Source organism: Streptomyces sp. NPDC088732 (genome assembly GCF_044751205.1).
Taxonomy (GTDB): Bacteria; Actinomycetota; Actinomycetes; order Streptomycetales; family Streptomycetaceae; genus Actinacidiphila.
Map to the genome: position 1 here is coordinate 56,461 of NZ_JBIVLI010000030.1, position 47,561 is coordinate 104,021.

Sequence of the window (47,561 nt, forward strand, 5' to 3'; positions counted from 1 at the left end):
ATGCGTGCCGCCTGCTCGACGGCGGCGGACGGCGCGGCCCCCTGGGCCGGTGCGCGCACCGGCTCGGTGATGCGGGCACCGGTGGGCGCGGCGAGCACGTCGGACGGCAGCACGACGGCCGCGGCTCCGCGGGGCTCGGTCACCGCGGCACGCAGGGCATTGGCGACGGCCTCCGCGACGTTGTCCGGGTCGTCCACCTCGCCGGTGTACTTGGTGAAGGGTTTCAGGGCCGCGGCGGCGTCCATGGACTGGTGGCTGCGCTTGAGACGGTCGGCGCGGGGCACCGCGCCGCACAGCGCGACCACCGGGTCCTGCTCGGTGTTGGCGGTGAGCAGCCCGGTCGCGCTGTTGGACGTGCCAGGGCCGGAGGTCACCACGATCGCCCCCGGCACGCCCGTCAGCCGGCCGACCGCCGCGGCCATGAAGGCCGCGTTCTGCTCGTGCCGGCACACCACCAGCTGGGGGCCGCCGTCCACCAGCGCGTCGTAGATCGCGTCGATCTTGGCGCCGGGCACGCCGAAGACATGGGTGACGCCGTACGCCGAGAGCACCTCGACCGCGCTTTGGGCGGCGCGTACGTCGGATGCGGTCATCGGAAACCCCTTTCGCCGTGGGTTCGGTGGGGAACATGAGGCGCGGCCCGCGCCGGCGGTCAGCCGCCCTCGGCCTGCCGGATCCGGTCGGACAGTCCGGAGGGGTTGAGGTCGGACGAGAGGAACTGCTCCGTCGTCGGCAGGCTGAGGTGGAGCTCCGATCGCTCACCGAGGGCGATCGTCCCCTGGTCCAACCGGAAGTCCAGGCAGTGGCCGCCGCGGGTGTGCGCGTCGTCCAGGAAGTGCAGGTGGTAGCCGGCCACCGAGATGCCCTGCTCGTACTCGGGGGTGCGATAACCGGCCAGGGTCCCCCGCAGGCCGGTGAAGGCGGTCTCGGCCTGCCCTTCCGCGGCCTGCGTGAGCGGTGGGTAGGGCGGCTCCTGCCGGCGCACGGTACGGGTGCGGACCTCGCCGAAGAGCCCGGTGATCCGGATCGCGTAGATCAGGTTCGGGCTGCGCGCGGTGCGGTCGACGAGCGCGGTCACCTCGGCACGGGTCAGGGGCGCGGCCACCTCCTCGGTGGTGTCGGCCCCGAACCAGGTCAGGGCCGCGAACGGGGAGAGTTCGCCGTCCCCGGCCACTTCCACGCGGCCGCCGGCGCGCAGGTGGTAGCAGACACCGTCCAGGACGAGCATCTCGCCGTCCAGGTGGTTGAAGGTACCCAGGCCGAAGTCGCCGTGGCGGAGCAGTTCCGCCACCGACACGTCACCGTCGTACACGCCGTCGATCAGCGCACCCATGGTGGAGCTCTGGTACACCTCCCGCGCGTGCTCGGGGTCGTGCCCGGCGCCGCGGCCGCCGTGCCGGTGGGCCAGGACGGTGCGGACGAACCTGCGGAAGCGGTCCTGTGCGTTCTCCACGGCAGCCATCGCTCGTCCTCCGTCGCGCCTGGCGGGCCCTCTACACATGCTCTCGCCGTGGTCGGGGCTCGCAACCGGAGTGGCCGCCCGCGGCCCGCCCCCCGGTGGCCCCGCGTCCTCCTGGGCTTCCCTTCCCGGCCTCCCCGCGGTGGCCCGATCCGGGCATGGCGGGACAACCGGGAACACCGCCCGCATCCACCCGGAGGCGCCGCTGACCTGGAAGGTTGCGGTGACGATGTGAAGATGTGCAACTGCCCGAACCGCGTGGTTATTTAATGATCCACTGCTGCTAGGGTGAGCGGGTTTCCAGAAGGCTGATGGCGCGTCATGCGCGCGGGGGACAGTCTCCAGGGCCCCATCGCGGAGGAGCGGCTCTTGGCTCGGCTTGACGGCACACGCCCTGTCGCGGTGTTCGCCATCGGCCCGACGCCGCGGCCCGGATCGTCGCTTCCGTCGTGATGCGACTTGAAGAGAGCCTCATGACATCGATTTGGGATGATCCACTTCTGTGGATCTCGATAGTTGTATTTTGTGCCGCTGTCCTGATCATCCTGCGTGCGCGCAGGACCAACATGATCCTGCGCGGCAACAACGCCCGGCTCCAGGGTGAGCGCAACGCGCTGCAGCAGGAGCGGGACCACGTCCGCGCGGCCCATGCCGAGCAGCGGGAACAGCACGCCGCCGAAGTGGCGGAGGTGCGCAAGGACGCGGAGGAGGACACCAAGACCGTTCTGAAGTCGGCGATGCGCACACTCCAGGTGCTCGCCGACGAGCAGCAGGTCGTCATCGACCGGGTGCAGAAGAAGTACGGCGACGACCCCCAGATCCTCGCCGACCTGATGGCGATCGACCACGCCAACAGCCAGTTCGGCCGCCGTGCCCAGGGCATCGCCGTGCTCTGCGGCGGCTGGCTCGGCCGCCGTGAGGCCGTCGCCTCGGTGTACGACGTGGCGCGCAGCGCCCAGGGCCGCATCCGGCGGTTCGACCGGGTGCAGATCCACGCGCAGGTGCACTTCACGGTCGCCAGCCGGGCCGTCGAGCCGGTGGCGGTGGTGCTCGCCGAGCTGCTGGCCAACGCCACCAACTACAGTGCGCCCGACACCCCGGTCGAGATCAACATCCGCTCCGTGCCCAAGGGCGTCTGCGTCATCGTCGACGACGCCGGCCTCGGCATGAGCCAGGAGGAGAAGGACCGCGCCGCGGCCCTGCTCTCTCCGTCCGCACCGGTGGGGATCACCACGCTCGGCAACCCCCCGAAGTTCGGTTTCGCCGTCGCGGGCATGCTCGCGGCCCGCTACGGGTTCGAGGTGTCCGTCGACTCCGTCTCCCCGTACGGCGGCGTGCGGGCGGTAATCCTTCTGCCGGAGGACCTTCTGAGCAACGAAGTCCCTGCACCGCAGCCCGAGGCCGTTCACGACCGCGCGCACGCCCACCCGCACGACAACGCGGAGCCGGCGCCCCCCAAGCGCCTGGCGCCCGTGAGCGCTCCCGTCGCCATGGCGGCCACGGGCACCACGGCGGGCGGCCTGCCCAAGCGCCGTCGCCAGCGGGTGACGGTGCTGCCGCAGCCCGCGGCCTCCGACGCCGAAGGCACGGCCGCACCGGTGGGCGAGCCGTCCAGCGGCACGCGGGCCTCGCGCATCGGGGCGTTCCAGCGCGGCACCCTGTCCGGTCGGGACACGACGAACACGGAAGGACTCCAGGACCAATGAACCCCGATCTGTCGTGGGTGCTGAACGACGTACTCCAGGTGCGCGGCGCCCGGCACGCGATCCTCGTCTCGGCAGACGGTCTGCTGCTGGAGAAGTCCAGCGAGATCGGCCGTGACGACGCGGAGACCAACGCGGCGGCGATGAGTTCGATGCAGTCGCTGTCCCGGGCCGTCGCCCCGTTCACCGGTGGCGGCGGCAGTCCGTGGCGGCAGACGCTGCTGGAGTACGAGCACGGCTGGATCTTCCTGATCGCCGCGGGCGACGGCGCGTACCTCGCGGCCTCGGCGGCTCCGGACGTGGACATGGAGGCCATGAGCTTCCGGATGCAGCAGCAGGTCGGCGCGCTGGGCAAGGCGATGACCACGCCGCCCCGCCAGAACGCCGGTGCCGAGGCATGACGTCGTCCGGCAAGGAAGAACCGGTCTCGAGCGACTTCGTCCGCTCGTACGTCATCACCGGCGGCCGCCAACTCCCGGCCGCGGACAAGCTGTCCCTGCTCACCCTGGTCACCATCGCCCCCGACCGGGAGCTGCCCCTGGGGGCGGGTCCCGAGGTGCGCGCCATCTGGGAGCTGTGCTCCGGGGGGTATCTGTCGGTGGCCGAGGTCGCCGCCCACCTGGAACTCCCGGTGGGCGTCGCGAGGTTGCTGCTGACCGATTTAACCGAGCATGGGCACCTGCTGCGCCGTGAAGCCCCGCCCCCCGCCCAGGCCGTCGACAAGAGAATCCTCGAAGAGGTGTTGCATGGACTCCAAAGGCGCTTTGCCTGACAACGCATATGTGTCGGAGGGGGTGACCACCGCCGCGAAGATCCTCGTGGTGGGTCACTTCGCCGTGGGCAAGACGACGTTGATCGGCACGCTCTCGGAGATCGCCCCGCTGCGCACCGAAGAGAAGATGACGCAGGCGTCGCTCCACGTGGACGACCTGGCGGGCGCGCCGGACAAGCGGACCACCACGGTCGCGCTGGACTTCGGGCGTCTGACGCTGAGCGAGGAGCTGGTGCTCTACCTCTTCGGCACCCCCGGTCAGCAGCGCTTCATGCAGCTGTGGGAGGACATGTCCCGGGGCGCTCTCGGGGCACTGCTGCTGGTCGACCCCGCCCGGCTCGCCGAGTCGTTCCCCGTCATCGATCTCGTCGAGAAGTACGGCCTGGAGTACGCCATCGCCGTCAACAACTTCGACACCGAGCACCGCTACCAGGAGGACGAGATCAGGGAAGCGCTCGACCTCTTCCCGCACACCCCCGTCGTGTACTGCGACGCCCGTGACGAGGCCTCCTCGGCACAGGCGTTGATCTCCCTCGTCAAGCACCTGCTCACCCACGCCGCCTGACCGCCGGAGCTCTTCCCCGCCCGCCAGGGCGGGAGGACTCCGGCCCCCTCAAGGAACCCCCATGGAATCTGAGCACCCCACCCCCGTCCCCGGCGCCCCTTCCAGATGCCCGATGCACGGCCACGACTTCGCGGCCGACCCCGGGCGGATCTACGACCAGTTGCGCGAGTTCGGCCCCGCCGCGCCCGTGGAGCTGTCCCCCGGTGTCGACGCCACCTTGGTGACCGAGCACCACACCGCGCGCCGTGTCCTGCAGAACCCGACCCTGTTCGCGCGCGACTCGCGCCGCTGGAACGCGCTCAACGAGGGCCGCATAGCGCTGGACAACCCGGTCCTGCCGATGATGGCCTACCGGCCCAACTGCCTCTTCACCGACGGCACGGTGCACCTGCGACTGCGCAAGGCGGTCACCGAGAGCCTGGACCGGCTCAACGTCAGCCGGCTGTCCCGCGACGTGGAGCAGATAGCCGACTACCTGATCAGCCAGTTCAGCGAGCGCGGCCGCGCCGACCTGCTGAACGACTACGCCAAGCTGCTGCCGCTGCTGCTGTTCAACAAGCTCTTCGGCTGCCCCGCCGACATCGGCGACCGACTGACCACCTCGATGGCCGCCATCTTCGACGGCGAGGACGCCCTGCGGGCCAACGAGGAGCTCACCGCCTGCCTGATGGAGCTCATCGCCCTCAAGCGGCGCACGCCCGGCGACGACATCACCTCCTGGCTGATCGTGCACCCCGCGGGCCTGAACGACGAGGAGCTGAAGGACCAGCTCGTCATGCTCATGGGCGCCGGCGTGGAGCCCGAGCGCAACCTCATCGGCAACACCCTGCTCCTGCTGCTGTCCGAGGACTCCTCGGGCCGCCACTCGGGCATGCTGATCGAGGAGGCCATGGACGACGTGCTGTGGAACAACCCCCCGATCGCCAACTACGCCACGCACTTCCCGCTCCAGGACGTGGACCTCGACGGCGTGGAGGTGGCGGCCGGCACCCCGCTGGTCATCAGCTTCGCGGCCGCCAACAGCGACCCGGCGCTCACCGCGGAGCGCGAGACGCTGAGCAAGGGCGCCCACCTGGCCTGGGGCGCGGGACCGCACGCCTGCCCGGCGAAGTCCCCGGCCCAGCTGATCGCCCTGACGGCGGTGGAGAAGATCCTCAACACCCTCCACGACCTGACGCTGGCCGAGGACCCCGAGAAGCTGCAGTGGCGCCCGGGGCCCTTCCACCGGGCCCTGGTGACGCTGCCGGTGAGCTTCAGCCCCATTCCGGCCACCCGGTTCGCCGAGCCGCTGCCGCGCGCCCAGGTGCCGGCGGCGACCGGTCCCGCGGTGACGGAGGCACAGCCGACGCAAGGGGGCCGTCCGCAGGTGAAGAAGGGGTTCTGGAGCACCTTCCTGGACCTCTTCCGGGTCTGACGAGCGGCATGTGACAGGAGCAACACCCAAGGACCGCATGGCCGCTGGAGAGGGAGGGGTAGGTTCCGCCGGTCCGGACGCCCAGCCTGAGGAGCTCTGCGTGACCGCAGTCGGTGACATAAGTGGCACAGTCATTGACCGTCGAGCCGTCATATCCGTCCTTCGGCGCCTTCGCACCGCACAGGGGCAGGCCGATCCCTTCCCCCTCTACGAGGAACTGCAGTCCATGGGTGATGTCGTGCCCGCCCCCTGGGGCGGGTACTTCATCACCGGATACGACACCTGTGACCAGGTCCTGCGCGGCAGGAACTGGATCGTCCCCGACTTCGCCTGGCAGGAGCGGCAGCGGGACACCGAACGGTGGCACGCCCCGGCCACGCAGGAGATGAGCCGGACGCTGTCCCGGCTGAACGCGCCCGCCCACACCTGCCAGCGCCGCAGCCTCGGCAATCCCTTCGACCGCAATACCGTCGCCGCCATGGAGCCGGAGGTCGAGGGGCATGTCGCCCGGCTCCTCGACACACTGGAGGACCGGCTGCTCGCCGACGGCGTCGCCGATTTCGTCGGCACCGTCAGCGAGCAGTTGCCGGTCGTCACGGTCGGCCGCTGGCTGGACATCCCGGCCACGGACCACGCCCGTATCCTCGATTTCACGCACCGTCAGGTGCATGCGCAGGAACTGCTGCCCACCAAGTCGGAGTTGGCCATCTCGGAAGAGGCCACGGCCGACATGCGGGCCTTCTTCACCGACCTGGTGGCCGGCCGCCGCGCCCGGCCTGGCAACGATGTCCTGTCCGGCTGGATTCGTCACTGGGACGAGCAACTGCCGGGCGATCGCGAGGCCGCCGACCGGATGATCTACCAGTTGGTCATGTTCCTCACGATCGCCTCCCTGGAGACCACGGCCACCTTGCTGTCGGTCGCCGTGTGGCTGCTGCTGGACGAGCCGGCTCGCTGGGAGTGGCTGCGACGGCACCCCGAGCACGTCGACGACGCCATCGAGGAGGCCCTGCGCTACGACCCGCCCATCCACCTCAACAGCCGTGTCGCCGCCGACGACACGGTCCTCGCGGGTGTCCCGATCGCCAAGGACACGATGGTGCACGTGATGTACGGGGCGGCCAACCACGACCCGCGGCGGAACGCCGATCCGCACGCCTACGACATCCTGCGCAAGGGCACGCATCTCACCTTCGGCGGCGGCGCCCACTACTGCCTGGGGGCCGCGCTGGCACGACTTGAGGCCCGTACGTTGCTGACCGCTTTGCTGAAACGATTCCCCGCACTCCGCCTCGCCTCCGCGCCCACCTACGCGCCCCGCATGGTCTTCCGCCGTGTGACCTCGATGAAAGTGACCGCATGAACGCCCCGCAGTCCCTCCCCCACCCGGCCGGCGGCGCGCCCCGGCCCCTCACCACGCTCAGGACCGGCCGGCGGGGCCCGGTCCTGGACATCGAGCTGCACGACCCCGGCCAGGGCAACGCCGTCACCGAGACCATGCTGGACGAGCTGCTCGCGGTCCTCACCACCGCGGAACCGGGGGTGCGGGTCATCGTGCTGTCCGGCGCCGGCGACGACTTCTGCCTGGGCGGCGACCGTACCGAGTACGCCGGCTTCCTCGACCACGACCCCACCGGCGGCGGCATCCGCGCGTCGGCCACCAAGGGCCGCCTCGTCTGCGAGGCACTCAGCGGCAACTCCGCGGTCACCATCGCCAAGGTCCACGGCAAGGCCATCGGCGCGGGGCTCGGCCTGGCCCTCGCCTGCGACCTGCGCGTGGGCTCCGACACCGCTTCCTTCCGCCTCCCCGAACTCGCCCTCGGCCTCCCCACCGCCTGGGGCGGCCTCCTCCCCCGGCTCCTGAACGAGGTCGGCGCCGCGCGCGTGCGCGAACTCGTCCTCACCGGAAGGTCCTTCGACGCCCACGAGGCGCTGTCCCTGTCCGTCCTGCAGAAGGTCGTCCCCGAGAACCGGCTCGACGACGCCGTCGCCGCGTGGGCGCGGCCCGTCGTCCGGCGCCCCGAGGGCGCGCTGCGCGTGACCAAGACCCTGCTCAACTCCTACACGGCCCCGACCCGCCTCGCCGACGCCTCGGCCCTGGACGCGGAGCTCATGGCCGCCGTCCTGGCCGTCACGCACTACGCGCGCAACGAAGGCACGGTCCACCACATGTAAGTCCGGGGCCCGCCGCGCCGGCGGGCCCGCTGCCGGCGGCACCGCGACGCGCACGCCCGGCCCGGCCCCCGCCGGGCGGCGCGTCACGGTACCGCCGATATTCATGTGCGGGGCACGGCCGGTCCACGGCGCGCCACGCGATACTCCTGCACCGCACCCGTGTCCTGGCATCCTGCTGGACGTCGCGACCCGCGCCGCGCGCCGTGGGGTTCCGCCCGGAGCCGCCCGGATTCCCACCGAACCGAAGGACTCGCCCATGCCCGCGGTCACGCCCGAGCCGCACCAGACCACCGCGCTGATCGTCAACCGGCGCGGCCAGTACCTGCTCCACCTGCGGGACGCCAACAAGCCGATCAGCGACCCCGGCACCTGGTCGCTGCCCGGCGGCGCCAGGGAGGGCGACGAGACGCCGGAGGAGGCGATCGCGCGGGAGCTGCTGGAGGAGACGGGCCTCACCATCGACGGCCTCACCCGGTTCGGGGTCGTCGAGCGCCCCGGCCCCGACGGCCGCCCCCGGCCGCACGTCCAGATCTTCCTGGGGCAGTGGGACGGCGACCCCTCCCGCCTGGAGGTGGGCGAAGGCATCATGTTCGCGTTCTTCGACGTCGCCACGATGGCCCATCTGACGATGGCGCCGTGGGCGGCCCGGGTGATCGAGCGCCACCAGGCCGCCGGGGCCGCCGTGCCGCCGCCCGGCGGGGCGCCGGCCGGCCGGGGCGTTCCGAACGTCGTCGGCGCCCACCTGTACCTCGAACGCGACGGCCAGGTCCTGCTCGGCCTGCGCCACCCGGACTCGGCCTTCGCGCCGCTGCAGTACCACTTCCTGGCAGGCCACTGCGAGCAGGAGTCCGCCGTCGCGTGCCTGGTGCGCGAGGCCCGCGAGGAGGCGGGCCTGGTGATCGAGCCCGGGGACGTGGAGTTCGTCCACGCCGTGCACATGCTCTGGGCCCCCGGCACCCGGCCGCGCCTGCAACTGGTCTTCCGCGCCCGGCAGTGGAAGGGCGAGCCGCAACTCCTCGAACCCGACAAGTGCGTCAGCTGGGACTGGTGGCCCGTGGACCGCCTTCCGGAGCGCACCGTCGCCTACACCCGCGCCGCCGTCGACGCCGTCCGGCGCGGCCGGCCCTACACCGAGATGGGCTGGTCGTGACGGGCGTCCGGGCCCGCGGCGGGCCGGCTCAGAAGCGGACGTAGACGTTCTTCTGCTGGGTGTACTCGGCCAGTTCCTCGATGCCCTCCTCACGTCCGACGCCGGAGTTCTTGACCCCGCCGAACGCGGTGCCGGGGAGGTGGGAGGAGCTGGCGTTGACCCAGACGTAGCCCGTGCGCAGGTCGCGGGCCGCGGCCAGGGCGGTGTGCAGGTCCTGGGTCCACACGCTGGCGGTGAGTCCGTAGGGCAGGGCGTTGGCCTCGCCGACGGCCTCCTCGTAGCTGTCGAAGGGGGCCGCCACGAGGACCGGCCCGAAGATCTCGTCCGTGAAGAGGGGACCGCCCGGTCCGCCGGGTGCGGAGAAGAGGGTGGGGCGGACGTAGTAACCGGGGCGGTCGGGGAAGGTGCCGCCGGCGACGAGGTCGAGGGCCGGGTCGGCGAGGCCGGCCCGGACGTAGGAGGAGACCTTGCTGTAGTGGGCCGCCGAGACCAGCGGACCGATGTCGGTGCCGGTCTCGGAGGGGTCGCCGATCCGCAGGTCGTCCATGCGCCGCCCCACCTCCCCGACCACGCGCTCGTACAGCGACTGGTGGACGAACAGCCGGGAGGTGGAGCCGCAGCTCTGGCCCTGCCACTTGAAGTTCATCCCGGCCATCACGCCGTCGATCGCGGCGCGCACGTCCGCGTCGCGGAAGACGATGATCGGGTTCTTCCCGCCGAGTTCGAGGGTGACCGTCTTGACGGCGGCGCTCGCCGCGCGCGCCTGGACGCGCCGTCCCGTGGCGGACGAGCCCGTGAAGGCGATGCGCGGGACGTCGGGGTGGGTCACGAGCCGTTCGCCCGCCACGGACCCGAGCCCCGGCACGATGTTGAGCACCCCCGGCGGCACGATGCGCGCGGCGATCTCGCCCAGCCGCAGCGCCGACAGGGAGGTCACCTCGGCGGGCTTCAGGACCACGGCGTTGCCGGCCAGCAGCGGCGCGGCGACGCGGGCCGCCGCGAACATCAGCGGGTGGTTCCAGGGGACGATCCGCCCGACCACGCCGTAGGGGTCGCGCAGCGTGAAGTCGAACGCGTCGGGGTCGGCCATGGGGACGGTCTCGCCGCGCAGTTGCAGGGCCAGGCCCGCGAAGTAGCGCAACTGGGCCACGGCCACGCGGAAGTCGTCCCGCATCACGCCGATGGGGCTGCCGTTGTCGATCGTGTCGATCCAGGCCAGTTCCTCGCCGTGCGCCTCCACGGCGTCGGCCAGCACGTTCAGCACGGCGGCCCGGTCGGTGATCGACGTCGCGGCCCACGCCGGCGCCGCGTCGCGGGCCGCGTCGACCGCGGCGTCCACATCCGCGCAGCCCCCGAGGGGCATGCGCGCCACCACCGTCTCGTCCGCCGGGTTGATCACATCGAGAGTGCCCCCCGAGACCGCGTCGGTCAGTTCCCCGCCGATCAGCATGTGCCAGGGACGGTCCACGATCTCGCGCGTGCGGGGCCGCGCGGCGAGGGTGCCCTGCGGATGAGTCAACCACGAAGTACGCATACATCCCATGTTTGCACCATTAGGGGATATATGCGCTAATATTTTGGATTCGTTCCAGACAACCCTGCCGCCGTGGCGGGCGCACGGGCCCCGGTGCACGGCATCGCCCCTGGTGAGCGGGGTGCGCACCGGCGGCCCCGGCGCGGGCGCCCGCCTCCTCAGGCGCTGTAGAAGTTGCGCTGCCAGCGGTGCCGGGCCAGTACGCCGAGCTGTCCGGAGTCCAGGGCACGGCCGTCGCTCACGGCGGCGTTCCGCTCGACGTTGCGCACGGAGCGCATGCCGGGGATCACCGTGGAGACCGCCGGGGAGCTCAGGACGAAGCGCAGCGCCGTCTCGGCGAGCTCGTCGCGGCCGATGCCGAGGTCGGCGACGATGGCGTCGACGTGCCGCTCTACCTCGGCGGGCCGGTCGCCGCGGAAGTAGCGGTTGCGGAAGTCGCCCTCCGGGAAGGTGGTCCCGGCCGTGACACCGCCGGTCAGTCCGCCCTCGTCGAGCGCCACCCGGACGATCACGCCGACGCCGTGCTCCTGGCACGCCGGGAAGAGGGCGTCCGCCGGGGCCTGGTCGAAGATGTTGTAGATGACCTGCACGGTGTCGACCACGCCGCTGCGCACGAGCGCGAGCGCGTTGGCGGGCTCGTGGTCGTTGACGGAGACGCCGAAGAGGCGGATCTTCCCCTCCCGCTTCAGATCGGCGACCGTCTCCAGCCAGTCCCCGCGGCCCACCCACTCGTCGCTCCACACATGGAACTGGAGGACGTCGAAGTGGTCGAGGCCGCTCGCCCGCAGGCTGGTCTCCAGGCTCTCCCGGATGTGTGCCCCCGGGAACGCCTCCGCGGGGTCGACGCCGTCCGGCGCGGGCCACAGGCGGTTCATCGGCGGGACCTTCGTGGCCACGAGGATGTCGTCGCCCGCACCGGCCCGCCGGCGGACGAACCGCCCGACGATGCGCTCGCTCTCGCCGTAGCCGCGGGCGGTGTCGATGAAGTTCACCCCGAGGTCGACGGCCCGGTCCAGCGCCCGCACGGACTCGCCCTCGGTCGCACCCACCCAGGCCGACTCCCCGATGCCCCAGGCTCCGTAGCCGATCTCGGACACCCGAAGCCCGCTGCGTCCCAGGTCCCTCGTACGCACAGTCGTCCTCCCGCGGATGCCGCCGTGGCGGCGTGATCGATCCCCGTCGGCACGACGATAGGCGATCACGCGCGGGGCGGGCGGAGCGGTCCACGGCGGACCCGCGGACCGCCAGGCGGACCGGGGACGACGGAATTTCCGGAACACTGCCATCGGCTTGATCGCCCTGACAAGATGAACCGGCGGCAGCTTCCCGCCAGGTGTCGTGAGAACGACACATGTTCACGCTTCCGGCGCACGGAGAAGGATCATGCTCGAATCGATCGGCCTGAGCCGGCAGGACGAAGCGGTCTACGAGATCCTCATCCGCCGGACCCGGGCCACCGCCGCCGACCTCGCCCACGACGGCCATCTCTCCGTCGCGGTCGCCCGGCGCTCGGTGCAGTCGCTGGTGGCGCTCGGCCTCGCGATCCGCGCCCCCGGCCGTCCCGTCACCTACGTGGTCGTCGCCCCGGACACCGGGCTGGAGGCGGTGCTGCGGGACCGGGAACGCTCGCTGAGCGAGGTGCGCGCGCAGGTCGCGGGCCTGATGGACGTCTACCGCGCCGCCACCCGCTTCGTGAACCCCGACGACCTCGTGGAGGTCGTCTCCGGGCGCGAGGACGTCAACCGCCGCTGGGCGCACATGCAGCAGAGCACCCGCACCCAGGTACGCGGCTTCGACCGGCCCCCGTACGCGGCGGTCGAGGCGCACACCGAGCCGAACCGGGACGAGCTGGCGCTGCTGGACCGCGGCGTGGCCTACCGCGTCATCTACGACAGCACCGTGCTGTCGCTCCCCGGCTGGCTCGACGACGTCACCGTCGGCATACGCCACGGCGAACAGGCGCGCATCGCCCCCGGCCTGCCCATGAAACTGGCCGTGTCGGACGACCGGCTGGCCATCATCCCCCTGCTGCGCCCCGGCGACAACGCCGTGACCGCCTCCTACCTCATCCACCCCTCGCCCCTGCTGGACGCCCTGATCGCCCTTTTCGAGGCGCTGTGGGACCGCAGTGTCCACGTCCGGGCGCACGAGGGGGTCACGACGGAGGACGGCCAGGAGGAGCTGTCGCCGCAGGAGGCACGGCTGCTGACGCTGCTGGCGGCGGGCGCCACGGACAAGGCGGCCGGGCGGGCGATGGGGTGGAGCGAGCGGACCGTGCAGCGGCACGTCACCAAGCTCATGCAGCGCTTCGGCGCGCAGACCCGCTTCCAGATCGCCATGGAGGCCACGCGCCGCGGCTGGATCTGACGATCCGTCAGTACCGGCGGTCCGTGCAGGCCGAACATCTGGTGTCACGTGCCCCCAGATGGGTGTAGCCTCGGGGGGCATTGCGGTGCACCACCTGACAGACCGCGCAAATCGCCGCCGGAGAGGGCTGGATCCGCCCCCGCGGCGGCCTCCAAGGCGCAGCGCCCCCTGCCGCGCAGCGGGTCGCTCGTACGTCCGTCGCGCCGTCGCGACGCGCCGGACCACCATCGCGCACGCGCCCCCGGCGCCGGCGCCGCGGAACGCCCGCGGCCACGGCGCGGGATCGATCAGGGGACGGCCCTCCCGGTCGCCGCCCCGGAAGAAGTGCTTTGCCATGACGTCCTTTGCCATGCCCGTGAACGAGAACCGCCTGTTCGTCGGCGGCCGGTGGACCGCACCGTCCGGCCACCGCACCATCACCGTCGCCTCGGCCAGCACCGGCGACCGCCTGGGGGCCGTGCCCGAAGCCGGCCCTGCCGACGTCGACCGCGCCGTCCGCGCGGCCCGCACCGCCTTCGACGCCCCGGACGGCTGGCCCACCTGGGAACCCGAGCGCCGGGCGGCCGCCATGGTCCGGCTCGCGGACGAGCTCGCCTCCCGGAGCGAGGTGACGGCGATCAGCGTCAGCGCGCAGAACGGCATGCCGATCTCCGTCGCCCGCGCCTACGAGGGGTCGGTGCCGGCCGCCCTCCTGCGCTACTACGCCGCCCTGGCCACCGCCGCTCCCGCCGAGGAGTTCCGGTCCGGCCTGCCCCGGGGCACAACCGAGGTCCGCCGGGAACCGGTGGGCGTGGTCGCCGCCGTCATGGCCTGGAACTTCCCGCAGACCGTGGGGTTCTTCAAGATCGCACCGGCGCTGGCGGCGGGCTGCACGCTGGTCCTGAAGCCGGCCCCGGAGACCGTCCTGGACTCGGTGCTGCTGGCCCAGGCCGTCGAGGCGGCGGGCCTGCCCGAAGGGGTCGTCAGCATCCTTCCCGCCGGGCGCGAGACCGGCGCCTACCTGGTCGCGCACCCGGGCGTCGACAAGGTCGCCTTCACCGGTTCGACCGCGTCCGGGCGCCGCGTCGCCGCCGCCTGCGCGGCACTGCTGCGGCCGGTGACCCTGGAGCTCGGGGGCAAGTCCGCGGCCGTCGTCCTGGACGACGCCGACCTCGGACAGGACACCGGGGAGCGCTTCGCCGCCAGCCTGCTCAACAACGGCCAGACCTGCTTCGCGAGCACGCGGATCCTCGCGCCCCGCAGCCGCTACGCCGAGGTCGTGGACGTCTACACCACGATGGCGCGCGACGCGCGGGTGGGCGACGCGCTCGACCCCGCCACGCAGATCGGCCCCCTCGTCAGCTCCCGGCAGCGGGAGCGGGTGGAGGGCTGGATCGGCAAGGGGCGGGCCGACGGCGCCCGGCTCACCACCGGCGGGGGCCGGCCGCCCGGCCTCGACCGGGGCTGGTTCGTCGAGCCGACGGTCTTCGCCGACGTCGACAACTCCTCGGTGATCGCCCAGGAGGAGATCTTCGGCCCGGTCCTGACGATCACCCCCTACGAAGACGAGGACGACGCCGTACGCCTCGCCAACGACTCCGCGTACGGGCTCGCCGGCACCGTGTGGACCACCGACCTGGAGCGCGGCGCCCGCGTGGCCCGCCGGATCCGCACGGGCACGATCGGCCTCAACGGGTACCAGCCCGACATCGCCTCGCCCTACGGCGGCGAGAAGAACAGCGGACTCGGCCGCGAACTGGGCCCCGAGGGGCTTCAGGCCTACCAGCGGCTGCAGTCCGTCTACCATCCCTGACCTCGCCGGCACCGGCGAGCAGCGCTGCCGAACGGATTCGGCGCGGGCATCGTGTCCTCCTGTGCAAGCCGTACGACGAGGAGGCCCGTCCGATGTCCACACCGCCCACACCGCCCACACCGCCCGGCGCCGCGGCCGGCACCGTCCTGTCCCTGAACGAGGACCCGGCCGCCGTGCTGGAGGCCGCCACCTGGGCCATGGCCGCGATGGTCGGCACCCTGCACGACGCGCTCACCACGCCGCTCGCCGAGGTGCTGGCCGCCGACCCGCACCGCACCGCCGTCCTGGAGCAGGCCGGGCTGGTACGCCGGGAGGGCGACGCGCTCGTCCCGCACCCGTCCCTCGTCCCGCCGGACGGTCCGACGGCCCGCAGCGCCGTGGAGGCCCGCCTCAGCTCGCTGCGGCAGGCGGTGGCCGCGGCGGCGGGCGAGACCTCCGGCGGCTGGGCGGCGCTGGACGACCGGGTGCTGCTCAACCAGGGGCGCGCGTCGGCCGCGGTCGGCCGCGCGCTCGGCAGCCGGATCGTGCCCCAACTGCCCGGCCTGGGCGACCGCCTGGCCGGCGACGGCGGCCGCATCCTGGACGTCGGCACAGGGGTCGCCGCACTGGCCCTCGCGCTGGCGGAGGCCTTCCCCCGCGCCCAGGTCACCGGTATCGACGTCCTGGAACGCGCGCTGGACCTGGCGCGCGGGGAACTGGCCGGGGCGCCGCAGGAGACCGCGAGCCGGGTCACCCTGCTGCTCCGCGACGTCGCCGACACCTCCGAGCAGACCGCGTACGACCTGGTCTGGCTGCCCGCGCCCTTCCTCTCGGAGGCGGTCCTGGACACCGCCCTCCCCCGGCTGACCGACGCGCTCGTGCCCGGCGGCTGGCTCGTGGCGGGCGCCGGCTCGCCGGCGCCCGACGGGCTGCGGGGGGCGGTCGGCCGCTGGAACGCCGCGCGCAACGGCGGTTCCGCGTACGACGCCGACCAGATGGCGGCCGTCCTGACCGCCCAGGGCCTGGAGGACGTCCGGCGCTTCCCGACCGTCCCCGGCGGCCCGGTGCTCGTGGCGGGCCGCCGCCCGCAGTAGCCGCTGGGCGTACCCCCAGGTGCGGTGCATCGCAAGGCGGAGAGTCGTCCCGTGACAACTCCCCCAGGCCGGAGGCTGGGGGAGCGTCGCGGGATGGGGGCGCCTCCCCACGTGGCTGGGCAAGGCCATGTGACGACGGCACGGTCTAAGGTGACCGGCATGACGGCCCAGGGCGAGGCGGCGGACGGCGAGGAGCCACTGACGGGCGGGGTCATGAACGCGGGCGCCGTGTTCCGCCGCGGTGCCGTGGTGGAACGCCCGGCCCCGCGCACCGCGCGGGCCCTGCACGCCCACCTCCGCGCACTCGTGGACCGCGGTTTCGACGCGGCCCCGAAGCCCGTCCGGCTCACCGGCGACGGCCGCGAGCAGCTGACCTGGATCCCCGGTGACGTCGCCCTGCCGCCGTTCCCCGGCTGGGCGACGACCGGGACCGCGCTGCGTTCCGTGGGCGGCCTCCTGCGGCGCCTGCACGACGCGAGCGCGGGCATCCCCGTCGACTCCGGCGCCGAGTGGCCCCGGGACCTTGCCGACCCGGAAGGGGGGACGATGCTGTGCCACAACGACGTGTGCCCGGAGAACGTCGTCTTCCGGGACGGCCGTGCCGCGGCCCTGATCGACTTCGACCTGGCCGCCCCCGGCAGGCCCCTGTGGGATCTCGCCATGGCCGCCCGCTACTGGGTGCCGATGCTCGATCCCGAGTCCGCGGCGGCCCACTACCCCGCCGGACTGGACGCCCCGGGCCGGCTGCGCGTCCTCGCCGACGGCTACGGCCTCACGGCACAGGAGCGCGCCGCACTTCCCGCTCTGGTCGAGGCGGCCACCGCCGTCTGCCGGGCCTTCTCCGTCGGCCGCGCGAACGACGGAGACCCCGGTTTCGTACGGCTGCTGGCGGAGCGCGGTGGCACGCGGCGCTGGGACCGTGTGCAGGACTGGCTCGTGGGCCACCGCGGGACGTTCACGGCCGCCCTGCTCGCCTGACCGGCCGCGGCCGGGAACGCTACCCCGTGGTGCCGAACGTGATCCGGTAGTAGCAGGCCCCCTTGCACGACATGGTCGCCGAGTCGTCGAAGGCGTAGGAGTAGGCGTAGGGGGCGGCCTTCTTGAAGACGCGGGTGTAGTCGACCGGCCACTTCGAGGGCACGCAGTTGGTGCGGCCCGCCCACGTCCCGCGGCAGCAGTAGACGTCGCCGCCGAAGGCCGCGCAGGGCGGCTTGCAGCCGATGACCTGGCCGCCTGCCTTGGCCTGCATGGCGCTCGGGCAGTCCACGGGGCTGGTGCACGTACCGCGGTAGCAGCCGGAGGCGCTGACCGGGTCGGTGCTGGTGGTGTGCGAGATGTTGATGTACATCGGCAGGTTGGAGCCGTCGACCATGCTCACGTCGTAGAAGTCCAGGCCGGCGTACGCGTCGAAAGTGAACTCACCGAGCGTGGTGGGCGGGTTGGGGCCGTTGCACACGGTGGTGCAGTCACCGGTGCGGCAGGCGCTCGCGGCGGTCGTGGCGCAGCCCGTGCGGCCCCAGATCCGTCCGCCCCACTTGTTCCCCACGGTCAGCGTGGTGCTCTGCCCGGGGGCGAGCCTGCGGCCGTCGGGGTAGGCCGGGGAGTCGGTGACGACGGCCCAGACCGTCTCCTGCGTCCGGTTGACCACGGTGATCGACCTGCTGCCGGCCGGGACCGCCGCCCGGGACGTGCCTGCCCGGGGCGGGGTCTTGGCGGTGGGGGTGGGCCGGGTGCTGCCCTTGGCGGAGGGGCTGGGCGAGCCGGAGGGCCGGTGGCTCGCCGAGGGGGAGGCCGGGGGCGACGCGGCCGGACCCGTCCCTCCGGCGGTCGCCCCCGGGGAGGGGGCGGCGGCCGCCGCCACGTCCCGTACCGCCGCCCGCGTCGCAGGGGCGTCGCCCGTGCCGAACTGGGTGAGGGCCCCGTAGACGGCGAGAACCGTCACCGCGACCGCTGCGGCCCCGAACACCCACCTCCGCCCCTGCGGGGACTTCGCGCCGTGCCGACCGCGTCGTGCCATCCTTGTGCCCTCCTCGTCCTCACCTGGTGCGTGCGCACGTATCGGGGACCGCGTCCGGGGGCGTCCGACAACACAAATCCGTGCGGGGATCCCGCGGGATTTGCGTTGTCCTGGCCGCGGCCGGCCGTCTCCTGTACGTGCAGGCATTTCCGTCCGCCCCGCGCACGGGCCGGACGGGTCAGGGCAGCGAGACCAAGTGCCGCGCCACGGGGCGCCGGTACGAAGGGAAGAGTGGAGTCACATGCGCAAGACCCACCGGAGCGGACCCGGCGCCGGGGTGGTGACGGCGGCACGCGCGGGCGACCCGCGGGCACTGGACCAGCTGGTGGCCGAGTGCCTGCCGCTCGTCTACAACATCGTCGGCCGGGCGCTGAACGGCCACGCCGACGTGGACGACGTCGTACAGGAGACGCTGTTGCGCATGGTGCGGGGGCTGACGGAACTGCGGGACCCGGGGGCGTTCCGCTCGTGGCTGGTGGCGATCACGATCCGGCAGGTCCGTGATCACGCGCGGCTGCGCGCGACCGCCCGGGACCGCAGCGCGGACCTGGCGGCCGCCGAGCAGATACCCGACCCCGGCCTCGACTTCGCCGGGCTGACGATTCTGCGGCTGGGCCTGACCGAGCAGCGCCGCGAGGTCGCCGAGGCCACCCGGTGGCTGGACGAGGACGACCGGGAGCTGCTGTCCCTGTGGTGGCTGGAGGAGAGCGGCGAGCTGGACCGGCCCGAACTCGCCTCCGCACTGGGCCTGTCGGACCGGCATGCCGCGGTGCGGGTGCAGCGCATGAAGAAGCAGATGGAGGCCGCCCGCGTGGTGGTGCGGGCCCTGAACGCCGTGCCCCGGTGCGCCGAGCTCCAGGCGCCCGCCGACAACTGGGACGGCGTACCGAGCCCGCTGTGGCGCAAGCGCTTCGCGCGGCACGTGCGCGGGTGCCCGGTGTGCGGCGGGATGGAGGAGGGCCTGTTCCCCATGGACCGCCTGCTGAGCGGGCTGCCGCTGCTGGCGGTGCCCCCGGCGCTGGACCCGGCGCGGGTGGTCGCGGCGGTCGCGCGCGAGGCGGGGACGCCCGCCGCGGCCCCCGCCGGCCCGGGGTCCTCCGGTGGTCCGGGGAGCCCCGCGGGACACCGGGCGGCAGGCCGCGCTCGGCACTCGCACCGGGCCGCGCGGCCCGCGTCGCGCGTGTTCAGCACGCCCGTCGTCTCGGGGGCCGCGGTCGCGGCCGTGGTCACGGTGGCGCTGGTCGCCGCCGGGCTCACGGCGAACTCGTCGGACACCCCGCAGAAGGCCGCGGCGCCCGCCCGCTCCGCCCCCGTCGGCACGCCCACCGCCTCACCGCGGCCCTCCGCGCACTCCGCGAGCCCGTCGCCGTCCGTCAGCGCCTCGAAGTCGCCGGCGAAGAAGAAGGCGACGCCCAAGCCCACGCACAAGGCACCCGCCGCCCCGCCCGCGGTGAACGTCGCCTCGACGTCCAAGAAGGGCGTCGGGGTGTGGACCTTCCCCGGGGTGAGCAAGGCGCTGGCCGCGTCCGGCGCGAGCTGGTTCTACACCTGGTCGACACAGCACTCGGAGGTGACGAGCCCGCCCTCGGCCGGATTCGTCCCGATGATCTGGGGGCGCGACTCCGTCACGCCGCAGAACCTGTCCCAGGCGAAGTCCCAGGGCCCGTACCTGCTGGGCTTCAACGAGCCGGACATGGCCCAGCAGTCCAACATGACGGTGGAGCAGGCCCTTTCGCTGTGGCCGCAGCTCATGGACGCGGGCAAGGTGCTCGGCAGCCCCGCGGTCGCCTATGGCGGCGACACCCCCGGCGGCTGGCTGGACCGCTTCATGTCGGGGGCGAAGGCGAAGGGCTACCGCGTCGACTTCATCACCCTGCACTGGTACGGCGGCGACTTCCGCACTCCCGAGGCGGTCGGGCAGCTGACGTCCTATCTGAACGCGGTGCACCAGCGGTACAACAAGCCCATCTGGCTCACCGAGTACGCCCTGATCGACTTCTCCCACGGCACCCGCTTCCCCACCCCCGACCAGCAGGCGGCCTTCGTGACGGCCTCCACCAAGGCACTGGAGGGCCTGCCCTGGCTCCAGCGCTACGCGTGGTTCGGGCTCGGGGCCGACGCCGCCAAGCCGAGCAGCGGCCTGTTCACCGATGGCACGACGGCCACGGCCGCGGGCCGTGCTTTCCAGGCGGCGCACTCATAACACCCCGGACGGTCGGCTGATTCACAGCGGTATTTAATTTCCCGGCCGCTTGGCCCTGCTCTTCCCCGTCTTCCCCCTATCGGAAGCCGGGACATGTCGGGAATGCCGTTCCGGAAATGCGTGCTTGCGCCACCGGATCGGCCTCGGATAACTTGTCGACGCATCAACAGGCGGAGTTCAGGCCGGAGATGATCTCTCCGGCCGCTCCGGCACGGCCGGAAACCTTCGTCGCGCGAAACCGTCAGTATTCGGGCAGGGAATTCTTGCGAAAAGAAACCCCTGCCCCCTTTCATGTCGAGGAGTTCTCGTGCGCAGCCTGAGGTCGGCGAAAAACATTCCCGCTGGAACGGCGTCCCGCACCCGGCGCCCCGGCCGTCTCCGTCTGGGGGCCGTCGCGACCGCCCTGGGCGCGATGGCGGTCCTTGCCTTCCCCGCCGAGGCCAACGCCTCCGTCCTCCAGCTCCTGCCGCAGAACGCGGACGGCCTGGAGCAGTCCTTCTCCCCGGCCTACGACTACGACGGGGACGGCTGCTACGCCACGGCCGCCATCGGTGCGGACGGCACCCTCAACCCCGGCCTGAAGCTGGGCGGGGACGTCAACGGGCACTGCCACGACTACGCCCAGCTGGCCAACGCCAACACGTACTCGCGCGAGAAGTGCAACAACGACTGGTGCGCCGTCGTGTACGCCAGCTACTTCGAGAAGGACCAGGCCACGCTCGGCCCCGCGGCCATCGGCCACACCCACGACTGGGAGCACGTCGTGGTCTGGATCCACAACAACCAGGTCGAGTACGTCGCGGCGTCGCAGCACTCCGGCTACCAGATCGCCGCCCGCTCCGCGATCCGCTTCGACGGCACCCACCCCAAGATCGTGTACCACAAGGACGGCGCCTCGACGCACTGCTTCCGCTTCGCCAACACCAACGACGAGCCCGCGGAGAACGCCACCGGCGGCTGGTTCTTCCCCCGTCTCGTCGGCTGGGCGGGCTACCCGGCGGGCTACCGCGACAAGCTCATGAACGCGGACTTCGGCGCGGCCACGATCAAGATCAACGACGCCCGTTTCAACTCCACCCTCGCCAACGCGAAGCCGTCCGGCATCCCCTTCGACCCCAACGCCTGATCCGCCGTCGCGTGCGGTGCCCCGCCCGGGGCGCCGCACGCGAGCCCGATCGGCGGCCCCTCTCATTCGCAGAGGTGCTTGGGCTCCGTCGCACCCGGCCGGGCCAGGAACCGCACCCGGTGCCCCTCGTCGTCGGTGAACACGGCCTCGCTCGGCGAGACCACGGTCATCGTGCCCTGGTGCAGGGGATTGTCCCAGCCCGCGGGCGGGTTGCCGGAGCCGTCCGAGAGCGGGCGCTCGGCCTCGAACCACGCCGAACCGATACGGACGTCGTCGATTCCGCAGTGGGTGTAGAGCTCGAACGGCATGGCCCGCGGCACGGCTGCGCCGGTCGCCGCGGCCGTCGGTTCGTGTCCGGCGGTACGGCGCGGCCGGTCGCCGTCACTGGTGCATCCGGTGAGGACCGCGGTGGAGAGTGCCGCGGCAAGGACGAGATACGGGATTCTGGGATTCATGGCGCTTTGACGCCCCGGTCCTGGTCCCGGTTCCGGGCCGGGCGCGGTCAGGCGCGGGGCGGCACCTGCCCGTGCGGCAGCAGGACGGCGCGGCCGTTCGCGGTACCCGTCGCCTGGCGGTGCCATGCGGCGGGCAGGTCGTCGAGCGGAACCCGTTCATGGGCGACGGTGAGCCCGCCCTCGGCCGAGCGGCGGGCGATCTCGACCAGGGAGGCCGCCCGTTGGGCCGGGGTGAGCTCGTTGTTGGTGTACCCGAGGACACGCAGGGAGCGGCTGCGCAGCGTGCCGGAGTCGAGCGGGCAGGTCTCGGCTGCGGAGCTGCCCAGATTGACCAGGCGTCCGCCGCTGCGCAGGGTGCGGGCCGCCGCCGCGGCCGGCGGGCCGAAGAGCGGGTCGATGACCAGGTCCACGGGCCCGTCCGCCGCGGAGGCGATCCGGGCGGCCAACTCGCCCACGTCATCGGTGTCGAGGACGACGACGGCGTCGGCGCCCACGTCTCGGGCCCGCTCCCGCGCCGCTGCGGAGCGGGCGGCGGCCACCACACGTCGGGCGCCGGCGGCCCGGGCGAGCTGCACCGCGGCCTGCCCGACCGTGCCCCCGGCGCCGAGGACGACCACCTGCTCCCCCGGGGCCAGTTCGCCGCGCCACGTCAGCGCCATGTGCGCGGCGACCGCGGACAGGCCCAGGGCGGCGACGGCCACCGGGTCGGCGCCGGGCGGTAGTTCGACCAGCGCCTCCTCGGGGACCGCCGCGAACTGGGCCATGCTGCCGTCCCCGGGTGCCATGCCCGCCGCCGTCGGGAACCAGACCGTGCGCCCGGCGTGCAGGCCCACGCCCTGGACGCCGGGCACGTACGGGGTGCGCGGCCGGCCGAAGTACGAGGTGCCGCTCGCGCACAGCAGGTCCAGCGGCGTCAGCGGCGCGGCCCGCACCTCGACCAGGACCTCGCCTTCCCCCGGCCGGGGCGGTTCCCGGTCGGCCACCCGGGGCGGCCGGCCGGGCTCGGTGATCTCCGCCGCCCGCATCGTCATGTGGTGATGTCGGGGTAGGGCAGCGTCATGTGCGACAGCCGCCGGGCGTACTCCTTCTGGAACTCCAGGGGGCCGTGGTCGCGTTCGAAGATCCCGATGAACAGCGTGATCGTGAGGAAGGGGTGCGCCCCCAGCTCGAACAGCTTCGGGTAGTCGTGGGTGGACAGCGCCTCGCGCTCGGTGTCGTCGAAGCTCAACCACGTCGAGGCCTCGCCGTGCAGGCAGTTGAGGATGCGATTGGCGTACTCGTCCTCCCACGTCCGCACCGTGGCCGCCGGCTCCTCCCGGTAGCGCTCCAGCAGCTCCGGGTCCCGGTCGACGGTGTAGAGGAACTTGTTCAGCAGGTACTTGCTCACGAGCGGCCTCCGCGCGGGTACCAGGTGAAGTAGGCCTCCATGGTGTGGAACAGGTCGAACGTGTCGGTGTAGTCGGCCTTCCGGCCCTCACCGGCCACACCCATCATCAGCATGAAGTCCATGAAGCCGTGGGTGGCGTTCCCCGGCAGGTGCAGGCTGTCGAGGGTGACCTCGGCGAGGCAGCCCTCGATGTCCCCGGACGCGATCCACTCGACGGCCTTGCGGTCGAACTCCGGGTCGGGGCCGTGCGGCCCGAACTGGCGCGGTCCGCCGAGCTCCAGTGACAGATGGCCGGTGCCGACGACCGCGACCCGCTGGTCGCCCGGCCAGGACTCGATGAGCTCGCGTATCGCCCGTCCGAGCTGCACGAAGCGCTTGGGCTGCGGCAGCGGCGGGGCGAAGATGTTGGTGTAGATCGGCACGATCGGCAGGTCGTTCTCCGGCCGCAGCGTGATGATCGGGCACGTGATGGAGTGGTCGATGCGCATCTCGTTGGAGAACGCGAGGTCGAAACCGAGGTCGAGGCCGCCGCGCAGCACGTGCGAGGAGAGGTCCTCGTGGCCCTTCAGCAGCATGCGGGGCAAGCCGAACTCGCGTTCCTCGTTGTAGAAGTTCGCGTCGTAGAAGGGCGCCTTGCCCACGAGGAACTGAGGCATGTTGTCCAGCCACAGCTGGTGGAAGTGGTCGGATCCGACCATGACCAGCACATCGGGCCGGGCGGCGGTCAGTGTCCTGCGGAACGCCTCCACCTTGCGCACCCATTCGTCGGCGAAGGGCGGCCGGTCCTCCCCGGTGGCGTTGCTCGCCCGGTAGTAGAACGGGTGGTGGGTGGACGCGATGACCGCGACCAGCTCAGCCATGCGGACCTCCGTGGGTCTCGTCGGCGGGTGAGTGGGGATCGGGTGCCACGGACCGGTTGTTCAGGTCCACGGACAGGAAGATCTCGTTCGCGACCGGGTGGCGCAGCTCCTCGGCGAGCTGCCCGATGAGCCCGGCGGTACGGGCCAGCAGGGCGAAGCCGCGCAGCAGTTGCAGGGGCAGCCCGAGGTCGGCGAGCGCGGCACCGCACACCCCGGCCCCGTTGAGCGGCAGCGTCCTGCCCAGCACCTCGGGGTGGACCCGGCCGATGGCGGCGAACAGCGACAGGTGGGGGCCGACGAGCCCTTCCTCCTCGGCGATGTTGAAGAGCCGGGGGGTGCGGGGGTCGCCGTTCTTGTGCACGTGGTGGCCGAGGCCGGGGACGAAGCGCCCCTCGGCCCGCCGGGCCCGGACGGTGGTGAGCGCCAGCGCGTCCCAGCCGGCGTCGTCGGTGGGCCGGGGGCCGTCGAGGGAGTCGAGGACGTCGTGCAGGAAGCGGCCGCAGTCCTCGGTGACACCGAGAAACCGGGAGCCGCCGCCGAGCAGTCCCGCGGCGAGCGCGCCCTGCACCGAGTCGGGGGCCGACAGGTACGTCAGCCGGGTGACGATGGCGGTGGGGGTGAAGCCGTGGTCGGCCAGGGCGGCGAGCACCGCCTCGAAGACCCGGGTCTCCCCCGCCGTGGGCCGGCGCTGGGTGGCGAGCCAGAAGGCGAGTTCACCGAAGCCGACCTTGCCCATCACGTCCTCGGCCAGGTCCTGGCCGAGCAGGGTGATGGACTCCGTGGACGAGGCGCCGAGCGCGGTGGGGTACGTGGGACGGCCGGGGTGGTCCGGCTGCCCGCCGGGGCCCGTCACCGCTCCTCCCCGGAACCGGCCGCGTCCACGCCCTCGCCCGGTTTGCTCAGCCAGGCGCGCAACTCGTCGCCGTGCTCGTCCAGTTCGGGTGGCGGCAGCCGGTAGCCGGCCGGGGTGCGGGAGAAGCGGATCGGGTGCCGGGTGGTGGGCACCGCGCGGTCGCCCTCGCCGACCTCGACCACCGGGTCCAGCCCGAAGCGCTCGGCCATCGCGAACCCGCCGTCGATGGTGTTGATGGGCCCGCAGGGGATGCCGGCCTGGACCAGCAGCTCGAACCACTCGTCCGCGCCGCGTTTGGCGAGCTGCCCGACCAGCAGGGGCCGCAGTTCCTCACGCCGCTCGGTGCGGTCGGCGTTGCGGGCGAAGCGCGGGTCGTCGGCGACCTCGGGGATGCCGAGGATCTCGCAGAGCCTGCGGAACTGGCCGTCGTTGGCGGCGGCCACGATGAGGTCGTTGTCGGCGGTGGGCAGCGGCTCGTACGGGAAGACGCTGGGGTGCGCGTTGCCCATCCGGTAGGGGACCACGCCTCCGGCGGCGTAGGCGGAGCTGTGGTTGACCAGTCCGGTGAGCGCCGAGGACAGCAGGTTGACCTCGACGTGCTGGCCGTTCCCGGTGGTGTCGCGGTGGCGCAGCGCCGCGAGGATGCCGATGACCGCGTGGTTGCCCGCCATGACGTCGAAGACGGAGATGCCGGCGCGGTAGGGCGGTCCGTCGGGGTCGCCGGTCAGGCTCATCAGCCCGGAGATCGCCTGCACCATCAGGTCGTAGCCGGGTACGTTCCGCCCGGGGCCGGTGCCGAAGCCGCTGATGGAGGCGTAGACGACGCCGGGGTTGGCGGCGGAGACCGAGGCGAAGTCCAGCCCGAAGCGCTCCAGGCCCCCGGGCCGGAAGTTCTCGATCAGCACATCGGCGCGGCGGGCGAGTTCCCGGGCGGCCGCGGCGTCGTCCGCGTTCCGCAGGTCCAGGGCGATCGAGCGCTTGCCGCGGTTGACGCCCAGGTAGTACGTCGAGACGTCGCCGCGCACGGGGGGCATCCACGACCGGGTGTCGTCGCCCTGGGGGCTCTCCACCTTGACGACATCCGCGCCCATGTCCGCCAGGAGCATCGAGGCGTAGGGGCCGGCCAGGATCCGGGAGAAGTCGGCGACCAGCACACCGGCCAGCGGCCCTGCCTGCGGCGGCTCGGGTGGCAGGTGGGTGTTCGGCATAGGGGTGGGCCTCCATGTCCGCGAAGCGGACGACTGTCCGCTGATGCGATTCTGGCACGTCACCCGCCGACGTCAAGAGCGTCCGGCTCCCGAATACCGCGGCGCCTCCCCTCGCCTCGCCTCGCCTCCGCTCACCCGCTCACCCGCTCACCCGCGCGGCCTGCGTCACGTGCGGAACGGTCTCCAGCCGGGCGAAATCGGCACTGATCTCCCCGGCGGCCTGCAGCAGCAGCGGGAGATGGTGGTCGAGCAGGTGCTCCACGGACGTCTCGGCGGCGTGCGTGTTGACGTTGAACGCGGCGACGACCCGGCCGGTCCCGTCACGCAGCGGCACCGCGACCGACCGGATACCGCGGGCGAGTTGCTCGTCGGTCAGCGCCCAGCCGCGGGCCCGCACCTGGCGCAGTTCCGCGTCGCGCTCCTCGGGTCCGGGCCGCCAGCGCGGCTCCAGCCCGGACCGGCTGGGCTCCGCCAGGACGCCGTCGACCTCCCCGGGCGCCAGCGCCGCCAGCAGCACCTTGCCGAGCGAGGTCTGAAGGGCCGGGAAACGCGTCCCGATCTGCACGGCCAGGGTCACGATCTTCGGCACGGCCACCCGGGCCACATAGACGATGTCCGGGCCGTCCAGCTGCGCGACGGAGCAGGACTCCCCGGTGCGCCCGGACAGTTCCTCCATGTGCGGGCGGGCCACGTCCCAGAGCCCCATCGACCGCACATAGGCCACGCCCAGTTCGAGCACCCGGGGGGTCAGCACGAAACCGCCCCCGCCGGACGCGGCGCGCACATAGCCGAGTTCCTGGAGGGTCAGCAGGATGCGGCGGGCCGTCGGGCGCGCCAGGCCGGTCGCGGCGGCCACCTCGCTCAGGGACATCGCCGGCCGGTGCGGCGCGAAGGCCGTGATCACCTCCAGGCCGCGCGCGAGCGCCTCGATGAAGTCGGGTCCGGTGCCCTCGCGTGGCATGTCGCCTCCAGCTGACGTACGGGATCGGTGGGCGATCCACGGGAACGGCCCAGCCTAGCGTCCGGCAGGCGGACGCGAGTTCGGGCCGGTATCCGGGCCGTCGGCGGACCGGATGCCCACCGTTTCACCAGGTCGCGAGGGATTCCGGCCCTCCTTGCCGCGCAGGCGTCCGGTCGCCCGCCCGATCACCTCCACCAAGGCTCCGGCAGGCGGACATGATGCGCAAGAGCGCCGGAAGAAGCGCGCGGCGACGCCGCGCAACAGGTGCCGACAGATTCCTTGACACCACCGGCACACAAGCTCACAGTGACAGAAATTCCAAGTGACCGCTTGCCGGACGGAAGTCCGTTGATCGGCCACGGGCGGCTGCCTGCCATGCCGCACCCCTGGCGAGGAGTGGAGTTCGACGATGAACGAGCAAGCGGAGTTCCCGCCCGGACGACCCGTCCTGCTGCGCGGCGGCACGGTCCTGCCGATGGACGACCGGCGGCAGGTGCTCCACGACACCGACGTCCTGGTCCTGCGCGACCGGATCGCCGCGGTGGGGCCGGACCTCGCCGCCCCGGACGGCGCCGTCATCCTCGACGCCACCGGCGGCATCGTCATGCCCGGCATGATCGACACCCATCGCCACATGTGGCAGACCGCCATGCGCGGTTACGGCGCCGACTGGACGCTGACCCAGTACTTCGTCTGGTACTACCTGGAGTCGGGCCGGCTGTTCCGTCCCGAGGACATCCACGCGGGCAACCTGCTGGCGGCCCTGGAGGCCGTCGACGCGGGCGTCACGACCGTCGTGGACTGGTCGCACGGCCTGCGGACCGTCGACCACGCCGACGCGGCGGTGGACGCGCTGCGCTCCGTGCCGGGCCGCTTCGTGCTCGCCTACGGCAACATCCAGCAGCCCCCCGCCGAATGGACCGCCGCCCCGGAGTTCCGCGACTTCGTGAACCGCCGGATCACCGGCGACGACATGCTCGGCTTCCAGCTCGCCTTCGACGTGACCGGCGACCCGACCTTCCCGGAGAAGCCCGCCTTCGAGGTCGCCCGGGACCTCGGGGTGCCGGTGACCACGCACGCCGGGGTGTGGGGCGCCACCGGCGACGACGGCATCCGCCTGATGCACGACCACGGCTTCATGACCGACCGCACCGTCTACGTCCACGCCGCCTCGCTGTCCGCGGACTCCTACCACCGCATCGCGGCAACCGGCGGGTCGATATCGGTCTCCACCGAGAGCGAGCAGAGCGCCGGCCAGGGCTACCCTCCCACCTGGGCCATCCGCTCCCACGGCATCCCGGTGTCGCTGTCCATGGACACCAGCGTGTGGTGGAGCGGCGACCTGTTCTCCGCGATGCGCACCACCCTAGGCGCCGACCGCGCCCGCGAGCACCACGAGGCGCACGCCAAGGGCGAGACGGTCACGCACTGCAGCCTGCGCGCCGACCAGGTCGTGGACTGGGCCACCCGCGGCGGCGCCCGCACCCTCGGCCGGGACCACGAGCTCGGCAGCATCGAGCCCGGCAAGAAGGCCGACCTCGTCCTGATCAAGAACGACCACTCCCCCGTGTCGTTCCCGCTGCTCAACCCCTACGGCCATGTGGCCTTCCAGGCCCAGCGCGGGGACGTGCACACCGTCCTGGTCGACGGCCGGGTCGTCAAGCACGAGCACCGGCTGGTCGGCGCCGACCTCGCGGCCGCGCGCCGCGAGGTCGAGGGGACGGTGGAGTACCTGCGCTCGCAGCTCGGCGAGGACGGCTGGGCCCGGGGCATGAATCCCGACGTCCCCGAGACCAAGATCCTCGACAATCCCTACCAGTACACGGACTACCGCAGCGGCTCCACGCACAGCCGGGCCGAATGACACCCCGGCCCGAGGGGCCCGCCCCAAGGCCCTGACCGGGCTGCGGGCTGCCCGGCCGCCGCCCGGCCGCCACCGGCGCGGCGGCCGGGTCAGGCGGTGTCGACGGTGGGCGAGTAGAGGTCCATCCACAGCGCGAGGTCGAGGACGCGCTCCAGCCCGTGCCGGGCGGCCTGGGTGTGCTGCGGGGCGTCGTCCTTGACCGCGCGTTCCAGCCACGCCTTGCTGACCAGGTCGAAGACCGGGTGCGAGGGCTTGGACAGCAGCTCCTTGCCGTTCTGCCGCAGTGCCACGGCGTACCCCGGGTCCTGCGTGGAGGGGTAGGGGCTCTTGACCCGGTCGTACACGGACCGCGGCAGCAGGTCCGCGGTGGCCTCGCGCAGCAGGCTCTTCTCCCGGCCGTCGAAGGACTTCAGCGCCCACGGGGTGTTGTAGACGTACTCCACCAGCCGGTGGTCGCAGAACGGCACCCGGACCTCCAGGCCGACCGCCATGCTGGCCCGGTCCTTGCGGTCCAGGAGGATGCGTACGAAGCGGGTGAGGTGCAGATAGCTGATGCCCCGCATCCGGAACTCGAAGTCGCTCTCGCCCTCGAGCCGTTGCACCCCGGTCATCGCCTCGCGGTAGCCGTCGTGGACATAGCCCTCCAGATCGAGGGCCTTGGACATCGACTCGGTCAGGACGTTGCCGTCGTCCCCGAAGTGCTGGGCGAAGTGCACCAGCCAGGGGAACGTGTCGGCCCGGCGGGCCTCCTCGTCGAAGAACTGCTGGTAGCCGCCGAAGACCTCGTCCGCCGACTCCCCGGACAGGGCGACGGTCGAGTGCTGCCGGATGGCCTTGAACAGCAGGTAGAGGGAGCTGTCCATGTCGCCGAGCCCCGCGGGGATGTCCCGGGCGCGGATGACCCGGGCGCGCACCTCCGGGTCGGCGAGCTGCTGGGAGTCGAGCACGATGTCCTGGTGCTCCGTGCCGGCCAGTGCGGCGACGTCGTGGACGAACGGCGTGTCGGGAGTGGCCCGCAGCTCGTCCGGGACGAAGTGCTCGGTCTGCCCGACGAAGTCGACGGCGAAGCTGCGCACCTTCTCGCCCACGGCGGCCAGTTGGCGTGCGGCCAGCGCGGTCATCGCCGAGGAGTCCAGCCCGCCGGAGAGCAGGGTGCAGCGCGGTACGTCGGCGACGAGCTGGCGGCGGACGATGTCGTCGAGCAGCTCGCGCACGCGGGCGATCGACGTCTCCTTGTCGTCGGTGTGCCGCCGGGTCTGGAGCGACCAGTACACATGGGTGCGCAGCCCGCCCCGGTCGACCGTCACCACGGTGCCGGGCTCGACCTCGCGCATGCCGTCCCACACCGCGTGGCCGGGCGTCTTGACGAAGGCGAACAGCTCGCGCAGGCCGTCGAGGGTGACATGCCGCGCGGCGAGCGGGTTGGCGAGGATCGCCTTGGGCTCCGAGCCGAACAGCACACCGTCGTCGGTCGGGTAATAGTAGAAGGGCTTGATGCCCATGCGGTCACGGATCATGACCAGCTTCTCTTCGCGGCTGTCCCAGATGGCGAAGGCGTACATGCCGTTCAGCCGTTCGGCGATCCCCTCGCCCCACTCCAGGTAGCCGTGGAGCACCACCTCGGTGTCCGAGGTGGTGGTGAAGCGGTGGCCGCGTGCGGCGAGTTCCTTGCGCAGCTCGGTGAAGTTGTACGCCTCGCCGGAGTACACCATGACCGCCGTCCCGCCGTCGGGGTCGTCGGCGGCCATCGGCTGCCTGCCGCCGGGCAGGTCGATGATGGCGAGCCGGCGGTGTCCGAGCGCGGCGGGCCCCTGCACCCAGGTGCCGCGGGCGTCCGGCCCGCGGCAGGCCATCGTCTCGGTCATCGCGTCCACTGTGGCCTGCTCGTTCCGCAGATCCCGCTCGAACGAGACCCATCCCGCGATTCCGCACATGCGTGTGCCTCCGGCTCTGCCGTGCCTTCGTGTTCCGTCGCTTCGCGGCCCGGGGTCCCGCCTGGCGACTCCGCGCCGGGAGCACCATCACTGGGCGTGATGTGTATTAAGCACCTATATGTCAGAGTTTCCGTCGGCCGGAGCCATTCGTCAAACGCCGCGCGCGACAGCCGTCAGCGGTCGGCCGTCCGGACGGGGAAGCCCACAAAGCGCCCCTGACCTGCGACGACACCGGCGGACGACACGCAGCGGCACCCCGTGTACGCACACACGCACAGCGTCGCCGGCCGATGCGCGGCCGCCCGTCCGGGCGACCGGACAGCGGTGACGGCGAGAGAGGACGGTGACGGCGGCAGGGACGTGCTCACCTTGCGCGACAGCCGGTGCGCCACGCCGGATCAGGCGCGCGCGGACACCAGCGCCCAGACCGACTTCCCGGCCCCGTCGGGCGGCGTCCAGCCCCAGGAATCACTGAGCGAGTCGATGATGTGCAGCCCCCGCCCCGACTCGGCGAACCAGTCGGGCTCCTTCAGCACGGGAACGCCGGTGCCGGGATCGGCGACCGTGCACAGCACCGAGGTGTCGCGCAGCAGCAGCCCCAGCCACAGCGGCCGGTCGGAGAGCGCGCACGTCGCGTCCTCCAGCCCGTAGCGGACGGCGTTGGTCAGCATCTCCGAGACGACTATCGACGCGTTCTCGACGACTCCCAGCATCCCCCAGTCGCTCAGCGTGGACCGGGTGAACTGCCGTGCGGCGCCAGCCGCATGGAGATCCCCGCTCAGCCCGCAGGCGGCGAAACGCGTCCCGGGACCCTCGGGCAGGTCGAAATCGAGAGGGGTCGCCGGGTGAGTCGTCATCGAGTACTCCGCGGAGCGTCGAGGGGGGCGCGGTGTCTACGGACTCCACTATCCCGGTCGGATCCCTACCCGTGCAAGCACATCTGCAATTACAGTCGTAAGTGCAACTGTAAGTACGTCTGCACGTGCAGATGCACGTGCAGAACGCCAAGGAGGCGTACCCATGCGGGAGTTCGAAAACGGCGTCCCGGCCACCGACATCGACGGCGCGGTCTGGCGGAAGAGCCGCCGCAGCAACCCCAGCGGCAACTGCGTGGAGCTCGCCCCGCTGCCGGACGGCGGCGTCGCGATGCGCAACTCCCGCCACCCCGGGGGTCCCGCCCTCGTCTACACCCGCGCGGAGATCGAGGCGTTCCTCGGCGGGGTCAAGGACGGCGACTTTGACGACATGGCCGGCTGACGGCCCCTCATCCCCTCGATGACCTGCCCTCCGCCCCTTCGAAGCGCGGACCCCCGGGCGCGCCGCCCGCGAACGCGTACGGCGCGCCCGGGGATATGGCTGTATTCGCACGCCCATTGGTGGGAGACTGGTTGTCTGCCCAGTCACTCACGGGAGTCGGCATGACCGCGACGCGGCCGAGCAACGAACCGTCGATAAAGCAGTACCTGGAGCACCCGCGAGGTGGTCCGACGGTCCTGCGCATCGTGCTGGGCACCCAGTTGCGCAGGTTGCGGGAGGCCTCCCACATCACCCGCGAGGCCGCCGGCGACGCGATCCGCGGCTCCCACGCCAAGATCAGCCGCCTGGAGCTGGGCCGTGTGGGCTACAAGGAGCGCGACGTCGCCGATCTGCTCACCCTGTACGGGGTGACCGACGAGTCCGAGCGCGCCGACTTCCTGAATCTCGCACGGCAGGCCAGCACGCCCGGCTGGTGGCACCGGTACGGCGACGTCCTGCCCGGCTGGTTCGAGACCCTGGTCGGCCTGGAGGAAGCCGCCTCCGTCATCCGTACCTACGAGGTGCAGTTCGTCCCCGGCCTGCTGCAGACCGAGGAGTACGCCCGCTCCGTGATCCGCCTGGGGCACCCCCGGGCGTCCGGTGTCCAACTGGAGCGCCGGGTCGCGCTGCGCATGGCACGCCAGCAGCTGCTGACCGCGCCGGGAGCGCCGCGGCTGTGGGCGGTCGTGGACGAGGCGGCCCTGCGCCGGGCGCTGGGCGGCCGGGAGGCGATGCGCGGCCAGCTGGAACGTCTCATCGAGGCGGCCGCCCTGCCGAACGTGACACTGCAGATCGCGCCCTTCAACGTCGGCGGCCTCGCCACGGCGGGCGGCCCGGTCACGATCCTGCGTTTCCTGGAGCCCGACCTCCCGGACATCGTCTACCTGGAGCAGCTGACCAGCTCGCTGTACCTGGACAAGCAGGAGGACGTCGACAACTACCTGGCCGTCATGGACCGGCTGAGCGCCGAGGCCGAGCCGCCGGCGCGGACGCCCGGCATCCTCAACGACATCCTGAAGCAGCTGGTCTGATCGGCGGTCCCGCCCGGTCCCGGGGCGCACCCCGGGACCCGGCACGGCCGACGCGGCGACCCGTCAGGCCTTGCGGCCGACTCCGCCGAACTCGATCCATTCCTGCGTGGCCTGACGGGGCGCCAGCTCGGTGTCGGGCCGCCAGGTGGACACCTCCACCAGACCGGGCTCCAGGATCTCCATCCCGTCGAGGAAGCCGGCCACGTCGTGCTCCTGGCGCACCCGGCCCCAGTTGCCCTGGGTGCTGGCGTCCATGAACTCGGTGACGAAGTCCCGCACCGACTTGTCCTCGCTGACCAGCTGGCACACCACGAGGAAGCTGCCCGGCACCAGACGCTCCGCGACCCGCCGCACCAGCCCCGCCGGGTCGTCCTCATCGGTGATGCAGTGCATGACGGAGACGAACAGGGCGGCGACCGGCTTGCTGAAGTCGATCAGCCGCTCGACCTCCGCGTGCCCGAAGATGCCCTCGGTGTCACGGAAGTCGGCCTGGATGACCGCGGTGTTCTCGTTCTCCTCCAGCAGCGCCCGGCCGTGCGCGAGCACGATCGGGTCGTTGTCGACGTAGACCACGCGCGAGGAGGGGTCGATGCGCTGGGCGACCTGGTGCACGTTGTCCTGCGTCGGCAGGCCTGAGCCGTGGTCGAGGAACTGCCGGATGCCGTAGTCCCGAGCCAGCACGCCCACCACACGCTGGAGGAACCGCCGGTTGTTCACGGCGAGTTCCTTCGTGCTGGGCACGACCTTGAGCAGTTCCTCGGAGGCCTCGCGGTCGACCGCGTAGTTGTCCTTGCCGCCGAGCAGGAAGTCGTACATCCGCGCGACGCTGGGCGTCCCGGTGTCGATCGCGGTCGGCAGCGGCTCACGTTCCTGGCTCATCCGGCCCCTCACAGTCCTCCCCACGACCCGAACGCAGGGGTTGATCGCGGATCTCCATCCTATGGGCAATCCCCGGTGCCGATCTGTGGTTTCTCCATTCCGCTTGAGCAATTGCCCGCGGTGGAACGGGTTCTGAAATGCCTTCAGTCGGGCGCTGTGCGACATTCCGCGCGCCAGGACAGGCCCGCGCGGAGCGGCCGGCCGGCGGCTCCTCCGCGCGCCCGGCGCCGGTCGCCACCGCATGTCGTGCGGCCTATCGTCGTTCCCATGGAACTCGATGCGCTGGACCGGGCCCTGATCCGGGAGCTCCAGCACGACGCCCGGCAGACCAACCGGGACCTGGCCGCCAAGACCGGGGTGTCCCCGTCGACCTCGCTGGAGCGGGTGCGGCTGCTGCGCGAGCGCGGTGTGGTCACCGGCTTCCACGCGGCCCTGGACCTCGAGGCCGTGGGGCGCCCGGTGCAGGCCCTGATCGCGGTGCGCATCCGGCCGCCGGCCCGGCCGGTCATCGAGGGGTTCCGCGAATGGGCGGCGCGGCTGCCGGAGACCATCGGCCTGTTCGTCACCTCGGGCGCGCACGACTTCCTGATCCACATCGCGGTCCCCGACGTCAACGGCGTGTACGCCTTCGTCATCGACCGCCTCACCGAACGCCGCGAAGTGGCGGACGTGCAGACCACGATGGCCTACGAGCACGTACGGTCCAGCTCGATCGAACCGGCCGGCCCGGACCGGAACCGGAAGCGCTGAGGCCGCCGGTCCCGGTCCGGAGCGCCGCCGCACGAAAGGGCAGCGCGGGGGCGGAACGCCGTACGACGTGCGCCAGGGGAGCGCGGGACGCGGGGGCCGCCGAAGGAAGTGCGGCAGCCACGCCGCGCGGCCGGACACCTGCCTAGCATCTGCCGGGTCCACCGAACGACCTGGCAGGAGAGCCGACCATGACCGCCGCACACACCGCATCCCCCGCCGGAGCCGTCGGCTTCTCCCCCGAGGAGATCGACCAGGGCGCACCCACCCGCGCGGCCCGGCTCCGCTGGGTCGTCGTCGTCGACAGCGGCCTTCCGCCGGGGCGGGCCGTCAACGCCGCCGTCTGCGCGGGGGCGGCGACCGCCGTCGCCGTGACCGGGCTCCTCGGCGAGGACGCCACCGACTCCGGCGGCAGCGTCCACCCGGGGCTGCCGTGGGCCGGCTGCACGGTGCTGACCGCCGACACCGCCGCGCTCCGGGCGATCCGCGCGGCGGCGCGGGCCTCCGCGGACACCTTCGTCGCCGACATGCCGGAGGCGGCCCAGCGCACCCGCGTCTACACCGACTACCTGGACGCGATGGGCAGGACCGCGGCCGAGGACGTCGACTACTGCGCGGTGAGCATCATTGGGCCGCGCCGGCGCGTCGACAAGATCGTCGGCAGGCTGCCGCTGATGCCATGACGCCCGCGGGCCGGCGGGCCGCCGAAAAAACCCGTGGAACCGAGACACCGCTCCGCCTAGGGTCGGGAACATGAGCACGCGCGTCTTCCGCATCACCGTCCGTGGCGTCTTCGACGGCCTCAGCCCCGAGCAGCGGGCCGAACTCCTGGCCCGGGCCGGGGACCACGACGTGCTGCACGCGGCCTTCACCCCGGAGGGCCACCTCACGTACGACATCGCGGCCCGCCCCGCGTTCACCTTCCGCTTCCAGGACTCGGGCGAGGCCGAGGAGGACATCCTGGAGGCCACCGAGCGCGCCGAGGAGGCGGCCCGGGCGTGGCTGACCGCAGGCGGCTACGGCTTCAAGAACCTCCGCGCCCAGGCCGAGGACCTCTCCCAGGCCCCGCTCGCCAAGCGGCAGCGCCGCGCGGCGGCCACGCAGAACCCGGCCTGACGACCGGGCCCGGCTACGCCTCGCGCGGCGGGACGTAGAAGGCGGTCGTCGCGGCGACCGCGGCGGCCACGACGTCCTGGGGTGCGCCCGAGGCGGCGTACGCCTCGCCCCATGCCTCGCTGCTGCGGACCATGCCCGCGCGGACCTCGTCGGACTCCGCGAACTCGGCGGCCTTCTCGGGGCTGACGAACTCGCCGGCCAGGTAGCGCGAGAACCCGATGAGCGCGAGGTCCCAGCCGACACCGACGGCGCCGGGCCCGAACTGGTCCCACATGCCGGGCGGGACGACGGCGACGTGCTCGAGTTCGAGGACGGTCCGCTCGTCCTGCTCGGACAGGCGCACCGTCACCTCGCTGAAGCCCGGCGCCTCGCCCATCACCCAGCTGACGCGCAGCAGCCGGGGTGCCTCGCACTGGAGGATCTCCCCGCCCGCGTTGCCCTCCAGCTGGTAGCGGCCGCCGAGCCGCAGGTCACCGGTGACGGGCAGGAACCAGCGCTGGATGCGCTCGGCGGTGGTGCAGGCGTCCCACACGTCCTCGATGTCCGCGTCGTAGGCGCGGCGGAGCAGCACCGTGCGCGCCTCCTCGCCGGACACGTCCCGGGAACCCACCTGCCGGTGGGCTTGGTTGATCTGGTCGACAATGTCGCTCATGGTGTCTCTTCCTGTTCCCTCCCGGAGCGGGGGGTGTGCCCCGTCCCCGGCCGTGGTCCCTGCTGCCGTTCCCCGGCGATGCGCCGTTCCCGGCGTCCGCGCGCCAGTTCCGTGCCCAGCGCGTCGAGCCGCTGCTCCCAGAAGCCGCGGAAGCGCTCCAGCCAGACGTCGACCTCGCGCAGCGGGGCCGCTTCCACGGCGTAGAGCCGCCGGGTCCCCTCCGCCCGGACGACGGCGAAGCCGTGCTCCCGCAGCACCCGCAAGTGCTGGGACACAGCGGGCTGCGAGATCCCGAACTCCTCGCGGATCACGTCGCTGATGGCACCGGAGGGCTGCTCACCGGCGGCGAGCAGTTCCAGGATCCGGCGGCGCACCGGATCACCGAGGATGTCGAACGCGTGCACGCGGAGCACTATGCCAGGATCCACTTATATAAGCAACAACTTATGGAGAAGCATCCGGTGACCCGGGGCGGCCGGCCGCCCCGGGTCGTCCCGGTCCACCCCTCCCCCGCCTCACGGGGCCGCGGGATCGCGGAGGCCGTCGTCGAGCGTGCCGTAGTTGTGCTGCGGCAGCACGTCCGCGTCGTAGTCGGCCTTGACCCAGGTGCCGAGCACCATCTCGGCGGTGATGCCCGGGCCGAAGCCGGCCAGCAGACCGCGGTGGCCGTCGAGCGCGGTTCCCTCGTCGAACATCCGGGCCAGGGCGTCGAGCACGACGCAACTGGCGATGTTGCCGTACTCGGTGAGCGTGGCACGGCTGAAGCGGAACGCCTCCGGGTCGACGCCGAGGAAGTGGCTCAGGTCGTCCAGGATGCGCGGGCCGCCCGCGTGGATGACGTAGAAGTCCAGCGCCGACGCGTTCCACTGGTGCTCCTCGGCCACGCGGCTGAGCACCGGCGCCAGCGGCTCCATGGTGCCGGGCACCCGCTTGTCGAGCTGGAAGTGGAAGCCGGTCTGGCGCACCGCGTAGGAGATCCACGCCTCGGTGTTGGGAATGAGGTACGAGGAGTTGCGCTCCAGCCGCATCCCGGTGCCGCCGTTCCCCCGGACCACCGCGGCCGCGACACCGTCGCCGAACAGCCCGTTGGACAGCAGCGTTCCGACGCTCAGGTCGGTCGGCTGGTAGCACAGCGAGCAGAACTCGCAGGCCACGATGAGGACATTGGCCTCGGGGTACGCGGTGCAGAAGTCGTGCGCCCGGTTGATGGCCGCGCCGCCCGCCGCGCAGCCGAGTTGGGCGATGGGCAACTGCCGTGTGTCGTGCCGGAAACCCATCGTGTTGATGAGCCATGCCGTCAGCGACGGCATCATGAAGCCCGTGCACGAGACGTAGATGATGAGGTCGATGTCCGCGGCGGTCAGTTCCGCCTCCTCCAGCGCCTGGCGCACCACCGCGGGCACGCGCGCCTTGGACTCCTCCTCGTAGATCGCGCTGCGCACATCGAAACCCGGATGTTCCAGCACCTCGTCGATCGGGCGTATCAGGTGCCGTTTCCGGACGCCGGTGTTCTCGATGAGCCGGAGGGTCAGGCCGAGTTGCGGGTGGTCCTTGTGCAGCCGTCGTGCCAGCTCGAGCGTCTGTTCGCAGGTGATAACGTTGTCGGGAACCGCGATCACCGGCTTGCACAGAACTGCCATGATTGGCTCCATTCCTGTCCCTCTGGCGGGCAATGGTCCACGCGATGTGTCGCCCCGGCGTATTCCTGCCGGGGCAGACCCGTACCTGTCATGGAAATCAGTAGGGAAGTACGGGCAATTCACCTGCGGCGCCCCAATGGCGCCGGATATCACACGTGGGCCCAAAACGGAGTCGGAAGACATTCGGACCGGTCACCGTCGGTATGACGTGGTAACTCATTCACTTTCTGGTCCGCCCAACAAAAAGTACGGCAGCGGGACCCGGAGCGCACGTCGGAGGCGGTCGCGCCCCGCACGGCACGGTCACCGCACCCGGGCGCCGGCCCCGCCCCGTACGGGCGGAACCGGCGCCGGGGCACTCGGGGCGGTTTCTACCAGCCCACGTGCAGGGCGACCGGGTAGCGCCAGATCGACGTGGCGCTCCAGCGCACCTCCTCGGCCGGCTTGGCCAGCCGCAGCTCCGGGAAGCGGCGCAGCAGCTCAGTGAAGGCGACCTGCAGCTCCATCGTCGCCAGCGGGGCCCCGAGGCAGTGGTGACCGCCCCAGCCGAAGGTCATGTGCGGGGCACCGGTGCGCTCCAGGTCCAGCTCGTCGGGGCGCTCGAACTTCGCGGCGTCGCGGTTTGCGGTCAGGTACGAGACGTGCACAATGTCCCCGGCGCGGATCAGAACGCCGCCGAGCTCCACGTCCTCGGTGGCCACCCGCGGGATGCCGACGCCCTTGCGGAACGGGATGTGGCGCAGCATCTCCTCGATGGCCTGCGGGATCTTCTCGGGGTGCGCGCGCAGCGTCGCGAGCTCGCGGGGCCGGGTCAGCAGCGTGTAGGCGATGTTGCCGATCTCGTTCGACGTCGTGTCCTGGCCGGTGATCAGCAGCACCATGGCCATGACGGTGAGTTCCTTGTCGTTGAGGATCTCGTCGCCGTCGCGGGCCGTCGCCAGCACGCTGATCAGGTCGTCGCCGGGGTGCGCGCGCCGCTGCGCGGTCAGGTCCGCGAAGTACGCGCGCAGGTCGGCCTTGGAGCGCACGGCGTCGTCACGGTTGTCCGGGCTGAAGTCCATCAGCGTGCGGGCGTGGGCGCGCAGCCGCCACCGGTCGTCCTCGGGGATGTCGAGGACCTCGCAGATCGCGGTGAGCGGCAGGGGCGCGGCCAGGTGCTCCACCAGGTCGGCCGGGGGGCCCTCGGCGGCCATCGTGTCGAGGAGTTCGGTGACGACGCGCTCGATGTGCGGGCGCATGCGCTCGACCTGGCGCGGGGTGAAGCCCTTGGAGACCAGGGACCGCAGCCGGCTGCTGTCCGGCGGGTCCATCACGTTGATCGCCTCGTCCTGCACGATCGGCTCCGGGGTCATGCGGGGGAAGTCCTTGCCGACGACGCCGCGGCGGCTGAAGCGCCGGTCGGTCGTCACCGTCCGGACGTCCTCGTAGCTCGTGACGAGCCACGCCTCGCCCTCCCCGTGGGGCAGCTTGATGCGTGAGATCGGTTCGTTCTCCATCAGGTGCTTCAACTGGGGGTCGAATTCGAGGGCCACGGCGAAGTCGAAGGGGCAGTCGTGCGCGGAGGGACCGGAATCCATGCGATGCTCCAGTGAGCCTGGACGTCAGGGAACATCTCACAACAAATCGCCCCCGGGGTCCCCACGGCCACCGCAGCAAGCCCATCCGGGGGACCCGCACCGGACGGCCCGGCGTGGCGCGCCCCGGGGCCGCCGGCGGCCCCGGCGTCCCGGGGTCAGGAACGCCGGCGGGGCTTGCCCTGCTTGCCGCCGCGGCTCGCACCGCCCTTGGCACCCCCGGACGCCCCGCGCGGGCTCTTGCCACCCGCCCGGCCGCCGCCCGCCTTCTGCGCCGTCTTCCCCGCGGCCTTTCCGGCCGCGGGCTTGCGCCGCGCGGCGCCGGCGTCGGGGCGCTGCTCCTTCGCCTGGGCGGTCGCGTCGGGGCGGCGGCCCCGCGTGCTGTTGACCGTCCGGCCGCGGACGACGCCGATGAAGTCCTCCACCAGGTCCGTCGTCGCGTCCTCGGGCCAGGACAGCGCGACGCGCGACTGCGGGGCGTCCACGAGCGGACGGTAGGTGAGGTCCCGGCGGTGGTGGAGCCGGGCCAGGGACTGCGGGACGACCAGCAGGCCCACGCCCGCCGCCACCAGCTCGACCGCGTCCGCGGTCGTCGCGGGCCGCTCGATCGCGGGCCGGCCGGGGGGCCGCTCCCAGTCGAGGGTGTCGTCGAGGGGATGGAAGAGCACCTCGTCGGCCAGGTCGCCGGTGCTCACCTCCTCGACCGCCGCCACGGCGTGGTCCTTGGGGACCACGACCACGGTCGTCTCGGTGTAGAGGGGGATCGCGCTGAGGTCGGTGCCGTCCACCGGGAGCCGTACGAAGCCCGCGTCGGCGCCGCGGTCCCGCAGCAGTCCCGTGACCTCGGCGGAGGGGACCGCGACGAGTTCAAGAGGGACGGCGGGGAACCGCTCCTGCCAGATCCTCACCCATTTGGCGGGTGTCACGCCCGGCACGTACGCGAGCCTGAACTGGGGGGATGCTTCCGAGCCTGTCACCAGGACAGGCTACCCGGGCCGCGGCGGGGACGGCCCGTCCACGCGGTCGGAGCGGGCCCGCGGGGTCGATATCCTGGACGTATGACGTCGCACCACAGCACCCAGACCATGAAGCCCGCCACCGCGGCCAAGAAGCTGGGTGTGTACCTCGAAGCCACTCCCGCCGAGTTCCAGGAAGGCGTCGTCTCCCGCGACGAGCTGAACGCGCTCCAGGCCGACCCGCCGGAGTGGCTGCGGGACCTGCGGCGCGACGGGCCGCACCCCCGCCCGGTCGTCGCGGCCAAGCTGGGCGTCTCGATCGCGGGCCTGGCCCGCGGTGGCGTCACCGAGCCGCTCACGACCGAGCAGATCGACGCGCTCAAGCAGGACGTCCCCGAGTGGCTGGTGAAGGAGCGCGCCACGCAGGCCGAGGTCCGCAAGGAGGCGGCGCGCCTGAAGGAGCGGAACGCCGAGCGCGAGGAGCAGGCGAACCGGTCGCGCTGACCCGTCGTCCACCAGGGTTCCGGGGGGCCGGGGCCCGCTCCCCCGTCACGCGGAGGTGGGGAGCGATCCGTCGGCGACGAGGTCGAGCAGACCCGGGAAGCGTTCCTGGAGGTCGTCGCGGCGCAGCGAGACCTTGCGGCTGTTGCCGTAGTTGACCTGGCGGATCAGCCCCGCCTCGCGCAGGACCCGGAAGTGATGGGTCATGGTCGACTTGGAGATCGCGAGGCCGAAGGACGCGCAGGTGCGCTCGATGCCCTCGGACTCCCGGCACAGGTCCTCGACGACCTTGCGGCGCAGGGGATCCGCCAGGGCGGCGAAGACGGAGCCCAGATCCATCTCCCCGATCTCGGGGTGGCCTTCGGCGTCCGGCATGTTCCCTCCTGGTCCCCTTCTGCCCCGGATACGACAATCACGATACCTCAGGGGTATGTGCGGCCTGGCGGGCGAGCCATGAACATATGCGGACCTTTCCCCAGGCCCGCCGCCCGCGCCTCCGACCCTCCCTGACGTGCCGTCAACTCCGTACCGGACAGCGGAAATCAGCCACGGCAGGCCCCTCCCTGACCGAGCCGCGGGACGGCGGAGCGAACGGGGGTCCGACCGCGATATGGTGCGCCCCGGGAGGGGCCTCGGCGTGCGGTGCCGGAACGCCCAGGGGAGGGATGTGCCATGGGCGCACCAGACGCCGCGATCCAGCGGGCAGAGCGGGCGCTCGGCGTCGCCTTCCCCGAGGACTACCGCTCCTTCCTCTCCGACCCGGGCTCCGTGGCCCGGCACTTCCTCCCCGCCGGTGACTTCCTGACGCTCTGTCCGGTCGGCGACCTCCTCGGCCTCAACGACGCGGCGGGCCCGGCCGGCCGCCTGCCCGGCGCCGTGGTCATCGGCGGCGACGGCTGCCGCGAGCTCCTCGTCTACGACTTCCGGCAGCAGCCTCCCCCGCTGCTCCTGATCGACTCCGCGACCGCCGCCTGGTCCGAGGGCCTCCGTCAGGCGGCCACACTGACGGAGTTCCTGACCCACTTCCCCGAACACGGCTGGCGCTGGCACTAGCCGCCGCCGGGTGCCCGGCGGCCCGGCCGGCCTCCGTCGACCGGAAAGCCGATCACGGCGGCCGCGTCCGCGACGGCCGTGAAGGACACGGTGCCGCGCAGAGCGCGAACCGTCCACGTACTCGGCGCGCAAGGCGTCGATGTCGACCGGCGTCCCGTCGTACCGCTCCGCGAGATTGCGGAACGCCCCGGGCGCCGGGCCGGTCGGCAACCGGAAGAGCCGGTCGGCGCCATCGGGATCCGCGTGCCCCTCGGGGAAGTCGATCCCGCCCGCGTGCCGGCGGTCGTCGTCCGACGCCCGCCACAGACATGCGGTCACGGCGAGCATGCCGTCGTCCAGGAAAGCCGGCTCCGCCACATGCCCCTGGAACGACCGGGGAACGTCGTCCACCACACCGCCGCACTCCGTCGTCACTGAGGGGCCTACGGTGCCCCCGCGCCCGGAGTTCGACGCAGGGTGGGCGCTCGACTACTCCCCGGAAGAGGTACGCGGGTCCCCGGTGGGCGCACGGAGGGCGCCGCCGCCCTTGCGCAGGCGCGCCGCGACGTGCGCGGGCATCAGGGGGGCGTGGGTGCTCAGGATCTCCAGGAAGGATTCGGTCACCGGGTCCGGGGTGGTGCGGGTGTATCCGGTCAGCCGGCGCCGCACAGGCGGGTCGGGGCGCAGGACGAGGCCGCCGAAGTGCGGCGGGATGGTGTTGGCCGGGACGAAGGTGGGCCCCAGCCCGGCGGCGGCGTACTCGACGGCAGACGGCGCCTGCTCGGTGCGCACGGCGATCCGGGGCCGGAACCCGGCGGCGGCGCAGGCGTCGTCGAGGATGTCGGAGAGGCCGCTGTCGGGTGTGAAGTGGACCCATTCGCGGTCCGCGAGATCGCCGAGCCGGACGTCCGGTGCGCGGCCGGCGGCGGCCCGGTCGCCGGCGTCGGTGACGACCAGGAACTCCTCCGCGCCGATGGGCCGCGCGGGGCCCTCCCAGTCCTCGGGCAGGGGTCCCACCGCGACGTCCGCCTGGCCGGCGGCCATGGCCTGCGCGAGATCGTCCCATCTGCGGTGCTCGAACAACCGGACCCGCACCTCCGGATGCGTGCGTCGCCAGCGGCCCAGCACCGCGGGCAGTACACCGGAGCTGACCGAGTAGAGCGTCGCGAGATGCAGCTCGCCGGTGGCGACGCCCGCGGCACGCCGGGCGGATGTGGTGGCCCGGCCCGCCTCCGCGAGGGCCGCACGGGCGTGCGGCAGCATCGACCGGCCGGCCGGGGTGAGCCGGACTCCGCGGGGCAGCCGTTCCAGCAGCGGGCCGCCCACTTCCCGTTCCAGTGCCCGGAGTTGGTGCGACAGCCCCGGCTGCGAGATGTGCAGGCTCTCGGCGGCCCGGGTGAAGGACCCCTCGTCCACGATGGCCACCAGATATTCCAGCTGGCGCAGCGTTGCCATGCATTCAGGATATCGAAGGGATACAAAACGTCTCTTGGACTTATGGCCCGGACCGGGCGAGGCTGGATGGCGTAGGGCGATCCACGCGGTGCCGGTCCCGGACCGGCGGGCGGATCGCACCTTCCGAGACCTCATCGGCACTGGAATTCCCCGGGAGGCGCTGTGCCGCTCACATCTTCCGATCCGATCGTGGTGGGAAACATCGCTCTGTCCTTTCACCGTGCCGCCGCTGCCGTCGTCCGCCGTGTCATGGAGTCCCACGGGCACCCGGTGGCCGGTGCCGAGGGCGTGCACGAGGAGATGTTCGGTCTCCTGGAGCACGGACGGGTCGACGTGCTGGTGTCGGCGTGGCTGCCGTCCAGCCACGGCCGGTACCTGTCCGGCTTCCGGGACCGGGTGCGGGTGCTCAGCCCGCACTATCAACCGCACTGTGTGTGGGCGGTACCGCGGTACGTCCCCTTCGACATGGTCGGTGAGGTGTCCGATCTGGTCCGGCCCGAGATCGCCGGCCGTATGACAACGGCCATCGACGGGATCAACCCCGGAGCAGGCATCAGCCGCTTCTCCGCCGCGATGGTGAAGGCGTACGGGCTGGACAGGGCCGGGTACAGGTTCAGGCCGGGCACCGAAGGGGATTTCGTCGCCCGGGTGGGACGCGGTATCGCCGCGGGCGAATGGTTCGTGATCCCGCTGTGGCGTCCGCAGTTCCTCAATCGCCTGCACCACCTCCGGCCGCTCGAGGAGCCCAAGGGACTGCTGGGAAGCGTGGACGACGCCTGCCCGGTCATCCGCAACGACGCCCTGGAGCGCGTCGGCCCCGAGGCCGTTGCCCGGCTGGATGCCCTGGCCCTGGGCAACGACGGCGTCGAGGAGATCGACGCCTTGATCAACGTCGACGGGCTGAGCCCGCTGCAGGCCGCCGACCGCTATCTGGCCGCGCACCCCCGCGAGGTCTCCCTCTGACACGGCCCCCGGTACCCGGGCCTGTCCCCCACCGAACTGGAGTCACCCCCATGAACGCGACGACCATGCGAGCCGTCGGCTATCTCAAGAGCCTCCCGATCGACGACGAGAGCAGTCTGGTCGACCTCGAACTGCCCGTTCCGAAGCCGGAACCGCACGATCTGCTGGTGAAGGTCGAGGCCGTGGCGCTCAATCCCGTCGACTTCAAGATGCGCCAGAACAGCGATCCCGGCGGCACGGCGAAGGTACTCGGCTGGGACGCGGCAGGGACGGTCGTCGCGGTCGGCGACGAGGTGCGGCGGTTCGAGGTCGGCGACAGCGTCTACTACGCCGGTGCCATCGACCGTCCGGGCACCAACTCCGAGTACCACGTGGTCGACGAACGCATCGCCGCCCGCAAGCCGGCCTCCCTCTCCTTCGCCGAGGCCGCCGCGCTGCCGCTGACCTCGCTGACCGCCTGGGAAGGGCTGTTCGAGCGCCTGGGCCTGGAGAACGGGGCCATGAACCAGGACGGCGCCCTGCTCGTCACCGCGGCGGCCGGCGGCGTGGGGGCCATGGTCGCCCAGCTCACCCGCGCGCTCACCAGCCTCACCGTGATCGGCACCGCCTCGCGCCCCGAGACCGTCGACTTCGCCACCCGCATGGGTGTGCAGCACATCGTCAACCACCACGAGCCGCTGGTACCGCAGCTGGCCGAGGTGGCGCCGGGCGGGATCACCCACGTCTTCAGCACCACGGGGACCGACCGCAATCTGCCCGACTACGCCGAGGCGCTGAAGCCCTTCGGCCACATCGTCGCCATCGACGACCACGACAGCCTGCGCGTCGGTCTGCTCAAGCCCAAGTGCATCGCCTTGCACTGGGAGTTCATGTTCACCCGGTCACTCTTCCGCACGCCCGACCAGGACCGGCAGCACCACATCCTGACCCAGGTCGCCCGCCTCGTGGACGCGGGCATCCTGAGGACGACGGCGAACAGGGACCTGGGACCGGTCAACGCGGCCAACCTCCGCGAGGCGCACCGCGTCCTCGAATCCGGCTCCACCGTCGGCAAGGTCACCCTCACCGGGTTCTGACGGCCGTCGCCGCGAAGGAACGGCTACGGCGCGAGGAGCGCGCCCGCGAGGGTCCGGGCGAGCCAGTCCTGGTACTCCTCGACACTCCATTCGCAGACGTCGACGAGCCGTTCGTACACCTCGATCGAGGTGAGGGCGTAGGCCTCGTCGGCGGCCCGGTCGGCGGTCAGGCCCGGGCGCAGGGCGCCCACTTCGGCCAGATGCCCGGTCAATTGGTGGCTGCCGGTGCGGCGCTGCCGCTCGGTGTCGGCGAGCAGGTCGCCGGCACCGGCGCCGCCCGCGGCGGCGGCCGCGCGCAGTACGCGGTGGACCGGCCCGATCCGGCCGAGGATCGCGACCGCCATCGCCGCGTACATCGCCAGTTTCCTTGCCGGGTCCGGCTCTTCGACGATCGCCCGCACCGCGGGGCGTTCGCTCTGCGGGACCTGCCGGCCGTCGCCGGCCAGCGTGACGTCGTACACGAGCTTGACCAGGGCCGGTTTGCCGCCCGGGCAGGTGGCGTACAGCGTCTGCACGGCGACGCCGGCGGCCGCGGCGACGCCGCTCATGGTGGTGTCCGCGAAGCCCCGCTCGATCATCAACGCCCGCGCGGCCTCGGCGATCCGCAGCCGGGTCGCCTCGGCGTGCTCGCGCCGCAGTTCGCTGTTGTAGCGCCGCTTGTGAGTGCCTTCCATCGGGGTTCATCGTGCCATACGATTCGCAAGACGCGTCTCTAATGAAAAGCTGAATGTCTAGCCAAACAGGGGTGGGGCCCATGCGTACCGTCGTACTGGAGATCGTCCGTGGCGGAGCGGCGACACTGCTCGGGCTCTACGCGGGGGGTGTGTTCTTCGCCGTGATCGCGCCGTCCGTCGGGCGGCTCCCCGGCCCGGTGTACGTGCCCTATTGGAAGGCGCTCAACACCGACTACGGCCGGGTGATGCCGCCGTTCCTCCTCACCTGCCTCGCGCTGCTCGTCGCGACATGCGCGCTCTCCTACGGGCGGGGCAGGACGGCGTTCTGGCTCAGCGTGGCCGCCACGGTGCTCGTGCTCGCCACGATCGTGCTGACCGTGACGCAGATGGAACCGCTCAACCGCCTTGTCGACGGCTGGAGTCCCGACGACGCCCCGGCCGACTTCGCCGCCGTCCGCGGCCGTTGGCTGGCCCTCCACACCGTCCGCACGGTCCTCGCGGTACTGGCCTTCGTCAGCCTCCTCACCGCCCAGGGAACCGACCGGCCGAAGCCGCCGCACGCCCGTCCGGCCACGGCGGTCGTCGGCGTCGGCGTCGACGCCGCGCGGTAGGTGTCACTCGGCAACACGGGCGGCGGCGGGAGAGGACCGAGCGGTTCGCCACGACTGGAGAGCCCCCGTACACCGCCGAGGGCGGGCATCCATCCAAGGGTTGTCCCGTAAATCCTCTTTGAGCCGCCGGGGGCAGGGTCGGCCGCGGTGCGGGGCGCCGGCACGTTGCTGTGTCCAGTCCCCGGTCGCGATCTTGCGACCTGCTGTCCACCCAGCAGCGCCAAGCGCCTCCAGCACCGACGGACCACAGCCCGTCAACAAATCACCGATGTGTTCTATGCGCCCTACCCAGCCTCTCGGGTGTCTGTTGCCGGAAGTCTGCCGCACATCCGGACCAGCAGACAGGGCTATTGGCCACGGGTGGTACGGAGATCGTTTACGGGACAAGCCTTAAAGGGTGTTGCACAAGGCTCTGAGCTGGGCATCTTCTCTGTATGGCTGGGGTGTTACGGGCTGAGCGCGTGTGGGTGGAGACGTTCACGGGGC

General features: G+C 72.2%; 48 protein-coding genes (1 of these 48 running past the window's edge). 25 read left to right on the top strand and 23 right to left on the bottom strand.

Features of this window, described 5'->3' with window-relative positions:
• Positions 1-593 carry the beginning of an acetolactate synthase AlsS gene (alsS, locus tag ACIP9H_RS36700; protein WP_401963336.1) on the bottom strand. Its footprint begins 1,093 nt before the window's first position, so only the first 593 of its 1,686 coding nucleotides appear in the window; it begins with the start codon at positions 591-593; the stop codon falls past the left edge of the window.
• Between the two features lie 59 nt (positions 594-652).
• Entirely contained in the window at positions 653-1,462 is an 810-nt protein-coding gene (gene budA / locus ACIP9H_RS36705; protein ID WP_401583674.1) for an acetolactate decarboxylase, read from the bottom strand.
• A 470-nt stretch (positions 1,463-1,932) separates the two neighbouring features.
• Between budA and ACIP9H_RS36710 the strand changes: the two genes are divergently transcribed.
• The 8 genes from ACIP9H_RS36710 to ACIP9H_RS36745 all read left to right on the top strand — a co-directional run bounded on the left by ACIP9H_RS36710 (position 1,933) and on the right by ACIP9H_RS36745 (position 9,238).
• Complete coding sequence (locus tag ACIP9H_RS36710; protein WP_401583675.1) at positions 1,933-3,165, top strand: ATP-binding protein; 1,233 nt, start codon at positions 1,933-1,935, stop codon at positions 3,163-3,165.
• Complete coding sequence (locus tag ACIP9H_RS36715) at positions 3,162-3,563, top strand: roadblock/LC7 domain-containing protein (protein ID WP_360905182.1); 402 nt, start codon at positions 3,162-3,164, stop codon at positions 3,561-3,563. Before ACIP9H_RS36710 ends, ACIP9H_RS36715 begins: the two co-directional genes overlap by 4 nt.
• Entirely contained in the window at positions 3,560-3,934 is a 375-nt protein-coding gene (locus ACIP9H_RS36720) for a DUF742 domain-containing protein (RefSeq protein ID WP_384293143.1), read from the top strand. Before ACIP9H_RS36715 ends, ACIP9H_RS36720 begins: the two co-directional genes overlap by 4 nt.
• The gene (locus ACIP9H_RS36725) at positions 3,909-4,499 is read left to right on the top strand and encodes an ATP/GTP-binding protein (protein ID WP_360905178.1); all 591 of its coding nucleotides are present in this window, start codon (positions 3,909-3,911) and stop codon (positions 4,497-4,499) included. The genes ACIP9H_RS36720 and ACIP9H_RS36725 overlap by 26 nt, the downstream gene beginning before the upstream one ends.
• A 112-nt stretch (positions 4,500-4,611) precedes the next feature.
• Complete coding sequence (locus ACIP9H_RS36730) at positions 4,612-5,913, top strand: cytochrome P450 (protein WP_401963379.1); 1,302 nt, start codon at positions 4,612-4,614, stop codon at positions 5,911-5,913.
• A gap of 100 nt (positions 5,914-6,013) precedes the next feature.
• Entirely contained in the window at positions 6,014-7,276 is a 1,263-nt protein-coding gene (locus ACIP9H_RS36735) for a cytochrome P450 (RefSeq protein ID WP_401583678.1), read from the top strand.
• On the top strand, positions 7,273-8,088 hold the full coding sequence (locus ACIP9H_RS36740; protein WP_401963340.1) for an enoyl-CoA hydratase/isomerase family protein: 816 nt from the start codon (positions 7,273-7,275) through the stop codon (positions 8,086-8,088). The genes ACIP9H_RS36735 and ACIP9H_RS36740 overlap by 4 nt, the downstream gene beginning before the upstream one ends.
• Before the next feature lie 256 nt (positions 8,089-8,344).
• Positions 8,345-9,238 (top strand): NUDIX domain-containing protein, encoded by an 894-nt coding sequence (locus ACIP9H_RS36745; RefSeq protein WP_401963341.1) that lies wholly within the window; start codon positions 8,345-8,347, stop codon positions 9,236-9,238.
• A 28-nt stretch (positions 9,239-9,266) separates the two neighbouring features.
• Here ACIP9H_RS36745 and ACIP9H_RS36750 read toward each other — a convergent pair whose 3' ends face one another.
• Positions 9,267-10,772 carry an aldehyde dehydrogenase family protein gene (locus ACIP9H_RS36750; protein ID WP_401583683.1) on the bottom strand — a complete coding sequence of 502 codons (1,506 nt, stop codon included), beginning with the start codon at positions 10,770-10,772 and terminating at the stop codon, positions 9,267-9,269.
• 158 nt (positions 10,773-10,930) lie between these two features.
• On the bottom strand, positions 10,931-11,905 hold the full coding sequence (locus ACIP9H_RS36755) for an aldo/keto reductase (RefSeq protein WP_401583685.1): 975 nt from the start codon (positions 11,903-11,905) through the stop codon (positions 10,931-10,933).
• Between the two features lie 250 nt (positions 11,906-12,155).
• On the opposite strand from ACIP9H_RS36755, the gene ACIP9H_RS36760 reads away from it, so the two are divergent.
• From ACIP9H_RS36760 to ACIP9H_RS36775, 4 genes are all read left to right on the top strand, one after another.
• Positions 12,156-13,139: a LuxR C-terminal-related transcriptional regulator gene (locus tag ACIP9H_RS36760; protein WP_401963343.1), complete on the top strand. Its 984-nt coding sequence runs from the start codon at positions 12,156-12,158 to the stop codon at positions 13,137-13,139.
• Positions 13,140-13,488: 349 nt separating this feature from the next.
• Positions 13,489-14,931: an aldehyde dehydrogenase gene (locus tag ACIP9H_RS36765; RefSeq protein WP_401583836.1), complete on the top strand. Its 1,443-nt coding sequence runs from the start codon at positions 13,489-13,491 to the stop codon at positions 14,929-14,931.
• A 92-nt stretch (positions 14,932-15,023) separates the two neighbouring features.
• Positions 15,024-16,004: a class I SAM-dependent methyltransferase gene (locus tag ACIP9H_RS36770; protein WP_401583687.1), complete on the top strand. Its 981-nt coding sequence runs from the start codon at positions 15,024-15,026 to the stop codon at positions 16,002-16,004.
• A gap of 159 nt (positions 16,005-16,163) precedes the next feature.
• Positions 16,164-16,982, top strand: a complete 819-nt coding sequence (locus ACIP9H_RS36775; protein WP_401583689.1) for a phosphotransferase — start codon at positions 16,164-16,166, stop codon at positions 16,980-16,982.
• 19 nt (positions 16,983-17,001) lie between these two features.
• Here ACIP9H_RS36775 and ACIP9H_RS36780 read toward each other — a convergent pair whose 3' ends face one another.
• Entirely contained in the window at positions 17,002-18,021 is a 1,020-nt protein-coding gene (locus ACIP9H_RS36780) for a thaumatin family protein (protein WP_401583691.1), read from the bottom strand.
• Positions 18,022-18,262: 241 nt separating this feature from the next.
• On the opposite strand from ACIP9H_RS36780, the gene ACIP9H_RS36785 reads away from it, so the two are divergent.
• Positions 18,263-20,224, top strand: a complete 1,962-nt coding sequence (locus tag ACIP9H_RS36785) for a sigma-70 family RNA polymerase sigma factor (RefSeq protein ID WP_401583693.1) — start codon at positions 18,263-18,265, stop codon at positions 20,222-20,224.
• Positions 20,225-20,636: 412 nt separating this feature from the next.
• Positions 20,637-21,350: an NPP1 family protein gene (locus tag ACIP9H_RS36790; protein WP_401583839.1), complete on the top strand. Its 714-nt coding sequence runs from the start codon at positions 20,637-20,639 to the stop codon at positions 21,348-21,350.
• Positions 21,351-21,412: 62 nt separating this feature from the next.
• On the opposite strand, the gene ACIP9H_RS36795 is transcribed toward ACIP9H_RS36790, so the two are convergent.
• The 7 genes from ACIP9H_RS36795 to ACIP9H_RS36825 all read right to left on the bottom strand — a co-directional run bounded on the left by ACIP9H_RS36795 (position 21,413) and on the right by ACIP9H_RS36825 (position 27,074).
• Positions 21,413-21,805 carry a hypothetical protein gene (locus ACIP9H_RS36795; RefSeq protein ID WP_401963347.1) on the bottom strand — a complete coding sequence of 131 codons (393 nt, stop codon included), beginning with the start codon at positions 21,803-21,805 and terminating at the stop codon, positions 21,413-21,415.
• 47 nt (positions 21,806-21,852) lie between these two features.
• The gene (locus ACIP9H_RS36800; protein ID WP_401963348.1) at positions 21,853-22,836 is read right to left on the bottom strand and encodes a zinc-binding alcohol dehydrogenase family protein; all 984 of its coding nucleotides are present in this window, start codon (positions 22,834-22,836) and stop codon (positions 21,853-21,855) included.
• A complete protein-coding gene (locus ACIP9H_RS36805) occupies positions 22,833-23,192 on the bottom strand; it encodes a hypothetical protein (protein WP_401963350.1) in 360 nt (119 codons plus the stop codon). Before ACIP9H_RS36805 ends, ACIP9H_RS36800 begins: the two co-directional genes overlap by 4 nt.
• A complete protein-coding gene (locus tag ACIP9H_RS36810; protein ID WP_401963352.1) occupies positions 23,189-24,052 on the bottom strand; it encodes an extradiol ring-cleavage dioxygenase in 864 nt (287 codons plus the stop codon). Before ACIP9H_RS36810 ends, ACIP9H_RS36805 begins: the two co-directional genes overlap by 4 nt.
• Positions 24,045-24,905, bottom strand: coding sequence for a citryl-CoA lyase (locus tag ACIP9H_RS36815; RefSeq protein WP_401583699.1), 861 nt, complete (start codon positions 24,903-24,905; stop codon positions 24,045-24,047). Before ACIP9H_RS36815 ends, ACIP9H_RS36810 begins: the two co-directional genes overlap by 8 nt.
• Entirely contained in the window at positions 24,902-26,113 is a 1,212-nt protein-coding gene (locus ACIP9H_RS36820; RefSeq protein ID WP_401963354.1) for a CaiB/BaiF CoA transferase family protein, read from the bottom strand. The genes ACIP9H_RS36815 and ACIP9H_RS36820 overlap by 4 nt, the downstream gene beginning before the upstream one ends.
• A 139-nt stretch (positions 26,114-26,252) precedes the next feature.
• Positions 26,253-27,074, bottom strand: coding sequence for an IclR family transcriptional regulator C-terminal domain-containing protein (locus ACIP9H_RS36825; RefSeq protein WP_401583702.1), 822 nt, complete (start codon positions 27,072-27,074; stop codon positions 26,253-26,255).
• Between the two features lie 409 nt (positions 27,075-27,483).
• On the opposite strand from ACIP9H_RS36825, the gene ACIP9H_RS36830 reads away from it, so the two are divergent.
• Positions 27,484-28,938 (top strand): amidohydrolase family protein, encoded by a 1,455-nt coding sequence (locus ACIP9H_RS36830; RefSeq protein ID WP_401963356.1) that lies wholly within the window; start codon positions 27,484-27,486, stop codon positions 28,936-28,938.
• A gap of 89 nt (positions 28,939-29,027) precedes the next feature.
• Here ACIP9H_RS36830 and asnB read toward each other — a convergent pair whose 3' ends face one another.
• Together asnB and ACIP9H_RS36840 are read right to left on the bottom strand one after the other, a co-directional pair.
• Positions 29,028-30,872: an asparagine synthase (glutamine-hydrolyzing) gene (gene asnB, locus ACIP9H_RS36835; RefSeq protein ID WP_401963358.1), complete on the bottom strand. Its 1,845-nt coding sequence runs from the start codon at positions 30,870-30,872 to the stop codon at positions 29,028-29,030.
• Positions 30,873-31,270: 398 nt separating this feature from the next.
• Entirely contained in the window at positions 31,271-31,729 is a 459-nt protein-coding gene (locus tag ACIP9H_RS36840) for an ATP-binding protein (RefSeq protein WP_401583710.1), read from the bottom strand.
• A 163-nt stretch (positions 31,730-31,892) separates the two neighbouring features.
• On the opposite strand from ACIP9H_RS36840, the gene ACIP9H_RS36845 reads away from it, so the two are divergent.
• A complete protein-coding gene (locus ACIP9H_RS36845; RefSeq protein WP_360908665.1) occupies positions 31,893-32,129 on the top strand; it encodes a DUF397 domain-containing protein in 237 nt (78 codons plus the stop codon).
• Between the two features lie 161 nt (positions 32,130-32,290).
• Positions 32,291-33,199, top strand: coding sequence for a helix-turn-helix domain-containing protein (locus ACIP9H_RS36850; protein WP_401583713.1), 909 nt, complete (start codon positions 32,291-32,293; stop codon positions 33,197-33,199).
• A gap of 63 nt (positions 33,200-33,262) precedes the next feature.
• Here ACIP9H_RS36850 and ACIP9H_RS36855 read toward each other — a convergent pair whose 3' ends face one another.
• Complete coding sequence (locus ACIP9H_RS36855) at positions 33,263-34,078, bottom strand: SAM-dependent methyltransferase (RefSeq protein ID WP_401583715.1); 816 nt, start codon at positions 34,076-34,078, stop codon at positions 33,263-33,265.
• Between the two features lie 267 nt (positions 34,079-34,345).
• Here ACIP9H_RS36855 and ACIP9H_RS36860 point away from each other — a divergent pair, with 267 nt between their 5' ends.
• The 3 genes from ACIP9H_RS36860 to ACIP9H_RS36870 all read left to right on the top strand — a co-directional run bounded on the left by ACIP9H_RS36860 (position 34,346) and on the right by ACIP9H_RS36870 (position 35,941).
• Positions 34,346-34,828: an Lrp/AsnC family transcriptional regulator gene (locus ACIP9H_RS36860; RefSeq protein WP_401583718.1), complete on the top strand. Its 483-nt coding sequence runs from the start codon at positions 34,346-34,348 to the stop codon at positions 34,826-34,828.
• Positions 34,829-35,016: 188 nt separating this feature from the next.
• On the top strand, positions 35,017-35,508 hold the full coding sequence (locus ACIP9H_RS36865; RefSeq protein ID WP_401583721.1) for a DUF2000 domain-containing protein: 492 nt from the start codon (positions 35,017-35,019) through the stop codon (positions 35,506-35,508).
• A 70-nt stretch (positions 35,509-35,578) separates the two neighbouring features.
• Entirely contained in the window at positions 35,579-35,941 is a 363-nt protein-coding gene (locus tag ACIP9H_RS36870) for a DUF6204 family protein (protein WP_401583724.1), read from the top strand.
• A gap of 13 nt (positions 35,942-35,954) precedes the next feature.
• Here the strand turns inward: ACIP9H_RS36870 and ACIP9H_RS36875 are convergent, their stop codons facing one another.
• The 5 genes from ACIP9H_RS36875 to ACIP9H_RS36895 all read right to left on the bottom strand — a co-directional run bounded on the left by ACIP9H_RS36875 (position 35,955) and on the right by ACIP9H_RS36895 (position 40,784).
• Positions 35,955-36,593 carry an SRPBCC family protein gene (locus tag ACIP9H_RS36875; RefSeq protein ID WP_401583726.1) on the bottom strand — a complete coding sequence of 213 codons (639 nt, stop codon included), beginning with the start codon at positions 36,591-36,593 and terminating at the stop codon, positions 35,955-35,957.
• Positions 36,590-36,997, bottom strand: coding sequence for an ArsR/SmtB family transcription factor (locus ACIP9H_RS36880; RefSeq protein ID WP_401583729.1), 408 nt, complete (start codon positions 36,995-36,997; stop codon positions 36,590-36,592). The genes ACIP9H_RS36875 and ACIP9H_RS36880 overlap by 4 nt, the downstream gene beginning before the upstream one ends.
• Before the next feature lie 111 nt (positions 36,998-37,108).
• On the bottom strand, positions 37,109-38,233 hold the full coding sequence (locus ACIP9H_RS36885) for a type III polyketide synthase (protein WP_401963362.1): 1,125 nt from the start codon (positions 38,231-38,233) through the stop codon (positions 37,109-37,111).
• Between the two features lie 371 nt (positions 38,234-38,604).
• A complete protein-coding gene (locus ACIP9H_RS36890) occupies positions 38,605-39,810 on the bottom strand; it encodes a cytochrome P450 (protein WP_401583734.1) in 1,206 nt (401 codons plus the stop codon).
• Positions 39,811-39,965: 155 nt separating this feature from the next.
• On the bottom strand, positions 39,966-40,784 hold the full coding sequence (locus tag ACIP9H_RS36895) for a LysR family substrate-binding domain-containing protein (RefSeq protein ID WP_401963364.1): 819 nt from the start codon (positions 40,782-40,784) through the stop codon (positions 39,966-39,968).
• A gap of 81 nt (positions 40,785-40,865) precedes the next feature.
• Here ACIP9H_RS36895 and ACIP9H_RS36900 point away from each other — a divergent pair, with 81 nt between their 5' ends.
• The gene (locus ACIP9H_RS36900; RefSeq protein ID WP_401963366.1) at positions 40,866-41,267 is read left to right on the top strand and encodes a DUF5997 family protein; all 402 of its coding nucleotides are present in this window, start codon (positions 40,866-40,868) and stop codon (positions 41,265-41,267) included.
• Positions 41,268-41,312: 45 nt separating this feature from the next.
• Here ACIP9H_RS36900 and ACIP9H_RS36905 read toward each other — a convergent pair whose 3' ends face one another.
• On the bottom strand, positions 41,313-41,639 hold the full coding sequence (locus ACIP9H_RS36905; RefSeq protein ID WP_401963368.1) for an ArsR/SmtB family transcription factor: 327 nt from the start codon (positions 41,637-41,639) through the stop codon (positions 41,313-41,315).
• A 297-nt stretch (positions 41,640-41,936) separates the two neighbouring features.
• Between ACIP9H_RS36905 and ACIP9H_RS36910 the strand changes: the two genes are divergently transcribed.
• Complete coding sequence (locus tag ACIP9H_RS36910; RefSeq protein WP_401583746.1) at positions 41,937-42,317, top strand: SMI1/KNR4 family protein; 381 nt, start codon at positions 41,937-41,939, stop codon at positions 42,315-42,317.
• A gap of 468 nt (positions 42,318-42,785) precedes the next feature.
• Here the strand turns inward: ACIP9H_RS36910 and ACIP9H_RS36915 are convergent, their stop codons facing one another.
• The gene (locus ACIP9H_RS36915) at positions 42,786-43,751 is read right to left on the bottom strand and encodes a LysR family transcriptional regulator (RefSeq protein ID WP_401583748.1); all 966 of its coding nucleotides are present in this window, start codon (positions 43,749-43,751) and stop codon (positions 42,786-42,788) included.
• A 189-nt stretch (positions 43,752-43,940) separates the two neighbouring features.
• On the opposite strand from ACIP9H_RS36915, the gene ACIP9H_RS36920 reads away from it, so the two are divergent.
• Both ACIP9H_RS36920 and ACIP9H_RS36925 read left to right on the top strand, forming a co-directional pair.
• Entirely contained in the window at positions 43,941-44,714 is a 774-nt protein-coding gene (locus ACIP9H_RS36920; RefSeq protein ID WP_401963370.1) for a glycine betaine ABC transporter substrate-binding protein, read from the top strand.
• Between the two features lie 50 nt (positions 44,715-44,764).
• Complete coding sequence (locus ACIP9H_RS36925; protein WP_401963372.1) at positions 44,765-45,790, top strand: zinc-binding alcohol dehydrogenase family protein; 1,026 nt, start codon at positions 44,765-44,767, stop codon at positions 45,788-45,790.
• A gap of 23 nt (positions 45,791-45,813) precedes the next feature.
• Here ACIP9H_RS36925 and ACIP9H_RS36930 read toward each other — a convergent pair whose 3' ends face one another.
• Positions 45,814-46,464 (bottom strand): TetR family transcriptional regulator, encoded by a 651-nt coding sequence (locus ACIP9H_RS36930; protein WP_401963374.1) that lies wholly within the window; start codon positions 46,462-46,464, stop codon positions 45,814-45,816.
• Between the two features lie 80 nt (positions 46,465-46,544).
• Here ACIP9H_RS36930 and ACIP9H_RS36935 point away from each other — a divergent pair, with 80 nt between their 5' ends.
• Positions 46,545-47,075, top strand: a complete 531-nt coding sequence (locus ACIP9H_RS36935; RefSeq protein ID WP_401963376.1) for an anthrone oxygenase family protein — start codon at positions 46,545-46,547, stop codon at positions 47,073-47,075.
• Positions 47,076-47,561: the final 486 nt, after the last annotated feature.

Excerpts from the sequence above, each read along its gene's own strand:
- budA (WP_401583674.1), bottom strand. The coding sequence starts at position 1,462 with ATGGCTGCCGTGGAGAACGCACAGGACCGCTTCCGCAGGTTCGTCCGC.
- ACIP9H_RS36710 (WP_401583675.1), top strand. The coding sequence starts at position 1,933 with ATGACATCGATTTGGGATGATCCACTTCTGTGGATCTCGATAGTTGTA.
- ACIP9H_RS36715 (WP_360905182.1), top strand. The coding sequence starts at position 3,162 with ATGAACCCCGATCTGTCGTGGGTGCTGAACGACGTACTCCAGGTGCGC.
- ACIP9H_RS36720 (WP_384293143.1), top strand. The coding sequence starts at position 3,560 with ATGACGTCGTCCGGCAAGGAAGAACCGGTCTCGAGCGACTTCGTCCGC.
- ACIP9H_RS36725 (WP_360905178.1), top strand. The coding sequence starts at position 3,909 with ATGGACTCCAAAGGCGCTTTGCCTGACAACGCATATGTGTCGGAGGGG.
- ACIP9H_RS36730 (WP_401963379.1), top strand. The coding sequence starts at position 4,612 with ATGCACGGCCACGACTTCGCGGCCGACCCCGGGCGGATCTACGACCAG.
- ACIP9H_RS36740 (WP_401963340.1), top strand. The coding sequence starts at position 7,273 with ATGAACGCCCCGCAGTCCCTCCCCCACCCGGCCGGCGGCGCGCCCCGG.
- ACIP9H_RS36745 (WP_401963341.1), top strand. The coding sequence starts at position 8,345 with ATGCCCGCGGTCACGCCCGAGCCGCACCAGACCACCGCGCTGATCGTC.
- ACIP9H_RS36750 (WP_401583683.1), bottom strand. The coding sequence starts at position 10,772 with ATGCGTACTTCGTGGTTGACTCATCCGCAGGGCACCCTCGCCGCGCGG.
- ACIP9H_RS36760 (WP_401963343.1), top strand. The coding sequence starts at position 12,156 with ATGCTCGAATCGATCGGCCTGAGCCGGCAGGACGAAGCGGTCTACGAG.
- ACIP9H_RS36765 (WP_401583836.1), top strand. The coding sequence starts at position 13,489 with ATGCCCGTGAACGAGAACCGCCTGTTCGTCGGCGGCCGGTGGACCGCA.
- ACIP9H_RS36770 (WP_401583687.1), top strand. The coding sequence starts at position 15,024 with ATGTCCACACCGCCCACACCGCCCACACCGCCCGGCGCCGCGGCCGGC.
- ACIP9H_RS36775 (WP_401583689.1), top strand. The coding sequence starts at position 16,164 with ATGACGGCCCAGGGCGAGGCGGCGGACGGCGAGGAGCCACTGACGGGC.
- ACIP9H_RS36780 (WP_401583691.1), bottom strand. The coding sequence starts at position 18,021 with ATGGCACGACGCGGTCGGCACGGCGCGAAGTCCCCGCAGGGGCGGAGG.
- ACIP9H_RS36785 (WP_401583693.1), top strand. The coding sequence starts at position 18,263 with ATGCGCAAGACCCACCGGAGCGGACCCGGCGCCGGGGTGGTGACGGCG.
- ACIP9H_RS36790 (WP_401583839.1), top strand. The coding sequence starts at position 20,637 with ATGGCGGTCCTTGCCTTCCCCGCCGAGGCCAACGCCTCCGTCCTCCAG.
- ACIP9H_RS36795 (WP_401963347.1), bottom strand. The coding sequence starts at position 21,805 with ATGAATCCCAGAATCCCGTATCTCGTCCTTGCCGCGGCACTCTCCACC.
- ACIP9H_RS36800 (WP_401963348.1), bottom strand. The coding sequence starts at position 22,836 with ATGACGATGCGGGCGGCGGAGATCACCGAGCCCGGCCGGCCGCCCCGG.
- ACIP9H_RS36810 (WP_401963352.1), bottom strand. The coding sequence starts at position 24,052 with ATGGCTGAGCTGGTCGCGGTCATCGCGTCCACCCACCACCCGTTCTAC.
- ACIP9H_RS36820 (WP_401963354.1), bottom strand. The coding sequence starts at position 26,113 with ATGCCGAACACCCACCTGCCACCCGAGCCGCCGCAGGCAGGGCCGCTG.
- ACIP9H_RS36825 (WP_401583702.1), bottom strand. The coding sequence starts at position 27,074 with ATGCCACGCGAGGGCACCGGACCCGACTTCATCGAGGCGCTCGCGCGC.
- ACIP9H_RS36830 (WP_401963356.1), top strand. The coding sequence starts at position 27,484 with ATGAACGAGCAAGCGGAGTTCCCGCCCGGACGACCCGTCCTGCTGCGC.
- asnB (WP_401963358.1), bottom strand. The coding sequence starts at position 30,872 with ATGTGCGGAATCGCGGGATGGGTCTCGTTCGAGCGGGATCTGCGGAAC.
- ACIP9H_RS36840 (WP_401583710.1), bottom strand. The coding sequence starts at position 31,729 with ATGACGACTCACCCGGCGACCCCTCTCGATTTCGACCTGCCCGAGGGT.
- ACIP9H_RS36845 (WP_360908665.1), top strand. The coding sequence starts at position 31,893 with ATGCGGGAGTTCGAAAACGGCGTCCCGGCCACCGACATCGACGGCGCG.
- ACIP9H_RS36850 (WP_401583713.1), top strand. The coding sequence starts at position 32,291 with ATGACCGCGACGCGGCCGAGCAACGAACCGTCGATAAAGCAGTACCTG.
- ACIP9H_RS36855 (WP_401583715.1), bottom strand. The coding sequence starts at position 34,078 with ATGAGCCAGGAACGTGAGCCGCTGCCGACCGCGATCGACACCGGGACG.
- ACIP9H_RS36860 (WP_401583718.1), top strand. The coding sequence starts at position 34,346 with ATGGAACTCGATGCGCTGGACCGGGCCCTGATCCGGGAGCTCCAGCAC.
- ACIP9H_RS36865 (WP_401583721.1), top strand. The coding sequence starts at position 35,017 with ATGACCGCCGCACACACCGCATCCCCCGCCGGAGCCGTCGGCTTCTCC.
- ACIP9H_RS36870 (WP_401583724.1), top strand. The coding sequence starts at position 35,579 with ATGAGCACGCGCGTCTTCCGCATCACCGTCCGTGGCGTCTTCGACGGC.
- ACIP9H_RS36875 (WP_401583726.1), bottom strand. The coding sequence starts at position 36,593 with ATGAGCGACATTGTCGACCAGATCAACCAAGCCCACCGGCAGGTGGGT.
- ACIP9H_RS36885 (WP_401963362.1), bottom strand. The coding sequence starts at position 38,233 with ATGGCAGTTCTGTGCAAGCCGGTGATCGCGGTTCCCGACAACGTTATC.
- ACIP9H_RS36890 (WP_401583734.1), bottom strand. The coding sequence starts at position 39,810 with ATGGATTCCGGTCCCTCCGCGCACGACTGCCCCTTCGACTTCGCCGTG.
- ACIP9H_RS36900 (WP_401963366.1), top strand. The coding sequence starts at position 40,866 with ATGACGTCGCACCACAGCACCCAGACCATGAAGCCCGCCACCGCGGCC.
- ACIP9H_RS36905 (WP_401963368.1), bottom strand. The coding sequence starts at position 41,639 with ATGCCGGACGCCGAAGGCCACCCCGAGATCGGGGAGATGGATCTGGGC.
- ACIP9H_RS36910 (WP_401583746.1), top strand. The coding sequence starts at position 41,937 with ATGGGCGCACCAGACGCCGCGATCCAGCGGGCAGAGCGGGCGCTCGGC.
- ACIP9H_RS36915 (WP_401583748.1), bottom strand. The coding sequence starts at position 43,751 with ATGGCAACGCTGCGCCAGCTGGAATATCTGGTGGCCATCGTGGACGAG.
- ACIP9H_RS36925 (WP_401963372.1), top strand. The coding sequence starts at position 44,765 with ATGAACGCGACGACCATGCGAGCCGTCGGCTATCTCAAGAGCCTCCCG.
- ACIP9H_RS36930 (WP_401963374.1), bottom strand. The coding sequence starts at position 46,464 with ATGGAAGGCACTCACAAGCGGCGCTACAACAGCGAACTGCGGCGCGAG.
- ACIP9H_RS36935 (WP_401963376.1), top strand. The coding sequence starts at position 46,545 with ATGCGTACCGTCGTACTGGAGATCGTCCGTGGCGGAGCGGCGACACTG.